Origin of the sequence: Sarcina sp. DSM 11001, assembly GCF_900101015.1 — a bacterium.
Classification (GTDB): Bacteria; Bacillota; Clostridia; order Lachnospirales; family Lachnospiraceae; genus CAG-791.
The window spans coordinates 133,083-190,753 of record NZ_FNFZ01000001.1 but is presented as its reverse complement, the minus strand read 5'-3'; the positions used below and the strand labels follow the sequence as shown (position 1 = coordinate 190,753).

Genomic DNA, 57,671 nt, shown 5'->3' with positions numbered 1-57,671 from the left:
TCCCAGGCTGTTTTCCGCATAGACGGACAGAGTGACAGAGTCGCAGCCGAGAATATCGACTTCCTGCCATGATTCGTAGGGATTGCCTTCCGGCCAGACATACAGCTCCCCGTATTCCTGTTCAGAATTCTCTTCCTCAGGATCCGCACCCGACTGCAGTCTCTCCTCGGAGACCTCCTCCTTCAGCAGCTCTCCAGCCGTCTCTTCTTCCAGGGCAGAAGAGGCTTCTTCCGGAGTTTCCTGCTCCGCAGCGTCCTGAGGATCCGTCAGGACATCCTGAAAAGCGTCCTCCGCCTCTCCTGCATTATCGAAACCTCCGGTTTCTGAAGCATCTTCCTCTACAGTCTCTGTTCCTTCCGGAACATCCGCATCGGTTTCTTCAGGCAAATCCGCATCGATTTCTTCCGAATCAGCAGGTACAGGATCAGCGGGTTCAGAAGTGCCCACTTCCTGTTCCGGAAGGGTATCTTCTTCCGCAGCTGCATTCTCCTCTGCGGCTTTATCTTCCTCCGTATCAAATATCCTGCCTTCAGGACCAGCCTCCTCATCTTCGGTATCAGACGCTTCTGTCTCCTGTACAGATTCGTCCGTGCCGGCGTCAATTGCTTCGTCATCAGACGCTGGATCCTCTGCTTCAGAGGAAGCAGTTTCTGCCTCCGGCAGCAATTCTTCCGGACCGGCTGCTCCCTCAGCAGGTTCTTCCAACACCTCCGCTTCGATCACATCCTGCTCCAGTGCACCTTCGTCTGCCGCCGCAGCAAAAACAGGCGCCTGGAGATTTCCGGCGATCAAAAAAGCAATGAGCATCCACGCGACCAAACGAGTCACTCGTTTCATTTCCTGCCTCCTTTCGTACTACTTTTAGTTCAGGCATTTTCGAAAAAACAAGAAGCCGCGGATCGCGGTTTCCTTTTGGTCGCAAAAGATTATAAAATAAGTTCAACATATATACAATCATTAAAAAATGTATACGTTCTGTTCACATAAAGGGTTGTCTGCCGAATCTGTTTTTATCCGGCCTCGTTGATTTTTATTCTCTCTTCTATTATAATCATAGATTCAGAAAACTATTTTCATAGATTCAGAAATAAGCTAATCTGTTACCCAAATAGAAACAAGCAGCTCTGTCAGGCATTCTGCTCCCGATCATTGACAATGTAGAATCCTCTTCACGGAGCAGACTGATTCTATGTTGAAAGGAGATCCTCTTTGATTTCAAGAGATTACACACTGGGAATCGATATCGGATCCACCACTGTCAAAATCGCGGTCCTGGATCCTTCTTATAATATCATGTTCGCCGATTACCGCCGCCACCACGCGGACATTCAGGGAACTCTGCGCAGCCTCACGCAGGACGCGCTTGAAAAGCTCGGAGATCTGACTGTCCATCCGGTGATCACAGGCTCCGGAGGCCTCACGCTGGCCACGCATCTGCAGGTGCCGTTCGTCCAGGAGGTCGTCTCCGTCTCCACCGCACTGGAAAAGCTCGCCCCTAAAACAGATGTCGCCATCGAGCTGGGGGGTGAGGACGCCAAGATCATCTACTTTGAGAACGGCAGTGTCGAACAGCGCATGAACGGAATCTGCGCCGGCGGCACAGGCTCCTTTATCGACCAGATGGCAAGCCTTCTGCAGACAGACGCGGCAGGGCTCAACAAGTATGCCCGCGGCTACAGGTCCCTGTATACGATCGCCGCCCGCTGCGGTGTCTTTGCCAAGTCCGATATCCAGCCCCTGATCAATGAGGGCGCTACCAAGGAAGACCTGGCTGCCTCCATCTTCCAGGCAGTGGTCAATCAGACCATCAGCGGCCTTGCCTGCGGCAAGCCCATCCGGGGCTATGTAGCCTTCCTGGGCGGCCCGCTGCATTTCCTTCCGGAGCTCAAAGAGGCTTTCATCCGGACCCTGAAGCTCGACGACGAGCATACCATCGACCTGGAAAACTCCCACCTCTTTGCCGCCATGGGCAGCGCCATGAACGCGCAGGAGGACAACCATGTACTCCTGTCCGAAATGGCGGAAAGGCTCTCCGGCCAGCTCCACATGGAGTTTGAGATCGGACGCATGGACCCTCTTTTCGCCTCGCAGGAGGAATATGACGATTTCTGCCGCCGCCATGAAAAAGCGCAAGTGAAGAGGGGAGATCTCTCCGGTTATAAAGGAAACTGCTTCCTGGGGATCGATGCCGGCTCCACGACGACCAAGCTGGCTCTGGTCGGTGAGGACGGGACCCTGCTCTATTCTTTTTACAGCAATAACAACGGCAGCCCGGTCCGGACTGCCATCGACTCGATCACCGAGATCCACCGCCTCCTTCCCGAAGGTGCCAGGATCGCCCGCAGCTGCTCCACGGGCTACGGCGAGGCGCTCCTGAAAGCCGCCTTCCTTCTGGATGAAGGAGAGGTAGAGACGATCGCCCACTACTATGCCGCCGCCTTTTTTGACCCCGAGGTCGACTGTATCCTCGACATCGGCGGACAGGATATGAAGTGCATCCGCATTAAAAACAAGGCTGTGGACAATGTCCTTCTCAACGAAGCCTGTTCCTCGGGCTGCGGCTCCTTTATCGAGACCTTTGCCAAATCCCTCGATTATTCTGTACAGGATTTTGCAAAGGCCGCTCTGTTCGCGAAACACCCCATCGATCTGGGGACCCGCTGCACGGTCTTTATGAATTCCCGTGTCAAGCAGGCCCAGAAAGAGGGAGCTGACGTCGCTGACATTTCCGCCGGCCTCGCCTATTCTGTCATCAAGAACGCCCTGTTCAAGGTCATCAAAGTCTCTGACGCCTCCCAGCTGGGGCAGAACATCGTCGTCCAGGGCGGGACCTTCTATAACGACGCTGTCCTGCGCAGTGTCGAGACGATCTCCGGCGGCCAGGTCACCCGGCCTGATATCGCCGGCATCATGGGAGCTTTCGGCGCGGCCCTGATCGCGCGTGAACGCTATGACGGAAAGCATGAGACGACCATGCTCTCCTTCGATGAGATCGAAAATCTCCAGTTTGAGACCACGCTCACCAACTGCGGCCGCTGTACCAACAACTGCAGACTGACCATCAACCATTTCCTGAGGAGCGAAGCAGCCGATTCCACAGATGGTGCCTCCGAATTTGAACCAGATGTCCCCGTCTCCGGTGAGGGAAGCAGTCTTTCCGAGACCAGGACAGGTTCCGCAGGCAGACTTGCGGACCGCGCCGCAAGGGTCATTGAAGACAATCCCTTTGCAAAAAAGAACAGAAAAGAAACAGCGGAAAGGGCAAGAGAGACCGCCGGCAGAGCAGCGAAAGCGATCGAAGAGAGCTCCCTCGGCAAGACCAGAAAGGAAGCGGCAGAAAAGGCAAGAGAAACCGCCGGCAGAGCAGCGAAGGCGATCGAAGAGAGCTCCCTCGGCAAGACCAGAAAGGAAGCGGCGGAAAAGGCAAGAGAGACCGCTGACCGCGCCGCAAAGGCCATCGAAAGCAGCCCCATTCTGAGCAGCGCTGCGGCGAAGGCCAGAGAGAGGGCGGAAAAAGCCAGGGAAACTGCGCGTGAGACCGCAGGCCGGGCAAAAGAGACCGCTCTCGAGACTGCGGAGCGCGCAAGGGAGACTGCCCTCGAAACCGCCGGCAGAGCAGCCGGCCGGGCAAAAGAGACTGCCCTCGAAACTGCGGAGCGCGCAAAAGAGACTGCCTTTGAGACCGCCGGCCGGGCAAGGGAAACCGCCGCCCGGGCTCTCGGCACGGAACCGGCAGAATCCGCCTCCCGCAAAAAAATCACTGAGAAAAAAACGTACGCAAGAAGACCGGCAGGTACAGCGGCACCCGCGCAGGAGCGCCTGTTCATCTCCGGCAACCGCTGCGAAAGAGGACTCGGAAAGGAAGCCTCGCAGAACAACATGCCCAACCTTTATAAATACAAGCTGGGCAGGATCTTTGGCTACCGTCCCCTCCCGAAGGACCAGGCTCCCCGCGGCACGGTCGGGATCCCACGTGTGCTGAACATGTACGAGGACTACCCCTTCTGGGCAACCTTCTTTACAAAGCTCGGCTATCGTGTCGTGCTCTCCCCTCTCTCGACCCACGCGATCTATGAGATGGGAATAGAGTCGATCCCCAGCGAATCCGCCTGCTATCCGGCCAAGATCGCGCACGGGCATGTCATGTGGCTCATTCAAAAGGGAGTGGACTTCATCTTCTATCCGTCTCTCTTTTATGAGCGCTCGGAATTTGCGTCCTCGGACAACCACTACAACTGCCCGATCGTCACCTCCTATCCGGAAAATATCCGCAATAACGTGGAGGAGATCACTGACGGCAAGGTCCGTTTCCGCAATCCCTTCATGGCCTTTACCAGCCTGCGCACCATCACAGAGGCCATGGACCGCGAATTCGGGGAAGAGATTCCCAGGGATGAGATCCACGCCGCCTGTGCCGCGGGCTGGGAGGAACTGGAGCAGTCCCGCATCGACATCCGCAGAAAGGGTGAAGAGGTCCTCCGGTTTATGGAAGACAACCACGTCAAGGGCATCGTCCTGGCCGGCCGTCCCTACCACATCGACCCGGAGATCAACCACGGCATCCCCGAAATGATCACCTCCTATGGTATAGCAGTCCTTTCGGAAGACTCCATCTCCCACCTCTCGACTCCGGACCGCCCGATCACAGTCCTGGACCAGTGGATGTACCATTCCCGTCTCTACGCGGCCGCCAACTATGTGCGTCTGCGCGACGACCTGGAGATGATCCAGCTCAATTCCTTCGGCTGCGGCATCGATGCCGTCACGACAGACCAGGTCAATGACATCCTGGCAGGCTCGGACAAGATCTATACCTGCCTCAAGATAGACGAAGTCAACAACCTCGGCAGCGCCCGCATCCGCGTCCGCTCCCTGATCGCGGCTATCCGGATCCGGGATCAGAAAAACACCAAACGCCAGATCCGTTCAACGGCCATCAAAAAAGTGCCTTTTACAGCGGAGATGCGCGAAAACTACACGATCCTGTGCCCGCAGATGTCGCCGATCCACTTTGAGCTCATCGAGCCCGCCATGAGGGCCTGCGGATACAACCTGGTCGTCCTGCCCAACGACAACCGCAGGGCAGTTGATTTCGGCCTCAAATATGTCAACAACGATGCCTGCTACCCTTCGCTCTTTGTGGTCGGCCAGATCATGGAGGCACTGGATTCCGGCAAATACGACCTGAACCACACTGCGGTCCTGATGTCCCAGACAGGCGGCGGCTGCCGCGCTTCCAACTATGTCGGTTTTATCCGCCGGGCGTTGACAAAAGCCGGAATGGGGCAGATCCCAGTGGTCTCCGTCAATATGTCCGGCCTCGAGGAAAATCCGGGCTTCAAGATGGACCTGAAACTCATTACCCGGGCAGCCTATGCCATCGTCTTCGGAGACGTCATGATGCGCTGCGTCTACCGCATGCGTCCCTACGAACTCAAAAAAGGCATGGTAGAGGCTAAACACCTGAAGTGGAAGCACATCTGCACGGAGTTCCTGACAAAGACCAACGGCCTGAACCTTCCCAAGGTCCAGCGCCTGGCCGTACAGATGATCCGTGATTTTGACGCCATCCCGATCCGCGAGGAACGCCGGCCCCGCGTCGGCATCGTCGGAGAGATCCTGGTCAAATACGCGCCCGCCGCTAACAACTACCTGGTCGACCTGCTGGAACAGGAGGGCGCCGAAGCCACTGTTCCCGACCTGATGGGATTCATGCTCTACTGCTTCTACAATCAGGTCTATAAGGCGGAAAACCTCGGAACAAGCAAAAAGACCGCGCGCAAGAGCACCCTCGGCATCCACGCCATTGAGGCCGCCCTCAAGCCGATCTACCGCGCCTATGAGAAGAGCGTGCACTTCGATGCTCCCGCCAGCATCTATGACCTGGTGAAGTTTGCCGAGCCCATCGTATCCATCGGCAACGAAACCGGCGAGGGATGGTTCCTCACCGGAGAAATGGTCGAGCTGATCAAAGACGGTGTCGAAAACATCGTCTGCATCCAGCCCTTCGGCTGCCTGCCCAACCATGTCGTTGGCAAGGGAGTCATCAAAGCGATCAGGAGGGAATACCCGCTCGCCAATATCGCCGCGATCGATTACGACCCCGGTGCCAGCGAGGTCAACCAGCTCAACCGCATCAAGCTGATGCTCGCTACCGCTCAGAAAAACCTGGAGAGAAAGAAAAACGGGGAGATTCCCCCGGCATCTTCAGGACAGATTGATACAGCTCCGGAAATCGACAGCGAAAATGCTTCCATCGGCTGCGTTCCCGGACAGGAACAGACTCCTCCTGTGAAAAAGAGCACCCGGAAAGGCCCGGGCCTTTTCAGGAGATTATTCAGAAAGTAATTATTCAGAAAGTAAAAAAAAGGAAAGTAATCAAAAGTAAGGACTAATAAGACGTAATTACAAAACCGGCCGGGAAGGCATTGTGCTTTCCCGGCCGGTTATTCTATTTTTATGTCCATGATGCATGGATTGCAGGGGCGCAATCCGCCATGCCGACAGGCTCACGGCTTCGCCGTTCGCTGTAGCGGCATTCGCCGTATGCATCCGAAAAGATCTCCACCTGCCTGTGAGCTGGCTTACGGAAGCTACCGCTATTTCAGATGCGCATGGCCCATTGCTTGCGCGCAACAACAAGGAAGAGCATTCATCTGCCGTCTTTTCCAACGGGCTTACTGCGACGAACGCTCTCCCTCAGCTAACACCATCCAATGGACTTTTCCTCCTTTTTGTCTGGCTCTCCGCTCTCTTTCCTCTTCACCTTTGTACTGATTGTACTGTGATGTCCGGTCAGATCCTGCTGCATTCTCTGATGCTTTCTCCAGACCTGCATTCTCTTTCATAAAATATCATCCTTCTGAAACTTGCCTCTCATCCCTTTCATCTACTGTCTGATCAGTGTGATGATCCGAAAATGAGCTGTTCCACTCATTTTCCCATCCTTCACTTCTCCGGTTTCCGATTCAGGATATGTCGGGCTTTTATTCATCCGGTGTACTTTATGATCAATCGTGCAATCCTTCAAAATATCCGACGCTGCGATTCACCACTTATCTTTTACGTACTCAATTGCGGACTCTATTCAATTGTAACTGTTTTAAAAAGCTGTACTGTAATGTTCCGGTGGCGTGTACCTTCCTTTCTTCTCTTTCATCAGATGCAGGATTTCTTTCAAAAACCTGGAATATTGTGGGAGGTACCGGAGATTCACGTCATCCTGGCAGCCATCCTGCGAAAGTGTCCTTTGAGACAATTTCCTTTTGAATGATCCTTTGAGATCATTCATATTATCCAGTCTGTCTGAAGTAGGATCTGCTTCTGATCCGGAGCTTGATCGGTGATCTTCTCGTCACCTTCTCTTGAAGTACTTTATGAGATAATTATAGGGTTCAAACCGGTATTTGTCAATTATTTTATTTTAATTTGCTGTTATTTTCTGATTTTTCAGACTTTTGCCTACAATTATATACCTTATATACCCGCTGCAAGCCCTTATTTGTTTCCGCTTATAGTATATATAGATTAAGCACTCTGACCAGGTCCGCGCACCTGGCAGAAAACCCGGTGTGCCCGGCAGTGTGCTCAGCAGAAATCCATGTGCCCGGCAGTGTACTCAGCAGAAATCCGTGTGTCCGGCAGGATCACCACTTAAATCTTTATGTAAAAAGGACAGGCATGGTACCGAACAATGGTATCATGCCTGTCCTGGTGGATCAGTTTTTCTTAATGCTGTCTTAATCCTGTCTCAGTCCTGTCATATGTCAGGAGAGAGGGTATTTTGCAGTAATGCCTGCAATGATCTTTCTGGCGGGATCGATCCCGGCTTCTTTCTGCTTAATGACCAGGGAAATGGCTTCCGCCACCTTGTCCATATCGTCCTCGACAAGTCCGCGGGTAGTTGCCGCAGGAGTGCCCAGACGGATACCGCTGGTCACGAAAGGAGAGCGCTGTTCGTTGGGGATCGTGTTCTTGTTGGCCGTGATGCAGGCCTCGTCAAGCCACTTCTCAACTTCCTTGCCTGTCAGATCCTCCTTTGTGAGGTCCACAAGCATCAGGTGGTTGTCCGTGCCGCCGGATACGATGTCGATCCCACGGTTCATAAGTCCTGCACAGAGGGCGTCCGCATTCTTCCTGACCTGCTCCATATAGGCCTTGAAAGAGGGCTCAAGGGCTTCCTTGAAGCAGACAGCCTTGGCTGCGATCACATGCTCCAGGGGGCCGCCCTGGGTCCCGGGGAACACAGCCTTGTTGAAGTTGTATTTCTTCGCGGTCTCTTCCATGGCAAGGATCAGGCCGCCTCTGGGGCCGCGCAGAGTCTTGTGGGTCGTGGTCGTCACAACATCGGCATAGGGGAAGGGACTCGGATGAAGACCGGCCGCCACAAGGCCTGCGATGTGCGCAATATCAGCCATCAGGACAGCGCCGCAGGTATCGGCAGCTTCGCGGAATTTTTTGAAATCAATAGTCCTTCCGTAGGCGGAGGCACCGGCGATGATCATTTTGGGTTTTGTCTCGGCAGCGAGCTTTATGAGAGCGTCATAGTCAATAAAGCCATTCTCATCTACACCGTAGGGGACAATATTGTAATAGGTACCGGAAATATTGGCAGCACTTCCATGAGTGAGGTGGCCGCCCTGATTGAGGTTCATTCCCATCAGGGTATCTCCGGGTTTGAGGATCGCGAACTCTACGGCAAGGTTGGCGGAGGCGCCGGAATGAGGCTGTACATTTGCATAAGTGCAGCCGAAAAGCTTCTTTGCGCGCTCGATTGCAATGGTCTCCACGATATCGATGACCTGGCAGCCGCCATAATACCGTTTGCCGGAATAGCCTTCTGCATATTTGTTGGTAAGCGGGCTTCCCATTGCAGCCATCACCGCTTTGCTGGTCCAGTTCTCCGATGCGATCAGTTCAATATGCTGGTTCTGACGCTCCACTTCCTGTTCAATGGCAGCCGCGATCTCAGGATCGACCTTTCTGACTTCTTCGATTGAATACATTTATTTCCTCCTGACAGAGCTTTTGTGAATGAAAACCGATAAAACGTCCCGTTCTTCCGGGTAATGAATGATCATAAATAATCACATTTGAAAAACCGGATTTCATACTGCTGACGATGCCGCGATCGCGGAACTCCGGACGATCACAGGATGACGTTCCCGGTCACACAGCATGTGACAGCATGTGTCCGGAAAACGCGAAAGCACCTTGAATCTGGTCAATAGGTGACCATGGACAGATTGGCGCTACAGAAATGAAGTATATCAAGAAGGTTCCTAATAATCAAGCAGAAAATATGATCAACCGGAAATAAAGGATTAACAGGATTAAAAATAGCTTGTAAATCAAAACATAAACGTTTATTAACTTTCCGAAAAAAGTATTGCCTTTTTTTTGCCAAAAGAGTAACATGCCAATGATGCAGAAATGATCCAGTATACAAAATCATTTCTGAAGAACCATGACAGGACCGCTGACATATTCCCGAAATGCTGATATTTTCCCGAAATGAGTGAGGTTTTTGCCCATGACGTCTATTCTCAATAAAGAAATAAACAGGGGACATTCTTTCTGCCGCCTCGTTGGAGATCGCTTATCCGCTTTTCTTCCTGTCAGAAAGTTGAAGCTCCTGATGCCCGTAGTGGTATATATGATCATCTATCTCACCGGTTTTACGCTGATCGAACATTGGAACCGGCTTCATTATACGGTGATCCATAACGCAGCGGATGATCTGATCCCCTTTGTCCCGGTATTTGTCATCCCCTACCTGCTCTGGTTTCCCTATATCCTCGGCAGTATACTTTTCCTTCTGATGGTCCATGAAGATACCTACCGCAGGGTCTGCACCTGCCTGATCATCGGAATGACCGCCTTCATTTTTGTCTCGGTGGTTTTTCCCAACATCCACCTGATGCGGCCTGAGGTCATGCCGGAGGACAATATATTTACCAAAATGGTCGGTCTTCTGTATCTGGCCGATACTCCGACAAACCTGACTCCCAGCATACACGTCTTCAACAGTCTGTGCATCATCGCCGGTATCTGGGACTGGAACTGGAAAACGGATGATGGAAAGATCCTGCCCGCGCAGGTCCGCGGATTCTCCCGGTTTTTCCTGACTCTTCTGGGAGTCCTGATCATCATCTCGACCATGCTGATCAAGCAGCATTCCTCTTCAGATGTTGTGATCGCATTCGCCCTTTACCTGTTCACACATCTGTGTGTCTACAGATTGGGCTTTGTACTCGGATATGCCCAGCGCAAAAGACGCGGATGGGCTTCCGGTCTGCCGCAGCGCAGAGGCGTTCACGCCTGATCGTCTGAAATCCAAAATAATAGAGCGCCCGGGAAACTGGTCTTTGACTGGTTTCCCGGGCGTTTTTTATTCTTCTCTTCATCGCGTGAGACTCGCGAGCGAGTCTTGAATTCTTTCTTGAATTCTTTATCTCTGCTTTCCGATTTCAGCTCTACAGCTTCAGAATCTCCATTTCAGCTTACCGATCTCAGCTTTTCTATTTCAGTTTTACAATATCAGCTTTCTACTCCCGTTTTCCGATTTAGTTCTCGGGCCTTTCGTCCAGGATGATCTTCATTCTGGCGGAGTTCTTTTTAATACTGTATTCGTCGGGCCAGGTCACAGACAGTTTTCCTCCTGAGTAGGTGTTTTCCATTCCGCTGGGACCGCTCTCGGTAGCCTGTCTGAGTATGATCCAGTCGGTGCCCTCCGAGAGCTGCTGGCTGATCAGCTCGGCGATCTTGGTCTCGGGCATGTCAGTCTGGAAAGAACCGCGCATGCTGTCGATGAGGGCACTGGCGTTGACGATCAGGGCCGGCGACATCACCTTTTCTATGATGGCCTTCAGGACTGCCTCCTGGTCTTTTCCTCTCTGGTTGTCTCCGTCAGGGAAGCTGAAACGCTCCCGGCAGAAAGCGAGGGCCTGTCGTCCGTTCAGGTGGTTCATTCCCTTGTCGATATGTACTTTATGATCGGTATAACAATCAAACTCGTAGTCCGACCAGACATCGACACCGTCGATCGCGTCGACTATGTCGATCAGTGTCGTAAAGTTGACGCGCACATAATAGGTGATATCGATCCCGTAGATCTGTTCCAGGGTGCGGATGGAGGCGTCCTCTCCGTAAATGCCGGCGTGTGTGAGTTTGTCGCGCTGTCCGTTTGAAATACCGGGGATCTCCACGTAATAGTCCCTGGGGGTCGTCGTCATGAGGATCTTTTTTGTCTTTGGATTGATGGTGACGATAATGTTGACGTCGCTCCGGCTGGCCTGGGAGATATCGCCCTTTACGTCGATGCCGCTGATCAAAAGGTGGAAGGGTTCGCCCGGTTCTACGCTCTCGTATTCGAGTTCCGTCCTGATCTCATAGGTGTCCACAATGCGGACGCCGCTGGAATAGGAGTCCATCACTTCTTCCAGGACAGGGGCATAAGCCTCCCTGTAAACGGCGGAATCCACTTCCTTGTTCAAGAGGGCGCGTACCGCTTCGACAGCTGTGCTGTAGGTTTTGATCTCCACTTCCTTTCCCGTCTTTCGCCGGATCACCTCGAGAAGGGTATTCTTTTCTTCTTCTGTCAGATCATCCACGATCCCGAAACGGTAATCGGCAGTGTCCGCGATCTCCAGGGCGGAATCATCACTGCGGACGGCAATATCCAGCAGGTCAGTTTTGTAGGAGTTTTCTGCGCTCCTGAGCATATTCATAGTCCGGTAGAGATAACTGGACCCGATAAGCTGGACTATGATCATGACAGCGCTGATGAATACGGCTGCCAGTCTGGTCCTGCGTTTGCGGATCCCCACCAGCAGGACGACCAGCAGGACCATTCCCGCCAGGACTGCAAAAGCCGTCATGACATATTTCCACGGAATCATGCCGGTCCCGTTCAGCAGATAAATAAAAAGGGCTGCGGCTCCGGCCTGGAGCAGGGAAAGGACGGCACCTAACACATGCAGGTTTTTAGAGCGCAATAATCTTTTCCCCTTTTTTCTTCTGTGGGAACCGGTGCTTTTTTTCTCCGGCCCTCTGTTTTCCGGACTCTTTTTATTATCATTGATATCTCTGGATGTAGATGTTGATGGCATTAAAATGTACCTCTTATTTTTTTACGCCTGAAGCCACTGAAGTGACAAGGAACTTCCTGCTGCCTGTGATGATCATTCCTGTCAGCCTGTTTCCGTAGACACAGCCGGTGTCCAGAGCGATCATTCCTTTCTCAGGCAGATAGGTCCATACATCCTCGTCGATCCTGCCGTACTGGTCACCCAGATAATAGATGGGGAACCTGTAGGGGGTATGTCCCGTCATCACCAGCTTGCCCGAATAGTCCGTATCTCTGCCCCAGATCAGGGTCTGGATATCGTTCGCAGCAGGATCGGGGTCTTTAAGGCAGGCATGGACACAATTGTATTTTGCCGTAGTGTAATAATAAGGCATTGCCTCATACCAGGAAAGAAACTCCTGGAAACGGTGTTTGTGATTCAGGAAGGAAAAGACTGTTTTTTCTCCGCTGTTATAATACCACAGATCCTTGCTCCTGCCGCCTTCCGCGGCTGCATCCAGCATCATCTGTTCATGGTTTCCGCGGATCAGGATAAAGCGCTCTCCTATTCTCTCCTTCAAATCTCTGAGAAATACGAAGGTCTCGTAAATGGCGGGGCCTCTGTCGATCGTGTCTCCGAGATTGACCAGGATATCCCTTTCCTCATCAAAAGACATTTTCTCAAGGAGAGATCTGCACTCGTCATAACAGCCGTGTATATCCGTAATGATCAGTGTTCTGCTTTCTTCCATATAATTCCCTTATATATTTCCTTACTCAGAACTCTTCCCGGTCTTCTTTCTGCTCCTCTTCCAGGTCCTCTGCTCCTCTACCAGGTCCTGTTTCCGGTGCTTTTCCGGATCCACCCGGAACTTTTCTCTTCAGTATTCTTCGAAGTCCTCATTCAGATCCCCGCCATCCTCCATTTCCCCCTGAGCCATATAGATCTTTTCCAGATCCGGCTCTTGAGGGTTCTCCAGGGAAGCTTCCTCAAAGGAATCTTTTTCAGAGGAATCTTCAGAAGAGTCTTCAAAGGTATCCTCACGGGGATTTTCCGAGGAAGCTTCAAGGGGATCTTCAAAAAATACAGTGAGACCCGGCAGGTCTGACTGCACATCCTGCAGGACTCTGCGGAACATTTCAAAATAATCACCCAGCCTGTCCTGCGCTTTCTCCGATCCCAGAAACCGGATCGTCACGGGAACAGACATCTCCGTCATAGAATCATACAGCGCATCCAGATTATTACCGTACCACTCCGGCAGGGGAAGAGCATCCCTGAGGCACTGGTGCAGCGAATCTCTGTCTGTAACACCTGAAAGGTCAATCAAATATTCGTCCATACTCACCTCTCAAACAAACTGTCCGGCAGCGCAGAGTATATCCCGTTCAGTACACCGCTCCGGAAAAAGACTTATTCCTATACAGCCTGCCTCCGGTTATTGCCACAGACATTCTGCTCTCAGTAAAGGAGCTCGAATGTCTCATAATGGTCCGCTGTATAATAGATCCTGCCGTCATCCGAATAGACCAGCCTTTCCGGACCGCGCTTTTCCCCGAGGGTATTGATGTCGCATTCATGGTAGTGTCCATCCGGCAGTATTCCCTCATAATTTCCGAAACGGTCGCCGCCTATGCACATCCCCGGAGCATACTTTTCCAGCGCTCCGCCGGACCACCCCCTGGATCTGGCTTCTTTTTTGGTCATGAAATTGTGGGGGAGGTGACCATAGGTATGCAGATAGAGGGCAACATCCTCTTTTGTCGTGTAGACACCGTTCTCATCGATGTCCGCCCCGGACTTCTGTGTATCCCGGCCTTCTTCAGGAGGATCCTCATCTGTCAGATAATCTTCATCGTCGTTTTCGTAGTAATCCTCATCCCCGGATCCGGACCCCTCCCCTTCAGAGCCAGTGCCCGTCTCCCGGTCTTCTTCCGTTCCGGATTCTTTTTCCTGCGCTGATAACTCCTGGAGCTTCTGCGGTTCTGCAGATGCGGATTTGCCGGCACCCGAACAGCCGCAGAGCAGGATAAGAGCAATGCAGATCAGCGGGACCAGGAGCAGTCTGCTCCATTTTCGGCGGATAGTGTTCATTTTTTACCTCCCTATCACAACGCTGAGAACGGCAAACAATGTTCCCAATGTTGCACACGTCAGACTCTGTTCCTGCGGGGCATGATCCTTCCGTGCGCCTGCAGGACCGGTGTGAGCGTGCGGATCACCTTGCGGATCTCCACAGGCTTGGCGATAAAAGCATCCATTCCGGCTTCCAGGCACTTTCTCATGTCCTCTTCAAATACATTTGCTGTCATGGCAATGATGGGGATCCCCGCGTGGTCCAGATCCTGCAGTCCCCTGATCCTGGCCGTCGCCTCGTATCCATCCATGACCGGCATCTGCACATCCATCAGTATGGCATCATAATAGCCCGGCTCCGATACAGCGACCATGCGAACCGCTTCTCTGCCGTTAAATGCCTTTTCGATCGTAAAACCGGCTTCCTCCAGCAGTTCACAGGCGATCTCCATATTGAGCTCGTTGTCCTCCACGACCAGCAGCCTTTTTCCGCTTGGATCCAGTTCCACAAAAAGCTCCTGAGAAGGGAAATCGCGGTCTTTCTCTGAGGTATATCCGGTATGCGTCCCTCCGGCTTCCTCTTTCAGCTCCTGCGGCCTGCGGGAGGAAGGATCTCCGGAAGAAACACCTGCAGATTCCGTCCCGGACTGCCTGCTTCCCTTCGGGAGCCTGAGGGAAAGATGGATCACAACTTCCGTCCCGATTCCTTTCTCCGTGTAGACGTCGATCGTTCCGCCCATAGACTCCACGATCCCCTTGCAGATCGGCATTCCGAGCCCGTTCCCGGGAGTCCTGCTGACAGCCGGATCATATTCTCTCTCAAAAGGTTCAAAAATCCTCCTGACAAAATCCCGGTTCATTCCGATCCCGTTATCCATGACCGAGATGAAGAGCGAAGAATATCCTGCCGAAGCCGGATTTTCCTCCTTGATCCTCAACTGGATCCTGCCGCCGGGTTCCGTGAATTTGACAGAGTTATTGAGCAGGTTCAGGAGCAGCTGCCTCATGGCTGTCTGATCATAACAGAAAACCAGTTCTGACCGGGAGTCGATCTCGACAGACAAAGTGATATTCTTTTCATTGACCATAGGCCTCATGGCATCCTGGACAAAGGAAAGCGTATCTCTGAAAGACCCCTCTCTCTCGTGAAGCTCCATCCGGCCGCTCTCGATCCGGCTCATATCCAGAATATTATTGATCAGCCCCAGCAGATGATCCCCCGAATCCAGGATCTTGTTCAGGCAGTCCCTGATCCTCTCCTCATCCTCCAGATGAGCCATGGCTATACGGGTAAATCCCAGGATGGCATTCATAGGAGTCCTGATGTCATGGGACATATTCGTGAGGAAGAGGCTCTTGGCGTGGTCGGCGTTTCTGGCCCGCTCCAGCGCGTTTTCCAGCAGCCTCCGCTGCTGCTCTTCACTCCTGCGCTCCTCTGTGATATCAGCAAAACCGATGATGACATCAGACAGGTCCTGATCCGCATTCCCGACCCGCAGGATCTTTGCGCGGATAAAAGCAGGTCCTCTGTCCATGCCGAAACGGAATGTAAAGTAAAAATATTCCTTTTCTCTCAGATTTCTTCTCAGTGTCTCCGGATCGAACATGTTAATGAACATGTCTCTGTCCTGTTGGTTAACGCCTTTCTCAGCAAATAATCTCACCGATTCCTGGAAGGATCGGACCAGACACCTGGAATACTGCGTCATCACTCCCTCGCTGCCGCGGTACATCTCATAGGTGTCCCGCTCCAGATTAGCCAGAAACACCGTAGTATAATCAGAGGACAGGGCTGTGATCAGGCGTCTGCGTCGTTCGTTTTCCTCCTCGACCATCTTTTGTGCCGTGATATCTCTCATCACAATGAGACCGGTCACCTCCCCGGTCTCCTCATTTTTCGTGAGCACGACATTCTCTCTCAGATAGGCGGGTACCCCGTACCGGTCGCTCACCCTGTAGGACAGGCTGAATTCCGTGACCCCGGTGTAAAAGGCTTCCAGCAGGGCTCTCTGATTGATCGTCCTGTCAAAGACCTCCCGTTCACGGGTAGACAGGATACGTTTTCTCCAGCTTGCCAGATGGACATCAAAATCTCCGGGGATATCCACCCCCGGTTCGTGATAAAACAGCTCTTCGTTGTCCGCAGCGCCGGATACGATCCTGTTTCTGGACACATTGATCTCAAAAACTCCTGCAGCATCATAAGAGAGCGCTCTCCTGTATCGTTTTTCCCAGTCGAGCCGGCTCAACAGGCTGCTGATGTACTGCTCAAGGCTCTGACCGCTGTCCATGCTGCCCTGGTCTAAAGAGAAAGCCTCCTTTATGCCGTGCCGGGTATCTTTAAGACCTAGCAGCACCCTGGCGGGGATTCCATCTTTTTTTTCCAAAAGACGGATCTCCAGTTTTAACCATCGTTTATCCGTTTTGAAGGGATAGACAAAAGTGAACACAGGCTGGGTTTGCAGCATTGTCCTGATATGTTCGGTGCTCCCTTCCTCCTCTCTCCACGAAATATAGGCCGGGTCAGTATAAAGAGCGCTGATCCGATGATTGAACTGCGCGTATCCGGTGGTGCTGCGCATCAGGTCCCTGATGAGAGGATCCTCCTCTTTCTCGTAGAGCAGGGAATATCTGTCATTCTCCAGGTCGACAATAAAAACTCTGATATATTCAGTAATAAAAGATTGAAGAAGCACGTTCTCCGATACAGAGAGGAAATCCTTACGGTCATTCACTTCCATATTGTTCCTCACTTTCCACAGCCCATGACACACATCGGTCCGCAGCCTGCAGCGGGGCAAGGCCGGACCCGGGCAGGATCCATAAATGAACCGGTGCATCCGGCCGCACACTGACCGGTGACAACAGTCTGTTTACAGAGCTCTGCCCTTCTGAAGTTTTTCAGGATCTGTTCATGGCATACAAGACCGGGAACGAGACACTGGCCGCGTCACTCCTCCTGGAGCTTGGCGATCAGCGCAAGGATCGCATCCACGGAATTAAAATTCTCAGGCAGCAGATCATTGACATTGATGCTGATGTCAAAAGCTTCGTTGATCTCACTGACAATGGAAATAATGTCAAAGGAGTCCAGCATCTCTTTGTCGATCAGAGCGGTCTCGTTTTCAAAATCAATGTCCGGCCTGGTCTCCTCCAGGATCTCCATCAGTTCTTGTCTGTTTTCTTCCATATTCTCTGTTACCTCCATGTCGAAATGCAGGGTAAATACAATGCCCGATCATTCAAGGCTCGATCGCGGGCCTTTTGCGCCGGACGCGGGTTAACATGTCCTGTTTTTCAAATCCCGCTGTCCGGAGCCCGTTTCCGGGAAGGGTTTTCCGGCCGGCAGGCGATCATTTCAGCTTTCCTTCTTCATACATCGTCCGAAGCAGGCGCCGGTCGATCTTGACATGGGCATTGAGGGGCATCTGTTCCATCCGGATATATTTGTTGGGACGCATATATTTGGGAAGCCGGTCGACGAGCGCGGTAGCGATCTGTCTGCGCCTGTCCTCTCCCGCCTGGTATACGCAGACGATCTTGTGTCTGTCGTGATCATAGAAGCAGCAGGCGACATCGATGAAATCGATCGCGTTGAGCGCGGCCTCGATCTCTCCCAGTTCGATCCTGTGGCTCATATGCTTGATCTGGTTGTCCTCGCGGGAAGCAAAGCAAAGCTCTCCCTCTTTATTATAATATCCCAGATCTCCGGTTCTGTAAATTCTATTCAGTGTCACCGAGGCACCGGGTTTGGCAGTGAAGTTCTCCGCAGTGCGGTCCGGATTATTCCAATAGCCCAGGGCGACACAGGTCCCTTCGACGCAGATCTCACCGCGCACGTCCGGCAGACTGTCCGGAATGATCCCGCAGACGCGGTTTCCGCTCTGAGCGGGCACACCGCCTGCCCCGGCTTCTTCATTATCACTCTCCTTTTTCTCCAGAAGAAAGACACGGGTGTTGGGGAAAGCCCTGCCGATGGGGAACTTCTCATCCGGCTCGAACCGCCGCGTTATCGTATAATAGGTGCAGTTGCAGGTGATCTCGGTGGGACCGTACAGATTTACATACAGGGCATCCGGGAAGAACTGCATCCAGTAATTGATCGTCTTCACAGGCATGACCTCGCCGGAGAACATCACCTTGCGCAGGCAGAGCGGAACACTGGTCTTTACCGCGTCCAGGGCTCTGAAGTCCGCCACGATCCTGACCGCGGAGACAGCCCAGATGATCGTATTGACTGACCGGACCGCCAGATATTCCAACAGAACAGCGGGTAACATGAACATCCTGTGGGGGATGATCTCGACTCTCCCCCCACAGTGCAGGGCATTATAGAGATCCTTGGAGGAACCGTCATAATCAAACGGAGCCTGGTTTCCAAACACCGTATCCTCCTCAAATCCAAACACTTCCTCGAAGGCGTCCGTAAGGTCAAAAAGAGACCTGTGGGAGACCAGGACTCCCTTGGGGACTCCTGTCGAGCCGGAAGTAAAGACAGCGTAGAGCGGATCTGTGTCCACGATCATCCTGCGCCGCTCCCGAGCCTCCTGAAGAAACGCCTCCAGATCCTCAGCAGAACTCTCTTCAGCTTTCCCTGAGTTTTCTTCAGAGATCTCTCCGGGGACCGGGAACATGGTCCTGACGTCCAGGACCGGTACGTCCACCGGAACCGGCAGGGGGCCCGGGGTCTCCCGGGCGTCGATCAAAAGGAGCGGTGAAAGCTCCTGCAGGATCGTCGACATGCGTACAGCCGGCAGCTCGGGATCCAGCGGGACATAGAAATTGCCGGTATAGGCTATCCCCATAAAGGAAGCCACCGACAGGACGTTGCGGTCGATCAGGACACCCACGGGATTACAGCGGACGGCCTGTGGATCGACACCGTCTGCGGGCACTCCTGCCCTGAGGGCCGCCTGAGCGCAGAGCTGCGGGGTGATCGCGCGGGCAACAAGAACAGCTGCCGTCAGATACTCCCTGTAAGACATCTGTCTGAATTCATCCGCTAGAGCGATCTTGTCCGGAAACCTCTGTGCGTTTTCCTCGAGCATAGCCATCACTGCATTTTTCATATTTTTACTCCTGTTGGGGCTGGTTCAGTGACCTGCCCCTTCGTTTGATCGGATTTCAGTCAATCGGGTTATGACGCAAAAAGCGCATCCTTTCTATTTTCGAACTCTGAAAATTTCGAACTTTGAAAATTTCGAACTTTGAAAATGCCCTGTTACCGGTCAATGGATGACCGGCAACGTCTGTTCAGAACTGTGCATATATAAAGGACGCCATGTCGAAACCGGGTCCGTACATGCCAAAGACCAGGATGACAGCGATCGCGGTCAAGTACACGGCCCACCGGAAGGGCAGCTGCTGGGAGGCCACGATCCCGCGGACTGTCTGGCCGCGCTCATTGATGATATCAACAGCGGCTACGAGAATGATCAACAGGATCAGAAGCCCGAAATTTCTCTCATCGATGCCGAATGTGAAGAGGCTCCCGTCAAAGAGGATCCAGGGATTGAACCGGGAAAAGGTCGCGCGCAAAAGCCGGAACACGGTTCCCGCGTCCGGAGCCACATCGCAGTAGCGTCCTATGGAGACGATAAAGAGGGTGCGGACCATCTGGAACAGCTTCCAGCCCGCCGCTTCATCCCGGATATGGAAAAAGCGCCTGAGGTCCGCGTAGGGCTTTTCAAACAGGGTCTCTGTCGAGACGAATGTGGCGTGATAAATGCCGTAGACCACATATTTCCAGTTCGCTCCATGCCAGATCCCGACGAGGATAAAGACAATAAAGGAAGCGAGGAAGGAGGGAAATACCTTGCCGAAGTAGGGTCCGATCTTTTTCCTGAGGCTCTTCTGCATCCTGGCAAAGGGCTTTGAAAGGGCAATGGGGTAAAAAACATAGTCGCGCATCCAGTTGCCCAGGGACATATGCCAGCGCTGCCAGAACTCGGAGATACTTCTGGACATATAAGGCTGGCGGAAATTCTCCCGGATACTGACTCCGAACAGCTCGGAAGCTCCGGCGACGATGTCGATACCGCCTGCAAAATCCGCATACAGCTGAATGCCGTAAAAGAAGGCTGCGACCAGGATCGTGAATCCCGCGTACCTGTGCTGTTCAAATCCGCCGAACACTTCATTGACGATCACCGAAGCCCTTTCCGCGATGACCATCTTTTTAAAGAAGCCCCAGAGCATCCTGAGGATCCCCTCCCTGAAGCGCCGGTCGTCGAACCGGTGGGGAGTGTACAGCTGCGAGGCAAGTTCATCGTAGCGGTTGATGGGTCCCTGGAGGATGGAGGGAAAATAGGAGGTGAACAGGGCCAGCCTGAAGAGATTCCGCTCGGCGCGGTACTTTCCCCTGCATACATCGATCAGATAACCCATGGACTGGAAGGTATAGAAGGAAATGCCCAGAGGCAGTATGAAATCCACCACAGGGATCTGGGTCCCCGAGTGAAAGCGGGCAAACAGGCTGTTGAGGTTTGTAGATACAAAACTGCCGTATTTCAGCACGCCGAGGATCCCGAAATTGAGCAGCAGGACCAGCGTCAGGACCAGGCGCTTTTTTTTCTGGACCAGAGCCTTGAGTTCCTTTTTCTGCGCGCGGGAGAGCTTCACCGGCTTCCCGGCAGAAGGTCCTGAGTCTCCTTCCTCCGACGGACTGCTGTGAGCAGCCGCTTCCAGAGCCTTGAGCTCCTCCTTTTTCTGGATGCTGTCCATCAGACAGGCTCCGCCCCAGGTAGTCACTACAGTGACCGCCACAAAAATGGCAGCTCGCGGGCCACCGCCCACAAAATAATACCAGGCACTGGAGATCAGAAGGACGATCCACTGGAAACGTCCCGGGATCAGATAATAGACCGTCACAGCGACGATCAGAAAGCAGATAAACTGCCAGGAAAAGAATGCCATTATTTCATTACACTCCCTTTATAATATCCTCATAATGTCCTCGGAATAACCGGTCAATGGAGATCGTGGGTAAACTCCAGGGCATAGCTGTGGATATCCAGCCAGGCGGAATCCATCAGCTCTCCGGTGGACTTGCGGAAGACAGCGAAATGCAGTCCCCTGTCCTCAGTGGCGTATTCCAGACCATTGACCACAATAGAGGCGGCGCTGTGGACGACCTCTGTCTCTTCATCGATACGGCCGCTGGTCAGCTGGTAGCGGAGTTTCCCGCTCTCCCCTTCATAGGAGTCCATGAAATCCGGTTCATCTTCTCTGAGAGCTGTCTCATAGACGACTCTGCCGCCGTCGATCACGGCAAGCCAGCCGTGTCCCTCCCAGGAATGCAGGTCACTGCTCAGGCCAAAGGAGCGCAGAAGGTCAGCTTCCTCCTCCGTCAGGATATCGTCATCCACTTTGCCGTTGAGCGCCACCAGGATCAGGGCATCCTCCACGGGCTCCGCGGACACATCGCTGTGAAGAGAAGCCGCATAGTCTCTGAGAAAGATCGACCGCTGCAGAGAGTCCCTCATCCTGTTGACCGGATAATTCTCCAGATCCTTTTCAATAAGAGAATAGGCGCCGCCCTGGCCCCGTCTGTCGGGAATGTCAAAATGGGCTTTAATGTACTTTCCGAGAGTCCTGGTAAACTTTGCGGCTCCCCAGCGGTTGAGATGCTCGCCGTCATAGGCATCCATCTGCAGATCTAAGCCCAGATCCTCCAGATTCTTTTTGTCCCCGACATAGTTGGCATGGAGGATACCGTTCTTTTTGGCGAGCTCATCGACCTCGGCGGCGGCACTGACGCGCAAGTTATAACCATCCTGATCAAAAAACTTGTTTTTTCCCGGGACAGGCATCGTAAGGAGCATCAGACCGGTGTCGTTTTCCCTGCACAGCCTGATGATCTTTTCGATCGAAGAGCGGGACTGCTCAGACAGAGCCCCGGGAGTGATCTTCGCTTCGTCATAAGGCGCGGTCACATTGACCCGGCCTGTGATTTTCGCCCCGTATACCATCTCCTTTGTCTGCGGGAGAAAATCCCCGTAGGTCAGCTCCTGCCACCGGGAATGAAAAGCGATCAGGGGAAACAGAAGGGGCTTATAGTCATCTGTAATGGCGAGATTCCGGATAATATCAAGCCTGTTTTTGTTCAGATAAGGCATTGTATCCGTAATATAGTGGATATACTGGGGCTCCATCTTTTTTTCATCGGAGCTGGCAAAGCTGCAGTCCAGCACGATGAGGGAGGGATGGTCCTTCTCAATGACTTCCTTTGCCAGGTAATAGGAAGCTTCGATCGACTGATTGCCTGTGGTCAGACTATAGGAGGCGATTCCGTATTCATCATACATCTCCACCGGATAAATTCCGTACATGACTAAAGACGCGCCCAGAAAGGCAACGTCAAAAGTGTCTTTGGGATATTCATAATAGCGGGGGCAGAGATTATCCTCCTGAATGAGCTTCAGGGATTTATCCAGGCCCAGGATCATTAAGGCCAGCACAAACAGGAACACTGCCGCGCGCACTGCCCTCAGGATCCGGTTTTTATGTTTCTTCATTATTCCTCCAGATTCTCCTCCGGGTTTCCCTCCGGATGAGCTCTTCCTCCGGTTCAGGTCTGCGGGGAGGAGAATCACGTTTCCTTTATGCTTCTTTTTTTCTATCCTTATTTCTCCACATAGCCGTCAGGGTTCTGAGACTGCCAGCGCCAGGCATCTGTGCACATGTCCTGAAGATTCTTTTCAGCAGTCCAGCCGAGGACCTCCCTGGCCTTGGAAGGATCGGAATAGCATGTCGCGATATCACCGGGACGCCTGGGATCGATCACATAGGGAAGCTCTTTGCCGCAGGCAGCGGAGAAAGCGCGGATAATGTCAAGGACACTGTAGCCGATCCCCGTACCGAGATTGAAGACATTGACGCCTTCCAGTTTTTCCATGCCCCTGATCGCGCTGACATGGCCCTTCGCCAGATCGACAACATGGATATAATCGCGGACACCTGTCCCGTCAGGAGTATCATAGTCATTGCCAAAGACATGGATCTTTTCCAGCTTGCCGGAGGCCACCTGGGCGACATAGGGCAGCAGGTTGTTGGGAATGCCCTTGGGGTCCTCTCCGATCAGTCCGCTCTTATGCGCCCCGATGGGGTTGAAATACCTCAGCAGCATGACACGCCATTCGCTGTCGGCTCTCCAGATATCTGTCAGGATCCTCTCCTGCATGGACTTGGTCTCCCCGTAGGGATTCGTGGTCAGGCCCTTGGGGCATTCCTCGGTTATCGGCACAAACGCGGGATCTCCGTAAACCGTAGCGGAGGAAGAAAAGACGATCTTTTTACAGCCGTGCTTTCTCATTACATCACAGAGCGTCAGAGTTGAGCCGAGATTATTGCGGTAGTACTCGATCGGCTTCTGGGTAGACTCTCCCACTGCCTTGTAACCAGCGAAATGGATCACTGCGTCGATCTTTTCCTTCTCAAAAATCGCCTCGAGGCCCTCGCGGTCGCAGATATCCTGCTGATAGAATGCAGGCCTCTTCCCGGTGATCATTTCTATCCTGTCCAGGACCATCTCCTTTGCATTATAGAGATTGTCCGCAACCACAACATCATATCCGGCATCCAGAAGCTCTACGACCGTGTGACTCCCGATAAATCCGGCACCTCCCGTAACAAGAATAGCCATATCCTTTTGCGGCGGCGCGCCCCCTGATCCACAGGCGCACAGCCTCCTCCTTTCCTTAATTACTTCCTTAGTTAATTTACACAATTACAATTATTAAAAATATAATGATACAGTCAGTTGCTGCAGTCTGTATCTTATCCCACAGTGTACACTAATTGATGGAATAGTTCAAATCCCTTATTTAATATAAGGAAAGGTATAAAATTGTAAAGATATGAATCAAGCCAATCTGCTCAAATAGCTGTACTTCTTAAAAAACCATTCTATTCTCCCCATAAAGCTTGACAAACCGCCCGCATGTGCTTAATAATGAGCGCGTCAGGGCACCTGACAAGACAGCTGTAACACAACTTGTAAAAATCAGCTATGGAATCCGCTGTTGGATTTGATTGGATCTGCCGTTGCAATTGACTGGATCAGGAGCTGTATTTGATTGGACCCACCGCTGAATTGACTGGAACACCCGCTGCAATTGGCTGGATCTGCCGCTGTATTTGGCTGGTCAGCTGCTGTAATCTCAGAAGCAGAAAAGACACTGTAAGAAAAGACACTGTAAAAAAGGGAAAGAAGATAAAAGAAAGGAATACCATAATATGAAGAAGAATTCTCAGGGCTTTCTTGCCCGCAAAAACATCGTGATCTCGGCGCGGCGCTACGGGATCGATGCGCTCGGGGCTATGGCACAGGGTCTGTTCGCTTCTCTGCTCATCGGCACCATCCTCAATACGCTGGGAACGCAGCTGGGGATTCAGCCCCTGGTGGATGTCGGCGGGTTTGCTTCTTCCATGAGCGGCGCGGCGATGGCTGTCGCGATCGGATATGCCCTCCAGGCTCCTCCCCTTGTCCTCTTCTCCCTGGTCACAGTCGGGACTGCTGCTAATCAGATGGGCGGTGCCGGCGGACCGCTCGCCGTCCTTTTCATCGCGATCATCGCGTCCGAGCTCGGAAAAGCTGTCTCCAAAGAGACCAGGATTGATATTCTTGTCACCCCCCTGGTGACGATCCTCTCCGGCGTCGGGCTCGCTTCCCTGGTCGCGCCCGCCATCGGAAAAGCAGCTTCCAGCGTCGGTGCCATTATCATGTGGGCTACTGACCTTCAGCCCTTCCTTATGGGGATCATCGTTTCTGTCATCGTCGGCATAGCGCTGACCCTGCCTATTTCCTCCGCCGCGATCTGCGCGGCTCTGGGACTCACCGGACTGGCAGGCGGAGCTGCTGTAGCCGGCTGCTGCGCCCAGATGGTCGGCTTTGCCGTGATGTCCTTTAAAGAGAACAAATGGGGCGGTATCGTCTCCCAGGGTATCGGCACATCGATGCTGCAGATGGGCAATATTGTCAAAAATCCCTTTATCTGGATCCCTCCCATCCTGTCCGCCGCTGTCACCGGCCCTGTCGCGACCTGCCTGTTCCATCTCCAGATGAATGGCAGTCCCGTGTCCTCCGGAATGGGCACCTGCGGGCTCGTCGGACAGATCGGAGTCTATGCGGGCTGGGTCGCAGATGTTGCCGCAGGGACGAAGGCGGGCATCACCGCCATGGACTGGATCGGCCTCATCCTGATCTCCTTTATCCTGCCTGCCATCCTCACTCCGCTGTTCGCCGTCCCGTTCAGAAAAGCCGGTCTCATCAAAGATGGTGATATGAAGCTTGACTGACCGCCGCCGGAACTTCTATATATTTCTATATAAACTATATTTCTATATAAACATATAGAGCAGATATAAACATAAACAGATATAAACAGCAGTAAAATAATCAGTAAAAAGAATGACAAGAGCCTTTCTCTCGATAATGCCCGCGCATTGATCAGGAAAGGCTCTTGTATTGTTTCAAAAAAGTTCTTGTATAATTTAAAAAAGATTCTTGTATTTTCAAAAAAATCTCCTGCCCCGCAGGACCGGTTTATTCCAGAGCCCGCATCTGGTCAACGGCCTCCTCCAGGGACTTCCCGAACCGCCCGTACTGGGAGACGATCTCCTGCATGGTGTCGCGCACCCTGGCCGCTGCCTGCATGTGCTCGTTTTCCTTTTCCTGGAGAACAGCCAGATCCTCCTGCGTCTTTGCAAGAGCCTGTTCTGCCTCCCTGGTCCGGGTAACATATTTCTCTGTCCCGGTCCTGAGCCTTTCGTCAAATTCTTTCTCAAGGGCCGAGAGCTTCTTGCCCGTCTCCTCTTCATTGCGGCGGGCGGTCTCCAGCCCCGACCGGAGCTTTCCGATCTCCGCCTCGGCTCTGGCCAGCTTATCCTTGTATTGTCCGGCCTCTTTTTTCTGGGCTTCGAGCTTTCCGGTGAGGTCCTTTCTGGTCTCTGCCAGTTCCTTCTGCAGAGAATCCTCCCGCTCCTTGAGAGTCCTGGCGCTGCTGGCTTCCTTTTCCCGGATCTCCTTCTCATGCCGGCCGAGGATCTCCCTGACCTCCTGCTGTCTCTGCGCCTGCAGGTTCTTCACATCCTTGTCCCGGAGATCCTGCAGTTCCTTTACTTCTTTCTTTCTCTGTTCCTGGAGATCCGCCATTTCCTTTTTGCGCAGCTGCTGGAGATCCCCCACTTCTTTTTTGCGCCGTGATTCGGAATCGGAAAGCTTCTGTTCCAGATCCGTCTTTGTCCTGCCGAGCTCCTGAGAGAGGTCTTCCCTGGTCTTGGCAAGCTCCTCTTTCAGGCGCTGTACAGCCTTATCCGCCTCTGCCTTGCTGCGCCGCAGGGCGTCCAGCTCCTCCTCGAGCTTTCCAGCCCGGCTCTTTTCGGCTCCGAACCGCTTGGTCGCGGAGTTTTCCGCCGCGGACGCCCGCTGAACCTTGTCCCTGAGTCCTGCGGCATCTGCTTCCAGCTCGGTGATCCTGACGGCAGCCTCCTGCGCGCTTTTTTTGACCTCCTCCAGATCACTGTCAGCCTGGGCCCGCTGCTCCTCCAGCTCCTGGACCTGCGCCTCAAGGGCCGCCGCCCTGCTGTGCTCCTTAAAAAAGTCATCCGCCAGATTGAGCTGCAGCATCACATTGCGCATGTCGTTGGGAAGCCGCCAGTAGGAAGCGTCGTCAGAAAAACCTCTGATCTTCTCATTCAGGTAGGCAGCCACCTCCCTGAGATAATCCTCGCTCTCAACACCGCTGAGGGTAAAGGTTTTGCCGCCGATCGTGATGTCGATGTCATTTTTTGATTTCATAGTGATCTCCATTCCTGAGGAAGTGCGCCGTCGGGTCAAAAAGGGCCGGCCCGTCCGGCTGTAGTGCTGTAACTGCGGCCTGCATCATCTCATCTCCAGAAAGTCCAGATAAACACATAGCCTACGAAAACGGCAGTCAGGGTAAAAGGCACGCCGATTCTCATAAAATCTCCAAAAGATACCTCATGCCCCTCTCTCTTGAGCATGCCGACGGCGGTAATGTTCGCCGAAGCGCCGATGGGGGTCAGATTACCGCCCAGAGTAGCTCCTGTGAGGAGGCCGAAATACAGAAGATAAGGCTCCACTCCCATTGACCTCGTCACAACAGTCAGGACCGGGAGCATCGTCGCCACATAGGGAATATTATCGACAAAAGCCGAGATCAGGACCGATCCCCAGACAATGATCGAATAGAGCAGGAAAAGATTGCCTGACCCGAACTTCACGATAAGTCCGGCAAAATCATCGATGATTCCCGCTTCTGTGATCCCTCCGATGACGATGAAAAGGCCTGTGAGGAGAAGAAGGGTTTCCAGGTCAAGGCTCTTCAAAGCTCCTTTAAGATTTCCGGTCTCCCTGTTTTTTATAAAATCGATCAGCATCGTGAGAACGGCCAGAGTACAGCAGATGATCCCGTTGATCACGGAGGGCGTGTCCGGGATAAAAGAGGCAATGATCAGGGCGAGCACCATTCCCACCAGCATGGCGCTGGGCATGTACTCCTTTACCTTGGTCCTTTCCTTTGCCTCCACCGGCTCCCTGTTCTTTCTGAAAAGGATCATCATGATCGGCACTGTGGCGGCTGCACCCAGTTCCACGGCAAAAAAGATCCCCGGCCTTCCCTTCATCCAGAAGAAATTCATGAAATTCATGCCGGCAAAGTCACCCAGCATGATCGAAGTGGTATCACCGACCAGGGTCGCCGCGCCCTGCAGGTTGGAAGAGACTGCGATAGACAGGATCATGCTGACCGGATTGATGCCGAGCTTTTTGCAGACCGCAAGACCGACAGGAGCTACCATCAGGACGGTGGCCACGTTGTCAATGAAGGCGGAGATCAGTCCCGCGAACAGGGACATATAGATCGTGACCCACATGACATTTCCTGATTTTTCCAGAAGGATGTCTGCCAGCAGGTTCGGCATCAGGGACCGGATGAAATAATAGACGATGATCATCGTCCCGCTGATCATCATCAGAACATTCCAGTTGATCGTGGAGAGCAGCCTTCCGAAAGGAAGGACTCCGCTGACCAGGAAAACGGCTCCGACCCCGAGTGCATAGAAGGGTCTGTGCTTCGGCAGGGTGATCATCAGGACATACATCAGGATAAACAGGATCAGGGCAAACAGTTTCATCTGAAAAAAGCTCCATTCATTACAGATTTGCGGCCAGGATCTGCGCCTGCCCGCTCAAAAACATTCATCTCTTTGAACGCTCCGGGCTCCGCGGCGGTGGCGGTCAAAGAGGATGCGGCGAAGCTCCTCAAAGGCAGCTCCCCAAAGGGCATTCGCCTGTTCAAGCGCTCCGGGCTCCCGCAGCGCTCCGGACAGCCGGAAACAGCCGGCAGACAGAAAGTTAGTTAAAACAGAAAGGCATCCGCAATATCGCCGGCCTCCAGGGAGGCACCGGCAGGGATCTCCGCGAAGGCATTGCTCTCTGCAAAGCTGGCCAGCATCTGGTTGCCCTGACGCGGGCTGATCTGCATTTCCTGGACCGTCCCTCCGGGATCGATCCTGCCCCGCAGAAGGCGGGCGGACTGGTTTCTGCGGCTGTAATCCTCTGTCAGCCTTACCCGTACATGCTCAGGCAGATACTGCCGCAGCCCCGTTCTCTTTTTCAGGACAGGGAGGACCACCGCATAAAAGGCTGTCATACAGGCTGCCGGATTGCCGGAGAGCCCGAAGACCGGGATCCCGTTCCCGCCGGAACCGCCGGATCCCTTTCCTTCTTTCTCGCAGATTCCATAAGCTCCTGCCATCCCCGGTTTCAGAGAAAGACCCCTGGCCAGCAGCCGGATCCCCGCCTTTTCCATGGCGGCCGGGGTGCAGTCGTAATCGCCCACTGAGACTCCTCCCGAAATGATCACGGCGTCACAGCTTTCCATTGCTTTTGTAAGGAGCCGGCTGATCTCGTCCTCATCATCTCTCGCAGTCCCGGCATAAAAAGCCGTGCAGCCCGCCAGGGTGCAGGCCGCCTGCAGCGTGTAGCGGTTCGTATTGCTGATCCGGCCCGGAGACGGGTCTTCATCCTCTTCGAGGAGTTCCGTTCCGGTGGACAGGATGGCAACGACAGGCTTTCTGTAGACCAGAGGGCGCAGGATCCTCTGCCCGGCGAGGGTCCCCGCCAGGCCTGCATCGATCCGGATACCAGCAGGACACAGGAGCTGTCCCATTTGGACGTCCTCTCCTGCGTAGACGATATTGGATCCGGATTTCTGCGGCTCGCTGATCGTCACAGTCTCCTCTGTGAACCTTGTTTTTTCAAAGGGCAGGACCGCGTCCGCACCCTCAGGGACCGGAGCCCCTGTCATGAGATGGGCGGCTGTCCCCGCCGTTACCGGGCAGTGGGGGACGTCTCCCGCCGCTATATAGTCTGTGATCCGCAGCGTCACCGGCTGCTCTTCGGATGCCTGAGCTGTATCCTCCGCCCGGAAAGCGTAACCGTCGTAGGGCGAACGGTCAAAGGGAGGAATATCCGACTGTGCCAGAATCTCCCGGGCCAGAACTCTTCCCGCACAATCCTGCAGCGGGACTTCCTCCGTATCCACAGGAGCTGCCTTCTCAAGAAGGACATCTCTCACTATTTTATAATCACAGTTTTTGAGCATATCAGCCTCTCCCTGTCAGGGTTTTCGCTTTCAGGACCGGAATAGTACAAGTATAAGCCTTTTTTCCCTTTTTTAACAGTGATAATCTCCATGGATCCCTCCTGTCTTTGACACCAGGCGGATGTCCGTGATCTCCATATCCCGCTGTACTGCCTTGCACATATCATAAACAGTCAGCGCCGCTGTCGAGACTGCAGTCAGTGCTTCCATTTCGACGCCGGTCCTTCCCTCACAGGAAACCTCCGCCCGAATATCCACAGCACACGCTTCTTCATTCAGGGTCAGATCCAGCCTGATCCCTGAGAGAAACAGGGGATGACACATGGGGATCAGGTCGGAAGTGCGCTTGGCGCCCATAATGCCCGCGACCTGCGCCGTCCCCAGGACGTCTCCCTTTTTCATGCCGCCGCTTCTGATCAGCTGGAAAGTATGAGGGTTTACCAGAACCCTGCCCTCAGCGGCCGCTGTCCTGCGGGTGATGTCCTTGTCTCCGACATTTACCATTCTGGCTCTGCCGCTCTCGTCGAAATGTGTAAAATCCTGCATGCCTGAAGCCTCCCCTTTCTCCTGTCCCGAAGCCAGCGTTTCCGTTCTCCCGCCGTTTTCCAGGATCGCGTCAGCGATCCCGTCTATATTTTCAAAAGGAAGCGTCCTCTCACTGAAGAGATCCTCCGGCAGGTCGGACACAATGAGAAAGCGTCCCTCCGGATTCGAGGCCGGTGAGCGCGAGATTCCGCTGCGGACGATCTCGATTTTCGGAATAGGGAGGCCCTTGAACCCCTCCGCCAGGATCACATCAGCCTCAGGGAAGGCCCCGCAGGCTCTCTTAAAAAAAGCCAGCGCTTCCGGCTCCTCCTCCATATCAGGGAATGTCCCGAACTTCCGCAGGAAGACCTGCCCGCGCGAAAGCACTGCCGCCCCGTATGCACCGGCCTCCACATAGCGGAAACTGTCTTTTCCGGGGAGGTCACATTCAAAGGCATGGCCGTCGTGCTTGATGACTGCGACCCGCATCCCTCTCCCGGTCAATGCCTTCACTATTTTCTCTGTCAGCGTTGTTTTCCCGCTGTTTTTGATGCCGCAGACGGCTGAAAAAATCCCCATTTTTTCCATTCCTTGCAGAAATCACTTCCTATAGAGATCACTCCTTATAGAGACTACTCCTTTCAGAGATCACTCCTTTCAGAGATCACTCCTTCCAGAAATCACTCCTTCCAGAGATCACTCTTTACAGAGATAAACCCTGAGCGTCTGGATCTCATCCTCCGCCATGCCGCTGTCCCTCAGATATTGTTCCGCGCTGTCCTTTAGAACAGTCCCTCCGAAATCGGCATCGTCGGGCAGTGTAGTGAGCTGGTTGATGATATCCATAAACTTGAGGTGTCTGATCGCTTCATATTTTTCGGGATGACTGTCCTGCGTGATCCCATAGTAATTGTCATAGGTCGCCATGTAATCCTCGAGGATCTCCTCATACGACGCCCCGGCCAGGGCTTCAAGCAGAGCACAGACAAAGCCGGTCCGGTCCTTGCCCTCGAGGCAGTGAATATAGACCGGGCCTTCCATGGTCACCATATCGCGCAGTCCGCCCGCCAGCGACTTCATGAACCTCTCGGTCCTGAAGGATGCAGTCAGCCCCAACAGGGAGACTTTGTTGTCCTCGTAAAGACTGACAAAATAGTCTGAAGAAAAATCTTCCTTCTCCCGGTAGGAAGCGATTTTCTCCTCATTGTCAGCCAGATCAAGGATATAGCGGATCCCATAAGCCCAGAGAAGATTATCCGTAATCTCTGCCCTGGACATGGAGTTGTCGACAGGTGACGCCCCGCGGTAAAACATTCCCTCTTTCAGGTCACCGCCGGACAGCGCCCGGAAATTGGCAAAGTCCTCATCGCTCTCATATTCACTTCTCTCGTTGCTGTAAACGATATTCAAAATGTCCTGAGTCTCCCGGTATCTGCCTTTTTCCTTCAGCGTGACCGTCACGCTGTCTCCCTCCTTCAGCCCTGCGTATTTCCAGAGCTCCGTCCCCTGGCAGAATGCGATTACAGGTTTTGTGTAACCGGGATAGGCGCAGATCACAGGATCCCCGCTTCTGGCGTTGTAGCCATTATAATAAGGAACATCTTCCAACGTATAGCCGTTGCTGAACCTGACCTCGCAGCTGTCCCCGAGGTCGAAGCCGGAGGCGTTGAAATCCTCCAGGGGAATGCTCATTTCAACTGCTCCATACGGCGTGTATTCCGTAACAGGAGCCGTCACAGCAGTTTCTTCCGGAGAGGTGCCGGCAGCAGTTACTTCTGTCTGTGCCTCTTCTGCGGCAGAAGGGGTTGAAACCTCCTCCGTTTTTGTTCCTTTTTTCCCGCAGGAGAAACAAGAGAGGAGGAGCAGGAGCGACATGAGGAGACAGAGGATTCTTTTCATGTTCATATTTCCCTTCTTAAAAATTTTTTACTATTTTCTTTCCTTATGCGAACGGTTCAGAAACAGACGATCAGGCGCCATTCTTTTTTGCTGCATATTCACATTATAACATTTTTCTTACAGGATAATAGCTAAATGAAAAAACTCCCGGGCCTGCGAGCCGGCTCGAGTCCCGGGAGCATTTCTGGTATACCTCCGCCGTATTGGATAAACTGAGTACTTGTTTCAGATTTTTAAATCTGTCATACCGTTTGCCGTCTCCGGCAGGCATATGCCTGCCGGTTTTTTAACGCTATTTTAATTTCCTTCCGTTTTTCTTTAACCCCTTTTTAACGCTCCCTGTACGATAATATTCCCATAAAAAGAAAAGCTGTGACTATGATTCTATGACTTCGTTTTTATATAAAGGTACCCGTTATGCTCAATGTCAGAATATATATCCAGGACCGTCTGACCTCGTTCCGGATGATCCTGCTCAGTTTCATCCTTTTTATCTTCACAGGAGCTCTGCTTTTATCGCTGCCGTGCGCCTCAGTCGGCAGTGAAGGCGTCTCCTTCCTGGATGCCCTCTTTACTTCTACTTCCGCGGCCTGTGTGACCGGACTGGTCGTCTTTGACACGGCGACGAAATGGACACTGTTCGGCAGGATCGTGATCATGATCCTCATCCAGATCGGCGGGCTCGGCGTAGTAACAGCCGCAGTTGCCATGGTGTCCCTCACCGGAGTACAGATCGGAATAATGCCCAGGATCGCCATTCAGGACGCGGTCTCCGCTCCCCAGATCGGCGGTGTCCTGCATTTCATGAAGTTCCTCATCGCGGGGACCTTCTGTATTGAAGGCATAGGAGCTGTCTGCCTCTACCCCTTTTTCAGCAGTCAGTTCGGTCCGGTAAAGGGGATCGGATATGCGGTCTTCCACTCCGTTTCCGCTTTCTGCAATGCCGGTTTCGACCTTATGGGCGTCCGGGAGCAGTTTTCATCACTGACTTCCTGCTCCGCGAACATCCTGGTCAATATGACTATCATGCTCCTGATCATCGTAGGCGGGATCGGTTTCCTGACCTGGGAAGACCTTCTCCACTGCCGCCTCCATTTCAAAAGGCTTCGTCTGCAGACCAAGATGATCCTGACTACGACAGCACTGCTGATCCTGCTCCCCTTCCTGTATTTTTTCTTAATCGAATTCAGGGGCAGCACCGGAACAGAACGCGTACTGCTGTCACTCTTTCAGAGCGTGACGCCCCGCACAGCAGGCTTCAACACCTTTGATTACAGCCAGATGAGTGAGAGCGGCTGGTTCATCACCATCCTTCTGATGATGGTCGGCGGAGCGCCGGGATCGACGGCAGGCGGCATGAAGATCACCACCCTGGGCATCCTCATCCTCTCTGCGAACGCCTATCTCAGGAGAAAAGAATATGTCAACTGCTACGGACGGAGGATCGAACAGGATGTGATCCACAATGCGATGGCCCTCCTGACTCTTTACATCACCCTCCTGTTTGCAGGGACCATGATCGTCTCCAATATCGAAGGGCTCCCGATCCTGCCATCCATGTTTGAATGCGCCTCCGCGCTGGGTACCGTCGGACTGACCACAGGCATCACCACCAGCCTGTCCACAGTCTCCAGACTTATCCTGATTTCCTTCATGTTCTTCGGACGGATCGGAGGGATCACCCTGGGATACGCTCTCGCGTCTACCGTCCGCCTGAACACAGGGCGTTTCCCTGTAGAGAACGTTTCGGTGGGTTAATAATCGGCAGGATTATAATCGGCAGGATTATAAGCGGTGGGATATTAAGCAGAAAAAAGAAGAGAAAAGAGAAAAAGAACGATGAAAAACATACTGATCATTGGAGCAGGCAGGTTCGGGAGCTTTGCCACCATGAAGCTGCATGACCTGGGTCACCAGACTCTGGTCATCGACAAGGATGAAAACCGCATCAACCGCATCCTCCCCTATGCTTCCGAAGCAAGGATCGGGGACAGCACTGATGAAGGCTTTATGAAAACCATAGGCGTCCACAGCTATGATGTATGCCTGGTCTCGATCGGAGACGATTTCCTCAGCTCCCTTCAAACCACCTTCACCCTTTCCGAACTGGGAGCAAAAAAAGTCATAGCCCGGGCTACCAGCAGCAGACAGGAAAAATTCCTGCTGCGCAACGGAGCGGACGCAGTTGTGTTCCCGGAGCGCGAGCTTGGTTACTGGACAGCCATCCGCTACAGCTCCGACAATATCGCCGATTACGTGGAGCTTTCCGACGGCTACGCGATCTTTGAGATCAGCATACCGGACCGCTGGAATGGAAAGAAGGTCGGGGATCTGGATGTCCGGAGAAAGTTTCATATCAACATTCTCGGCATACGCTCAGAATCCGGCAATTATGCTTCCTACAACCGTTTTAAAAACAGCCCGAATAAAAAATTCCAGACGCATGAGATGAACATGGATGTCCGGTCGGATACGATCCTTCACCACGGAGAAACCCTGCTGGTGCTGGGCAAACATGAACACATACAGAAATTCCTGTAAAAACAGGGTTATCAAGGTTAAAAGACAAGGTTAAAAGACAAGGTTAAAAACAAGGTTATACAGGTAAAAATAATATATAAAAATATATAAAGGGGAGGAAACTACCATGGCACACCTGCTCACATTGCTCGCAGAAAACATTTTTGTTGTAATCGGGTTCGCATTATACACCGGATTCGTGTATTATATGATAACGAGGACACTTCGCAAACGCTTCGGAAAAGACTACGCTAAAAAGAAAAAAGTCAATGCGGAAAACGCCGGCAGGAGGGATTTTTCCAGACATGTCGTCTCAAACAACCCTATTTCCGGAAATGATTTTTCGAGCTGAGCCACTAAGCTGAGCCGCTATTCTTAAAGAGGCAATTTCATGATACAGGCACAGACAAAAGGCAGCAAGACAGGTATAGAAAAAAAATTCACACAGGGCGGGGGCGCACCCCGCCCTGTTGTCATGGTCTGCCTTTCCTCCTCCCCCAGTAATAAACGCGTGATCAGGACTGCAGCCAGGACTGCTTTCCCTTTCAAGACCGAAACCGTTCCCCCGGAGCCGCAGAAATCATTCTCTCCGGGGCAGTCCGCAGGGGTATCCACCGGACAGACTAAGACAGTATCCCCTGGATCAAAAGAAACACGGGGAAAGCCTGCAGAAGCGCTTCCCGGAAAAACGTCTCCGGGCCGCGCCCCCATCGCCCTCTTTGTCGGAATAGACGGCAAAGAACCGGAGGCGGATTCCATGCTGAGCGAGAATATCCAATATGCCAGAGAGTACGGCTTCGAGATCCACACTGTGATCGGGAACGACATTCCGCTCGCCATTTCTGAATACGCAAAGCGCGCGGAGGTGACGGATCTTTTTCTGGGATACAGCCCCCCTCCGTTTTTCCTGCAGACGAGAAAGCCCATCAACGAACGTCTCCTGAATTACCTGCCGACAGTGGATATCCATATCATACCGGATACCGTGTCCTCCCCCTACCCGGGAGCGATCCGCAGAGGTTCAGAAGAAAGCCCGTGGAACCTGGCGGATCTGCTGAACGTGCTGGCCGTCATGACGGCAGCCACCCTGCTTTCCTTCGCCTTTTACCACTCCACGTTCAGCAATTCCAATATCATCACGATCTATATCCTGGCGGTCCTCGTCGCCTCCGTGACGACCTCCAGCCGGCTGTACGGTATACTGGCGGCGATCCTCTATGTCCTTTTGTTCAATTTTCTCTTTATTGAGCCGCGGTTTACGCTGGCGGTCTACGACTCCACCTATCTGGTGACCTACCTGGTGACGATGGTCGCTGCCCTGATCACCGGAACCGTGACCATCCGGATGAAGAACATCGCCCGTTCCTCCGCCGAAAACGCCTATCAGGCCAAGATCCTCCTGGATACATCAAACCAGCTGGAAACAGCATCCGGGAGCCGGGAGATCGTCCGCACCACCTGCCGGCAGCTTGTCCACCTTCTCAACCGGTCTGTTTTGTTCCTGCCGGTCGATGATGGTGACAAAGCTCCCCTCATTTTTCCCGCGGGAGAAAAGACGATCTCTGCCTCTGTCCTGAAATCGGAAGCAGAGGCTGTCCGCTGGGCTGAGGAAAACAGCAGCCAGTCCGGAGCGTTTACTCCCCATTTTCCGGAAAGTACCTGCCGCTACCTGAGCATCTATTCCGGGGCCAACCGGTTCGGGGTGATCGCCATAGACATGGACGGCCGTCCCTTCACCGATTTTGAAAACACCATCCTGCTCTCCATCGTCCATGAATGCACGATGGCCCTTGATAACGAACGCATGGGGCAGGAGCAGAAAAAAGCCGAGATCCTGGCAGAGAACGAAAGGCTCCGCGCAGGCCTTCTCCGGTCTCTCTCCCACGATCTCCGCACTCCCCTGACCTCGATCAGCGGCAACGCGTCCACTCTCAGGAGGAATGAGGATGATCTACCCAAGAGCGTCCGCTACAAGATCTACGAAGACATCATCGAGGACGCAGGGTGGCTGAACGCCCAGTTTGAAAACATCCTCTCGATGACCCGCCTGGAGAGCGGCCGCACCCTGCAAAAGACAGTGGAAAACATGGAAGATGTCATAGAGGAAAGCCTCAGACACATCTCCCCTCATCCCTGTCACAAGATCATGTTCGAACATACCGATGAGCTTCTGTTCGCGCCGATGGATCCCAAGCTCATCATGCAGGTTCTGGTCAATCTGCTGAACAATGCCATTAAATACACCCCCGCCGGATCTACAGTCCGGATCAGGGCGGAGAGACAAAAGGACATGGTCTGCGTTGAAGTGGCGGACGACGGTCCCGGCATCCCCGACGAGGAAAAGCCCTATGTCTTCGACCTTTTTTATACAGGTCATCATGCGCTCGCCGACAGCTACCGCAGTATGGGACTGGGCCTCAACCTCTGCGCCCAGATCCTCCAGATCCATGAAGGAGATATCGAAGTCTTCGACAATCCTGCCTGCAGCACCCGCGGCACAGTCTTCCGTTTCCGCCTTCCGGCCGCAGAGATTACCCTTCCTCAGTAAGAATAAATAACTGCAATTCTCTTGCGGCTCTCATCACTTTCCGCCAAAAGTCTGCCTGTTAAAAGGCAGTATATGGTGTAAGAATCCATGGTGTTATGGCCCGATGGTGTTATAATAAGAAGAGCGCGGCAGTATCAGTCGAATTTCAGTCCCCTGCGCCCAAAGCTCCGCAGACAGGGCCTTGCCGCTGCTCAACGAAAGGAACACTTCATGAATGAGATGAAAATACTGGTGGTTGAAGATGACAGATCGGTGTCCAGTCTCATTACGACCACTCTGAAGCTCAATCAATACAACTACATAAGCGCGGGCACAGGGAACGAAGCGATCTCCCTGTGCGCCTCCCACCACCCGGACCTGATCCTTCTGGATCTGGGACTGCCGGACATAGACGGGATCGAAGTCATCCGGACGATCCGCACCTGGTCAGGCGCCGTCATCATTATCATCAGCGCAAGGGGTGAGGACAGCGACAAGATCGCGGCTCTGGACAGCGGGGCGGATGACTATCTCACTAAGCCTTTCTCCATCGAGGAGCTGCTCGCCCGCATCCGGGCTGCCCAGCGGCGCATGCAGTACATCCGCGCGGGCCGCGAGGAGAATCCGGTCTTTACCAATGGAGATCTCTCCATCGACTACACTTCCCGGCAGGTCACGCTCGCGGGAAAGGAAGTCCGCCTGACCGCGATCGAATACCGGCTTCTGACCCTCCTGTGCGCCAATGTCGGGAAGGTCCTGACCCACTCCTACATCATCGACCAGATCTGGGGAGGCGGAGTGGAGACCGACATCATCTCCCTCCGCGTCTACATGACCTCCCTGCGCAAAAAGCTCAAGGCAGCCCAGCCGGACTTCTCCCTGATCGAGACCCATATCGGCATAGGGTATCAGATGCTGCGGATCAGCTGACTCTCTTTGTCCATATTGCACAAATAAGGGAGAAGTCTTTTCGTATTTATTTGTCCATACACATATTGTACAAAATAAACATAAGATTTTTAGTAATAAATCTTCCAAAAAAATCTTGCATTCTATTGAATTAATTAGTATGCTAATTAATGGAGTAAATTTTAGGCCGGTCACATATTGTGACGGCGGTACACACATGATTGAAGGAGGCATTTATGGTTAATTTTCAGCTGACAGACGAGCAGAAAGATATGCAGGAGCTTTTCCGTAAGTTCGCTCAGGAACAGATCGCTCCCATCGCTGAGGAGATGGACGAGAAGGAAGAGATGAACATGGATATGGTCAAAAAGATGATGGAGCTTGGCTTCTTCGGCGTTCCTTTCAGTGAGGAAGTCGGTGGCACAGGCATGGATTATCTGACCTACTGCCTGCTGATGGAAGAAGTCGCAAAAGTCTGCGGCAGCACCAGCATCACAATTTCTGTTCATACTTCTCTTTGCGCTTCGATCATTGAGCAGTACGCTACCCCCGAGCAGAAAGAGAAATGGCTTCGTCCCCTCGTGGACGGAAGCAAGATCGGCTGCTTCGGCCTGACCGAGCCGAACGCCGGTTCCGACGTCGCAGGCGCCGTCACAACCGCTGAGAAGGATGGCGACTACTATGTCATCAATGGTTCCAAGATCTTCACCACCAACTCCGGTTTTGCTGATACCTTCCTGGTATTCGCTCTGACCGACAAGTCCCTCCCTGCACACAAGGGCATGTCCGCATTCATGGTTGACAGGAATACCCCCGGCCTGGAAGTCCAGCCCGACATCAAGCGTATGGGTATCCGCGCAGCTTCCAACGCGGAAGTTTACTACAACAACGTCCGCGTCCACAAAGATGATATGCTCGGCAAGGAAGGCACTGGCTTCAAGATTGCTATGCAGGCTCTCGACGGCGGCCGTATCGGTATCGCTGCACAGTCTGTCGGTCTTGCACAGGGTGCTCTCGATGCAGCCATCAAGTACTGCAAAGAGCGTAAACAGTTCGGCAAGCCCATCACTGCTTTCCAGAACACCCAGTTCCGTATGGCTGAGGATCAGGCCAACATCAATGCCGCTCGTCTCCTGACCTGGCAGGCAGCTGTCGCAAAGGACAATCACGAGAACTATGGCTTCTTTGCTGCACAGGCTAAGATGTTCGCTTCCGCTATGGCTAACGATGTCTGCCGTCACGCAGTCCAGTACATGGGCGGCTACGGCTACTGCCGTGAGTACGGCGTAGAGCGTCTGCTCCGTGACGTCAAGATCACTGAGATCTACGAAGGCACCAACGAAGTCCAGAAGATGGTTATGTCCGGAAGCATGCTCCGCTAATCATTACCACCGACTGTACTTCAACAGTCCCGAATACAAGACCGGGCTGCAGGGAATACCCTGCAGCCCGGTTTTTGCGTGTAGCAATGAGCCATGCACAGACGTTTGATCAGACTGACGATGGGGTGCTCGCACACCAGCGGAAGGATGATCAAACGTCTGTATACGGCGAATGCCGCGACAGTGAACAAACATGAAATGTTTGTGAACCTGTCGGCATGGCGAATTGCGTCTCCAATCAGTCACAGCCATGCACAGACGTGAGAAAATCGGGCTGATGTGTGCCCGCCTCCCCTCTTTACGCAGTCCTCTCCTGCCCTTTCCGGCGCGCGCCTACCATAGCCTCAAACTCCTTCAGCTTCCTGACCTCCGCATCCGTCAGATCAGCAGGCACCTGCACCTGCACAGTGACATAGAGATCACCGGGCATGGCGCTGCTCTTTTCCGCATGGACTCCTTTACCTCTGATCCTGATCTTCTTTCCTGCATCCGTGCCCGCCGGCACTTTGCACATGATCTTCTTTCCTCCCGGCAGCTGTACCTGCGCCTCTCCTCCGAGTACGGCTGTTGTAAAAGGTACGCTGACCGACGTATAGAGATCCTGCCCCTTTCTGGAGTAATTCCTGTCCTCGTCCACGCTCACTCTCAACAGCAGATCTCCTCTTCTGTTTCCATCAGCGGAGACATGCCCTTTACCGCGGAGCCTGACAGTTTTTCCGTCAGCAATGCCTGCGGGAATGCGAACCCTCAGGGTCTGTGTCCCGCTGCCATCCTCTTTCTGCAGGCGGATATTCCTGTCACATCCCAGAACGGATTCCTCGAAACTGACCCTGACCGGGATCTCCGCGTCCAGGTTCTGCGCATTCTCCTGAAAGCCCGATGCTCCTCCAAAGCCTCCTGCTCCCGTATATCCTCCTGTAGATCCGCGGCTTCCTCCTGTAAAGAAACTTCCGGTGCGGGATCCGCCCTGTCCGAAGCCTCCTGCCCCGGCAGCTGCTCCGCCTGCTCCGGCGTTTCTGAGAAGCTCTTCAAAGAGGTTCCCGTAATCTCCCTCTTCTCCTCCCTCAAAGTGAAAGCTCGTGTAACTGCCGTCGCCATTGCGGAAAAACCCTGTCTTCCCGCCTTTTCCGTTTCCAAAGCCTCCCCGGCCGCCTCCGAAACCGCCGAAAGCGCCCTCGAAGCCATCCGGCCCAAAACCGCGGAAACCGCCGTATGAACCTGCGCCGCCATGGCCGAAACCGGCTGCCTGCGCCTCCTTCATCCGTTTTGCATATTCCTTGGGGTCCATTCCGCTCTCAAAAGCCGCATAGCCGAATTCATCGTAGATCTTTCGTTTTTCCGCGTCGCTGAGGATCGCATTGGCCTCTGAAATATCCTTAAATCTGTTTTCCGCTTCTGTATTACCGGTATTCATATCCGGGTGGTATTTTTTAGCCAGTTTTCTATATGCTTTCTTGATCTGCGCTTCATCCGCAGTCTTCGGTACACCGAGAATTGCATACAGATCCTTTTCTTTCTGTTTTCTGTATTCCGCCATGCTCTTCACCTCCCTTCTGTCCGAGGTCTCCATACTGATATAGTATTAACGTCGAATTGACGTCCCCTTGCTGGCAGAGTAATCAACTGACAGGTATTATCGACACACGGCCGCGCGCATCCGGCTCTCTTCCGTATGCACGCGGCCGCGCCGTCGCAATTTTCTTACTATTTGTTATATATATTATATAACACTTATTCTTTCTCACGTCAATGCTTTTTTGCATTTTCCCTGGATCATTCTTCCGCTGTTTTTGTACACGCCCCCTCGAGGGGCGGAATCATTGCTTCGTACGTTAACCTTCCGCTTCTTCCAGCAGGTGCTTTTCCTCCTCTGTCAGATCATGGGCCGCGAAAAGATCAGGCCGCACCTTTTTTGTCAGCAGCAGAGACTGCTGCAGGCGCCATTTGCGGATGCGTTCATGGTCGCCCGACCGCAGCACTTCGGGGACAGCTTCTCCCTCGTAGACAGCGGGCTGTGTGTACTGCGGATACTCCAGGAGCCCGTTTTCAAAGGATTCTTCCACCGTGCTGGCCTCCCGCAGGCTCCCCGGCAGCAGACGGACGACAGAATCGATGACCACCTGGGCAGCAAGTTCTCCGCCCGTCAGGACATAATCGCCGATGGAGATCATTTCGTCAGCATGAGGATAAATGCGGGCGTCCATACCCTCATAATGGCCGCAGACCAGGATCAGATGATCCTCCTTTGCAAGTTCATGGGCCTTCTTCTGGGTATAAGGGATCCCCGCAGGAGCCAGGATGACCGTGTGGGAAGCTGACGACATATCTATCTTCTCCGGCAATCCCCTTTCAGCTTCTGATGTCATCGTCTTTCCTGTTTCTTCAGACGTATCCACTGTTGATGAGGGTATCTCCTCTCCTCTGCAGGCCCGCAGAGCATCCAGAACCGGCTGACAGCGCATGACCATCCCCGCCCCTCCTCCAAAAGGGGAATCATCAATATGGCGAAAGCTGCCCGGTGCATAATTGCGGATATCGATGATCTGGACTTCCAGCGCGCCCTTCCGGACCGCCCTTTCAATGACCGGTCCCTTTAAAAAATCCCCGAACAGGCCGGGCATCATGGTGAGAACAGATATTTTCAACCGACACTCCCTCCCTCAGTCCTGTATGTCAGTACTGTATGTCAGTGTTGTATGTCAGCTCTGTACGTCAGTGCTGTATGTCAGTCCTGTATTTCAGCGCTGTACGTCAGTGCTGAATGTCAGTCCTTGTCAGCTCTGTATGTCAGCTCTGTACGTCAGTGCTGAACTCAAAACCCGCAATAATTTGATCCCGGAAACAATCCGGTAAAGGATTACTGCAGGGCAATACTACAGCAGCTCATCCAGGGTCTTTCCATAAGCGGGCAGAAACTCCCTGCAGAAATCCTCTATTTCGGGGAGTTCCTCAGACATTTCCCTGAGAGTATCCCGGATCGTCTGCCTGGCGGTCCTGAATTCGGCGTTTCCGGCATTCTCCTCTTCAATGCACTTGATCAGGGCAGAGAGTTTGTCCGCAGCTTTGACAAGCCGGAGCAGGTATTTCTCCCCATCGCCATTTTCCCCTGTTTCCGGGAGCAGGATCTGCTCGTAAACGCCCCGCAGGTCTTCCGGCAGAAGCTCGATCAGCCTCCGCGCGGCAGCCTCTTCCACATCTTTATAGGCCCGCCGGATATCCCGGTTGTGATATTTGACGGGAGTCGGCATGTCACCGGTGATGATCTCCGTCGCATCGTGATACAGACCGATGACAGCGGCCCGGTCTGCGTCAAGACTTCTGCCATAACGCAGGTTTCCGATCGTGCACAGGACATGGGCGATCGAAGCCACCTCCAGAGCATGCTCAGAGAGGTTTTCCGGACGGGAGCTGCGCATCAGGGCCCATCTTTCTATATATTTCATTCTGGAGATCGTCGCAAAAAAACTGTACATGTACTCTTCCTTATCCTTCGATGCCATCGGCTCCATCGGCTTTATCGGCCTCCGGCCGGGGCTTGACCTGTAATTATCCCTGTAATCATCCCTCTTGCTTCCAGCTGCGGACCTTTGCCCGGATACGCTGCAGGGCATTGTCTGTGGATTTTTCCTCCCGGTTGAGGATACGGGCAATTTCGATATAGTTCATGCCGGTGAGATGGAGATCCAGGACCTGTTTCTCCAGCGGGCTGAGTTCTGTCTCGATCCGCGCCTGCAGCCGGTCCAGGTTTTCTCTGTCGATCATGACCTTCTCCGGATTCGTACCGTAATTTCCCGAAAAAAGTGTGCCGGATTCCTCGGAAAGTGCTTCCTCCAGCTCGGGACGGTCATCACTGTCATCGTCCATCCTGCCTCCGTGGGATCCCAGCGGGGCATTCAGGGAAACTGCCGTATTCAGAGGCATGTGCTTTTTTCTTCCGGAGGCCTGTACAGCAGTGTACATCTGACGGGAAACACAGAGCGCGGCAAAGGTTGCAAAGCTTGCGTCGCGGCCGCGGTCATAATCCCTCAGCGCTTTAAAAAGCCCGATCATCCCCTCCTGGATCAGGTCCTCTGACTCTCCTCCCAGGATGAACATAGACCTGGCGCGGTTTCGGACCATTCCCTTGTAGCGGCTCATGAGCGTCTCTGTCGCGGTCTCATCCTGTTCATGGGAAAGCGCGACAAGCTCATCATCCGTCAGCTTTTCATAGTATTCCGGTCTCATGTACTGTCCTCCCTGAGCTCTTATCCATTCCTTTTTCCGGCCGTATTTCATCTTTAATGATCAGTTCCGGTTCTAGCGAAAAACAGCCCCGGTTCCCGCGGCCTTTAAAAAGTTCCCGGGACCAGCCAGACTGCCTGAATGTCTAAAGAATATCCAGTGACTACAGCTCCCTCTGCCTGAGGATCTCGTACATCAGGATGCCGGCGGCAACAGACGCATTCAGGGAATCGATCTCCCCTTTCATGGGAATGGCGGCTGTCATATCGCATTTTTCTTTTACGAGCCGGCTCACGCCGCTGCCCTCTGATCCTATGACCAGACCGATGGGACCTGTCATGGACAGCCTGGTCATCGGCGTTCCATCCATATCCGCGCAGACAAACCACAGGCCTTTTTGCTTCAGTTCCTCCATCGTCCGGGCAAGATTGGTCACTTTGACGACCGGTGTGTAGTGGATAGCTCCGGCGGAGGCCTTTGCCGCTGTCGCCGTCAGGCCGGCCGCCCGGTCCTTGGGGATGATGACCCCGTGGGCACCGGCAAGGTTTGCCGTCCGGATAATGGCGCCCAGGTTATGCGGATCCTCGATCTGATCGAGCAGGATAAAGAAAGGATCCTCTCCCTTTGCGGCAGCTTTTTCAAAAAGCTCTTCGATCTGGGCATAGTGAAATGCCGCCGCCTGGGCGATCACTCCCTGATGTTTGCCTGTCTGGGACAGCTGGTCCAGCCGCTGCCTGGTCACAAAACGGACCGGTGTATTCTTTTCCTTTGCCAGGCGCAGGACAGTCTGCATCGCGCCTTCCGCCGGTCCCTCCAGCAGATAGAGCTTCTCTATGGTCCTGCCGGCCCGATAAGCCTCGATCACGGCATTGCGCCCTTCGATCCGGTTCTCATCAGGTTCCGCTGTGTTTCTGTTGAATCTGCTGTTTATATCCTCCCGTCCCGCGGTCCTTTTTTCTTTCCGTTCCCGCGTCCGACGCCTTCTTTCTTCTTCCATATCTGCAGAAATACCTCCTTCCCGGTTTAAACTGCTCTGGTCCTGTGCCCTAAGGCCCTATCAGCAGGGACCATTTATTCTTTATTTTGGATAGCGGTATAGTGACCGCAATGTAATGATCTTCCCTTTTGCGCGCGTATCCCACGGCTGAAGTCACGGGTATTACCCGATGAAGCGGGTCCCCTTTTGCGCGCGTACCCCGCAACTGAAATCACGGGTATTACCTGAGAATAATAAAAAACAGCCCGTACAGCTTTTTCCTCTTAGCCGTACAGGCTGGATGATAACAGATGACAGATGACAAAAAGCAGGGCTTTCCGGATCTGCGGAGCAAAAAGAGGCAGGAAGTGTGACCTCACTGCGGAAAATGCGAAAAAACGCAGCTTTGCAAAAAAGAGGCAGAGGAGTCTCACAAAAGAGGCAGAGGGGTCAGAGCAGGGGTTCCCCGTCTCTTCTCTGCGTCATCTGCAGGCCTGTCCTGAGCAGGTCCATGAGCCGCTGTGTCCTCCCCTGGAGATAGAGATAGCCGCAGAGGGCCTCCAGAGCTGTAGCCTGGAGGTATTCTTCCAGCGACGCTCCCTTTGCGTGATGCATCGGGTGGGAGTTCCTGCCCCTCCGGTAGATCTTTTTTTCCTCCGGCGTCAGCAGGTCATAGATTGATCTGCCGATCGCCGCCTGCTTCTGGGCGCGCACCAGGCGAGTGGTCTCATTATGGAGCTTCTGAGCCTGACGGTTTCCTTTTTCGAGGACACTTGTCCTGATGATCAGGGAATAGACCGCATCTCCCAGAAAGGCCAGGGAGAGCGGCGAGACCGTCCTCAGATCCAGGTCTGCCCCGTACAGGGAGAACAGCTCCGGTCCCGCGCTCTCCGGACCGGAAACCGGTCCGCCGGCTCCGACGGATCCGTCAGGGATCAGGTCAATCTGGTCAATCCGGTCAGACCGGGTCTCTGTCTCGTCAAACCTTCTTGTATCAGGCTTTTTCATCAGGCCTTCTTCCACTTGACGCCTTCACGGGTGTCCTCCAGAATGATCCCCTTCGCCTTGAGCTCGTCGCGGATCGCATCAGCTTTCGCGAAATCGCGGGCCTTTCTGGCCGCCTGGCGGCCGGCAATCTGGGCCTCTACATAAGCAGCGAGGTCTTCGTCGAGATTTTTGTCCCTCTGAAGGAGCAGGCCGCAGACATCGGCAAGGCTCTGCAGTTCATCACTGATCTTCTGTAAAAAGGCAGCGGAGGAATTCTCATCCGCATGGCTGTTGATCCATTTGACAAGCTCAAAGACTGCAGAAATACCGTCCGCAGTATTAAAGTCATCGTCCATGGCGGTTTCAAACTGCACTCGGAAGGCATCTGCCTCCGGGAGCAGGGCTTCCTCTGCCTCAGTCAGGGCAGTCTTTCCCGCTGCAGCTGCTTTCTCCAGAAGGAAACGGAGGTTCTCAGCGCAGTTGACAATGCGTTCATAGGAGGTTTTGGCGGATTCCATCAGGTCCCTGCTGAAATTCAGGGGGCTTCTGTACTGGACGGACAGCATGAAATAACGAAGGACCTGTCCGTCATACTGGTCCAGAATATCACGCACAGTAAAGAAATTGCCCAGAGACTTGGACATCTTGCGATTGTCGATATTCAGGAAGGCATTGTGCATCCAGTAGCGAGCGAAGGTGCAGCAGTTTGCTGCCTCGGACTGCGCGATTTCATTTTCATGGTGCGGGAAAATCAGGTCTTCTCCGCCCGCATGGATATCGATGGTGTCGCCCAGATACCGTTTGCTCATGACGGAGCACTCAATGTGCCAGCCGGGACGGCCCTTGCACCAGGGAGATTCCCAGTAAGGCTCCCCTTCTTTTTTGGGCTTCCAGAGAACAAAATCCAGCGGATCCTCTTTCTGGTCCTCGCCGGTGACCGCCAGCATGCGAAGGCCGGTCTGCATGTTGTCCAGATCCTTGTGGGAGAGCTTGCCGTAATCCCTGAATCTTCTTGTGCGGTAGTACACCGTGCCATCCTTCGCGACATAGGCATATCCGGTGTCGATGAGGCTCTTGATCATCTCGATCATGCCGTCGATCTCCATGGTCGCCCGGGGATGGGTCGTAGCGGGACGAACGTTCAGTGCCGCCATGTCCTTTTTGCACTCTTCAATGTAGCGCTCGGAGATGACAGAGGCATCCACGCCTTCTTCCTTTGCCTTATTGATGATCTTGTCATCGACATCCGTGAAATTGGAGACAAAATTGACTTCATATCCGCGGTATTCCAGATAACGCCTGACCGTGTCAAAGACGATCATCGGCCGCGCATTCCCGATATGGATCAGGTTATACACAGTGGGGCCGCAGACATACATCCCGACCTTCCCCTCGTGCAGCGGCACAAAATCCTCTTTGCGTTTCGACATCGTATTGTAAATTCTGATCATTTACAGTCCCTCTTCTATGATTACAGTTTCTGTCTTATATGCTCATATATATGCTCAGAACCTTCAGGCCCTGAGCATATATTTCTATTAATTATTTATTCTGATTATTTATTCGTTTGTTCATTTATTCGTGGTTTATTACGCATTCCTTGTTCAGGATTTTCCCGGTATGCCTTATTCCGGCAGCTGTTGCGGGGAAGCCGTGAGAAGGGCGGCGGCCTGCGCACTGATCCCCTCTCCCCTGCCGGTAAAGCCCAGATGCTCCTCCGTCGTAGCCTTGACGCTGACCTTCGTGACGTCGATCCGAAGTGCCCTTGCAATATTCGTCCTCATCTGGTCGATATAAGGCCTGAGCTTCGGGGCCTGAGCGATCACGGTAGAGTCCACGTTTTCGATGATCCAGCCGTTGTCCTCCAGGATCCGGGAGACATGGCCGGCAAGGCTCAGGGAATCCGCTCCCTTGTAGGTAGGATCGCTGTCGGGAAAATGAAGTCCGATATCCCCGAGCGCGGCTGCGCCGAGCAGGGCGTCCATGATGGCATGGACCAGGACATCCGCATCGGAATGGCCGAGCAGGCCTTTTTCATAGGGAATATCCACTCCTCCAAGAATGAGCTTCCTGCCCTCCACGAGCCTGTGCACATCATAACCGGTACCTATACGCATGGTCTTTCCTCCCGCACTTCATACATGTGGCCATGACCTACTGTTCACAAACATATATGATGAAAACTACGCGTGCTGTCGCGCTTACACGCTCCCAGCCCGCTCCAACCATTCGGAATCCGCTCGTTTTGCGCGAAAAGCGCGCGCAAAACGGCTTCTTCCTCATGTTTGGGCACTCGTCAAATGTCTGCAAATGCTCATGCGAGCATGGCATTTGCAGCCGCTTGACTCGCTGTTTTCATCATATATTAATGGTGGAACAGGCGGATGCCGGTAAAGCACATGACCATATCATGGGCATTGCAGGCCTCGATGACATTGTCGTCGCGGATGGAACCGCCGGGCTGGGCGACATACTTGACGCCGCTGCGGAAAGCCCGCTCGATGTTGTCCCCGAAGGGGAAGAATGCATCGGATCCCAGTGTCACGTCCTTATTGCCGGCGAGCCAGGCCTTCTTCTCTTCCACAGTGAAGACCTCGGGCTTAACTGTGAAAAGGGCTTCCCACTTGCCGTCGTCCAGGACATCCATATACTCCTCGCCAATGTAAAGGTCGATGGCATTGTCGCGGTCCGCGCGGCGGACGCCCTCCTTGAAGGGGAGATCCAGGACCTTGGGGCACTGTCTCAGGTACCAGTTGTCGGCTTTCTGGCCGGCAAGGCGTGTGCAGTGGATGCGGGACTGCTGACCGGCACCGATACCGATAGCCTGTCCGCCCTTGACAAAGCACACGGAATTGGACTGGGTGTATTTGAGAGTGATCAGGGCGATCGCCATATCGTCGCGGGCTGCAGGGGGCAGATCCTTGTTCTTTGTGACGATATTGGAGAAGAGGGCATCGTCCACGACGAGCTCATTACGGCCCTGTTCAAAGGTGATCCCATAAACCTGCTTCTTTTCGATGGGCGCGGGAACATAGTCCGGATCGATCTGCAGGACACAGTAGTTTCCTTTTTTCTTCTTCCTGAGGATCTCAAGAGCATCCTCATCATAGCCGGGAGCGATCACGCCGTCGGATACTTCAGGCTGGATCAGCCTGGCCGTGCAGGCATCGCAGGTATCGGACAAAGAAATGAAATCACCGAAGCTTGACATTCTGTCCGCTCCGCGCGCGCGGGCATAGGCGCTTGCCAGGGGAGTGAGCTCACCCTTGTCAGCTACCCAGTAGATCTTTGCCTCCACCTCTGTCAGCGGAAGACCGATCGCTGCTCCCGCCGGAGAAACATGTTTAAAGGAAGTCGCGGCAGGTTTTCCGGTTGCCGCTTTCAGCTCCCTGACCAGCTGCCATCCGTTGAGGGCATCCAGCAGATTGATATATCCGGGTCTTCCATTCAGCACAGTGATCGGAAGCGCGCTGCCATCCTCCATGTATACGCGGGAGGGTTTCTGGTTAGGGTTGCATCCATATTTCAGCTGAAGTTCTTTCAGTGCAGTGTCCATTTGATGTCCTTTCTTTTGCTTGTTGATATTAAACATTCTTGTTGATGATCCGGCTGTCGGCTTCCCCTGTCTCGATGTCTATGTAGCGGACAAACAGGGAAACCTTGTTGTCCTCATTGAGTGCCTTCCAGATCCGCTCTGCGAAAACATCAATATCGGCAGTAAAATCATCTCCGAAAGCAAGCTTGACGGGCTCCCCGCTGAAGGAAGGCAGCGGATTTCCATCGCCCTGATAAGTGGAGATAAAGCGTCCCTGGCCCGCGGCAGGTTTCTCATAGGCAAAAGTCTGACGCAGGCAGGAGGAAGGATCTCCGTCATCTGATTTGAGGATAGAGAGGGCAAAATTGTATGTGCCCGCTTCCACATGGAGCACGCCTGAGATCCTGGGGGTATAATTGGGCGCGTCCGGCTCGAATTCACGGCTGCGCAGGCTCTGCTCAAAAGTCATCTGCCTGTCCAGCCCCTCATAAATGGTATCAGTCTGGTCTCCGTTTGTGACGATCGTCTTGTTGCCGAGCACACGGACGGGAGCGTAGATGATCAGGCTGGGATCCTCCATTTTTGAGGGATCAAAAGCCTCTGTGCGGATCCCGTTTCCTTCAGTCACAAAGACCCTGTTGCGGCTGTTAGTGCTTCTGCCCATGATGAAATAGGCGATGACTGCTTTTTTTCCATCAGCACTTCTGCCGATCACAATGCCTCTTCCCGGATAACTCACTTCTCTCAAAATCTTTTCCAGATCTGCCATGGGTTTTTCCTCTTCCTTTCCATCTGGTTTATGTTCTGTTGTTTTAACCATTTTTTTATTCTACCAAATCTTTTTTATAAAAGATAGATATTCACAGGCAGATGTTTGTGCTATAATAGCTGTAAAGTTTACTTTAGCACGCTAATTTGTGAAAGCAATAATTGAGGATGCCATTATTTATTCATGCCAATTATTACCATTTTCCCGATAATGAAAGGACCCTATGAATCCATTTTCCCAGCTTCTTTCTTCCTATGTCAACGCTTCTAATGTGAACGTTTCCAAAATGGCTTCATATTGCGAAATAGACAGGTCTTCCATGTACAAGATCCTTCAGGGCACCCGGAAACCCGGGACACTGGATCTTGTCGTCCGGATCTCCCACTATCTGAATCTGTCACCGGAACAGACGGAGCTGCTCACAGAACAGTACGAGATCCTTCAGATAGGGCAGAAAACATACGGGCGCAGGAAGGCTATTTATAATCTGCTCTGTGTGGCCCTTTCTCCGAATCGTCCACGGATATCGGAGGGCTTCCTGAGCAGTTATATCTCTGTATCGGGGAACAAAAGGGGGAGATCCGGGAGAGAATCTCTTGTCATTGAGGGGACGGACAATATCCTCAGTGCCTGCGGCTACCTTGTACAGGAGGAAATAAAGCGTCCGGACGGACTCGTCCAGATCCGCATGCAGCCTGAAAAACGATTCTGCGACCTGCTCAGGACGATCTGCAAGAACAGACATCCGGTCCCTGGGGGCGGTTATACGATCCATCAGATCATTGCGCTTAAAGGAAGAGATACTTCGACAGATGTTGTGCCCTTTAATCTGGAAAAGATCAGCACCATGCTGCCTTTATGCAAGGAAGTCTTTCCCTTTGAACTGTATTACTACCACACGAACATCCACAGCTCCTCGATCACGTTTTCCTTCCTCCCCTACGCAGTCATCACGGAGAGTGCTGTCGTGCAGATCTCAGAGGACCTGCGTTATGCAGTCCTGCATAACGCGCCCGAGACTGTTGCTTTTTTCAAAACGGTATACAGAAGGCTCCTGGAAGCATGCTCCCCTCTGACAAAAAACTGCCGGGATTACAGGGACCTGCTGGTCAGAGGATTGCACAGAACCGTCGGGTGTGGTTCCGTTTCGTTTTCGACATTCCCGGGACTGAGCGCGTTTATGACAGTACAGCTCTACGAAAAATATCTGCGTAAAGACCTTCCGGACAGAAATTTTATCCTCCGCGCAGGACTGGATCTGGCCAGAAAGGATCTGAAGTGCGTAAAGGCACATGCTCTGTCTATCTTTGTCTCTGAAAAAGGGATCCGGGATTTCATGGAGACCGGAAGGATTTACCAATATCCTTCCTCCCTCTACAACCCGCTTGAACCCGGGGACCGGCTGGATGTACTACAGCACTACATAAGAGCCATGCGGGAACAGCACATTTCCTTCCATATTATCAGGGAGACCCTGACGGAAACCTGCTCCAGAATCTCGCTCCTTCTGGACAAGAATTTTGCCGATATCAAGATTTCCGATGAGCAGGAAAACCTCAAGATCGTGACCGTCCGGGATCCCGAGATCCTCGGGGCCGCGATGGATTTCTTTGCCCGCCCCTATGAGGATATCTGTTACGACGAAGAGAAGTCTCTTGAGATCCTCGAATCGGTCAGCGCCGATTATTCCCCTTCAACAGCTGAAGTGTCCTCGAGAGGGATCTCCAGGATCTCATCCTCTGCGGAGAAAAAGGACATCTCCTGATCAATGATCAGGCAGATCGTTCCGTCCTCCATGATACAGAATTTATAGTCTTCGGGATCTGTGCTCTCCACATAGTCCCTGACGTCCGCCTTGGAAATATTCCTGTAGCCTCCCTCTTCAAGAAAAGCCCAGATCCTGCGGCGCACCATGCGCCGCAGGCTTGATTTTGTCCTGTCCGTCAGGTCAAGGAGAGTCAGTCTCTGCGCATCGGAGAGACGGAAAGTCTGCCCGCGGAAATAATTGCTATGTGTATTCCCGTGCACCCTTACCTCTGCCATTCTGATACTCAGGAGTCCATCTCCCGAATAAATGCCTGCCGCGCCGACATAGTCCTGCCATTCTCCCTGTCTGTCTGACGCCTTGACCAGAGCGGCGGACGGATCGTTGGATTCTGTGTTAAAAAACGCATCCATACCCGCGCTGAGGGAGCTGTTGATCTGCTCCGCATAGGGATAATACTCATCAATGACCCTGACCTGATCATAGTACCACAGATAAGAGATCTGGGTCCCGTCCGGCTCCATGACCACCCCGGATCTGTCTTCTCTCACAGTCTCGCAGTCCACAGATTTACAGGAGGCTGCGATCTCCTCTTCCAGAGCGGAGATCCTCTCCCGGGCGGCATCGGCTGTCTCCTTTCCCTCCCCGTCTGTCATCTCATACTCTTTTGTCATCGAGATCACCTGCCCGTAATATTCACAGGCCTTTGCTTTTGAGGGATTGTCTGTCTTTCCGGCCAGCCCGTCCGCCTGAAGGGAAAGAGCCCGGACCCTGCCCATGCGCGCATCCGGATCAAGGGAATTGATCTCCAGAGCCGATTCATATGCCGTCATTGCGGTCTCATATTCCCCGCTTTGCATATCCAGCTCTGCCTGTTCCATGATCCTGGAAAACCTCTGCTCCGGGAGATTATAATAATAGTACCTCCCTCCGGCGCAGGCCGCCGCAATAAGGATCACTACCACGATCAGTGCGGGGAATATCCGTTTCTTTTTCATATTCCCGTCCTTAATATCCTTTCCCTCTGCCATCTTATCTTCTGCGCTCTTTTTTACCATAGGCCTGTATCGCTCTTACCTTTCTCTTTTAAGCTTTTCCTTTTACGCTTTTCCTTTTTTAATCTTTCCCTTTAAACTTTTCCTTTTACGCTTTTCCTTTTTTAACCTTTCCTGCTAAGCTTTCCTCTTAAGCTTTCCCGATCCTGCCTTTCCATTTCGTCTTCAGCCCCCACCCGGCGGGGTGGAGCTGTGAACACCCTGTTTTTAATCGTTCTTATTTGTTTTTTCCTTTTTTTCAGAACTTGTTGTCTTCTCCTCACGGGAGGCGCGGATCCTGGCCATCAGCTCACGGTTTGCTGACTCATAATCATTAAAATAATTCCCCTCATTTCCGTCAAAGGCTTCGGGTTCGATCGTACCTGTATACCAGGACTTGCCTTCGAAATACTCCCTGATACTGTCCGTTTTGAATTTCCTGCCGTGTCGGGCATAGATCTCGTTAATAGCCATCTGGAGCGTATAGTTGTCCATTCGCTCCAGTTCTTCACGGCTGTAAAGACGGGAATTGCTGTCGGCGAGAATGTAGCTGCTGTCAAGGGCCTCTTTGTTTTCCTGATCTTCCTGATCTTTCTTTTCAAGCTCCTCGATCCCCTCCGCTGTCTCTTCATTCTGTTCCGTTTTTACAACGGCAGGCTCCCGGGACTCTTCCTGATCATCCTCTTCCTTCTCCCGGGCTGTATTTTCCTCATTTCCGCGGTCTGCTGCTTCATCTGACTCTCTGCCCTGCTGCGAGGATTCTTTTTCTGAAGACTTCTGAGAATCGTTCTCTGTGCTGTCCTTTGTTCCTTCTCCTGTCTGCCCGTCCCTGATCGCTGTATCCTTTCCGGCGTCATCCGCTTCTGCAGTCTTATTCTCCTGTTCAGAAATCAGGTTCTCTTCCTGCTCTCCGGAACCATCCTCACTGACAGCAGCCTGCTGAGCAGAATCGCTTCCCCTCCGGCCGGGAGTCGTGAGAAGGAGGCCGACAAGCACACCGACCACCACAACGATCGCAAGACAGGAAATGATCAGGATCATCCTCTTGCGTCCCATTTCCTCTTCTTCATACTCGTCATACTCATCATAAACTTCATAGTCGGAGGTATTGGAACCGCCGGAGGAATTTCCCTGTCTTCCCGGATCCTCCTTGCCTGCGGGTTTTCCGGCTCCGCTGCCGGCGGAAACATATCCCATACGCACAGCTTTGCCTTCTGCCGGTCCACGGCCGGTCCCACGACTGCTCTCCCTGTCCTGAGTCTCTTTCTGAATTCCTTTTGCCGCTTTTCCGCACCTGGTGCAGAACAAATCATCATCTTCCATCGGCATTCCGCAATATTGACAATAGCGCATATTAGTATTCCTTTCCTGTTGAGTATAATCTTGAATATAATCGTTCCGGTCCATCAGGAGCTGTTCCTGATCTCCGTTTTTGTCCATTTCCGCAGCCGGAGGTTGTGGATCAACCTGCTGTCCTGTGACGGCAGCCTGTTTTTAAGATCGTTTTATCATATCATTTTACCTGATAAATGAACAGGCTTTACACATTCGCATATTATGAACTTTTTCGTAACTTTTTATGGTCACCCCCCTGGGCCAGGCTGTAACCTGCTTCACCTCCATGAAAAGCAAAGCTCTCCCGTCTCTGGCCGGCAGGCGGCTCGCCGCTTCGTACATTTCATATCTGAATGACCAGAAAGATGGCTTTTCCGCCGCCTGAACAGAGCAATATCACTGAATTATTTTTATGCAATAAGTCAGAGATTATTTACTTTATGTCCCTATTCCTGTACAATATGTATAAGTTGTGCCCGGTGTGAAGTTGCGAAAACTCCGGGTGAATGCGGCAGGATCCTGCCGCAGTCTGGCATGTACCGCCATACACAGCCGCCGCCTGTGCAGGAATACTGACTCCCTGCTGTCGCGGATCCGGAATCTGTCTCCAAGACCAGTTCCGGGGCGGATTCCTCTGAAGATCACGTCAGCGCGGTGCCTGCCGGTTGCTGCCAATCATTAGGAAAGAGAGGGCTCATCATGAAACAAACTGAAATGTTAGCAATGATCCTGGCCGGCGGCCGGGGAAGTCGTCTGCATGACCTCACCAACAAAGTTGCCAAGCCTGCAGTTGCATACGGTGGAAAATACCGCATCGTCGATTTCCCCCTCAGCAATTGTGCCAACAGCGGTGTGGACGTCGTAGGCGTCCTGACTCAGTATGAATCCGTCCTGCTCAACAGCTATGTAGCAAAGGGCGGACTCTGGGGACTTGATACCAAGGACAGCGGTGTCTTTGTTCTGACTCCCCGTGAAAAGGCAGATACCGGTCTTGAAGTGTTCCGCGGCACTGCGGACGCAATCTCCCAGAATATCGATTTTATCGACAGCTATGATCCGGAATATCTGTTAGTCCTCTCCGGTGACCATATCTATAAAATGAATTACGACAAGATGCTTGACTGTCACAAGGAGAAGGGCGCGGCGGCAACGATCGCTGTCATGCCTGTCCCCATGGAGGAGGCAAGCCGTTTCGGTATCATGATCACGGATGAAGACGATAATATCATCGATTTCGAAGAGAAGCCGGCCAATCCCAGAAGCACGCTCGCTTCCATGGGTATCTACATCTTCTCCTGGCCCAGACTCCGCGAGCTCCTGGTCAAGGATATGGATGATCCCGATTCCGAGCATGACTTCGGCAAGAACATCATCCCCACCCTGCTCAACAGCGGCGACAAGCTTGTTGCCTTCAAGTTTGAGGGTTACTGGAAGGATGTCGGAACCATCGACTCCCTGTGGGAAGCAAACATGGATCTGCTCGATGAAAACTGCGAGCTGAACCTCGACGATCCCACCTGGAAGATCTACACCGAGGATGCCGGCGGACTTCTCGGCCTTCCCGCCTATATCGGTCCGGACGCGGATATCGATCGCGCCTACATCACCCAGGGCTGCCATGTCAACGGCAAGGTCAAAAACTCTGTTATCTTTACCGGAGCGACCGTAGGCCAGGGCGCGCAGATCATCGATTCCGTCCTGATGCCCGGCGCCAATGTCGGGGACGGCGCTGTTGTTACCAGGACCCTCGTCGCGGATAATATCAAGATCGCCGCAGGCGCAGTCGTCGGCAGTGCTGACAGCAAGGAGATTCTGCTGCAGGCAACAGATGTATAAGATTTTTCGTTACTGCCCGCACACTGTTCAACGTGTGGTGACAGGAAACGATATTCAGCGTAAAGCGCTTCCATGATGGTCAATCGTATTCAGCGCAAGGCGCTACCATAAGGAGGAAACAATGGCAAAAGCATTTGGTATCGTTACATCTTCCCCGCAGCACAAGGTTGAAGGAATGCAGAACTACCGCTCGATCGGAGCTTTCTCATTCCTCGGCAGGTTCCGTGTGATCGACTTTCCGATTTCCAACCTGAGCAACAGCGGTATTAATAATATTCAGGTTTATATCACCAAAAAGCCCCGGTCCCTGGTCGCACACATCGGTACCGGCCGTCATTACAACATCAACTCCAAGCGCGGTAAGATCCAAATCGTCGTCCCCGACGAGGAACTGGTCAATCCTATCTACAACACCAATATCAATTCGTTCTTCTCGAACATTGAATACATCCGCAAACAGTCGCAGGAGTACGTCGTGATCGCGCCCAGCTGCATGATTTTCACCCAGAACTATGACGAGCTGCTCCAGCAGCACGCCAAATCCGGCGCGGACATTACCCTCCTCTACCACAAGGTATTTGACGCGAAGGAGGGCTACACCACCTGCAATACCCTCGAGCTGGACGGCGATAAGGTAAAGGGTATCGCCCCCAACCTCGGTGATGAGGACAACAAGGACATGTTCATGGAATCCTTCATCATGAAGAAGGATCTCCTTCTCGACCTGATGGATGCGGCACACCAGACATCCTCTGTCTACACACTCGCCAACATCGTCAACGCAAAATGCGGCGAGCTCGATGTGCGCGGAGTTGAGCACCACGGCTTCTTTGCTCCCATCACCAGCCTTGAGACCTATTACAAGGCAAATATGAACCTCATCGATTTTGATGAAGCCGCTTCCCTCTTCACTGCGGACTGGCCGATCTATACCAGGACTTCCGATTCCTGCCCGTCCCAGTTCTATGATGAAGCCGTAGTCAAGAACTCCCTTGTTTCCAACGGCTGCGAGATCCGCGGATCCGTTGAGGATTCCGTCATCGGGCGCGGCGTTACCATCGGCAAGGGTGCCGTCATCAAAGGCTGTGTTGTCAATGCACATTCCGAGATCGGTGAAAATGTCGTCCTGCAGAACCAGATCGTCGACAAATACGCAAAGGTCATCCATGAAAACAAGATCCTTGCTGAGCCCGACCAGCCCGGATACATCAAACGCAGCGATATTCTGTAATACTCTGAAAAATACCCCGAAAGAAGGGATAAGGCCCTGGAACAAAGGGATAAGGCCCTGAAAGGGGATAATACTCTGCCCCCTGACAAAGGGGATACGGCTCTGAAAAAAGGCTAAAGCCCTGACGGAGATATAAAATCCCGTTTTTCAGACAGATATCATCCCGTTTTTTACGATGAAATAACTCCCGCGAGACATCATCAGACACCTGACCGTTTCGCGGGAGTTTTTTTCATCTTTTTCTCATTTTTCCTCATCTTTTTCTGCATCTTATTCACCGGCAGATACTAACCTGCGGACCTCTTCCCCGGTCGCAAGTTCCACAGAGGCAGCACTGGCACTGCCCGCAGCCTGTCCGAGTCTGAATGCCTTTTCGAAGTCACCGGATTCCACATAACCGGCAATAAAGCCTGCCACCATGGAATCCCCGGCCCCGACGGTGTTTAC

General features: G+C 53.0%; 43 protein-coding genes and 1 pseudogene (2 of these 44 cut by a window edge). 12 read left to right on the top strand and 32 right to left on the bottom strand.

What is annotated here, in order from left to right; genetic code table 11:
- Positions 1 to 837, bottom strand: partial view of an Ig-like domain-containing protein gene (locus BLT02_RS00680; protein WP_092990926.1) — the start only. Its footprint begins 5,280 nt before the window's first position; only the first 837 of its 6,117 coding nucleotides appear in the window; the start codon lies at positions 835 to 837; the stop codon falls past the left edge of the window.
- A 375-nt stretch (positions 838 to 1,212) separates the two neighbouring features.
- Between BLT02_RS00680 and BLT02_RS00675 the strand changes: the two genes are divergently transcribed.
- Positions 1,213 to 6,348 (top strand): acyl-CoA dehydratase activase-related protein, encoded by a 5,136-nt coding sequence (locus BLT02_RS00675; protein ID WP_242869660.1) that lies wholly within the window; start codon positions 1,213 to 1,215, stop codon positions 6,346 to 6,348.
- Positions 6,349 to 6,677: 329 nt separating this feature from the next.
- Here the strand turns inward: BLT02_RS00675 and BLT02_RS17010 are convergent, their stop codons facing one another.
- Positions 6,678 to 6,848: a hypothetical protein gene (locus tag BLT02_RS17010; RefSeq protein WP_175453615.1), complete on the bottom strand. Its 171-nt coding sequence runs from the start codon at positions 6,846 to 6,848 to the stop codon at positions 6,678 to 6,680.
- A 918-nt stretch (positions 6,849 to 7,766) separates the two neighbouring features.
- Entirely contained in the window at positions 7,767 to 9,005 is a 1,239-nt protein-coding gene (gene glyA / locus BLT02_RS00665; RefSeq protein ID WP_092990924.1) for a serine hydroxymethyltransferase, read from the bottom strand.
- Between the two features lie 632 nt (positions 9,006 to 9,637).
- Here glyA and BLT02_RS00660 point away from each other — a divergent pair.
- Complete coding sequence (locus BLT02_RS00660; protein WP_139187333.1) at positions 9,638 to 10,324, top strand: phosphatase PAP2 family protein; 687 nt, start codon at positions 9,638 to 9,640, stop codon at positions 10,322 to 10,324.
- Positions 10,325 to 10,565: 241 nt separating this feature from the next.
- Here BLT02_RS00660 and BLT02_RS00655 read toward each other — a convergent pair whose 3' ends face one another.
- From BLT02_RS00655 to galE, 10 genes are all read right to left on the bottom strand, one after another.
- On the bottom strand, positions 10,566 to 12,110 hold the full coding sequence (locus tag BLT02_RS00655; protein WP_092990922.1) for an LCP family protein: 1,545 nt from the start codon (positions 12,108 to 12,110) through the stop codon (positions 10,566 to 10,568).
- A gap of 13 nt (positions 12,111 to 12,123) precedes the next feature.
- The gene (locus BLT02_RS00650; RefSeq protein ID WP_092990921.1) at positions 12,124 to 12,819 is read right to left on the bottom strand and encodes a metallophosphoesterase family protein; all 696 of its coding nucleotides are present in this window, start codon (positions 12,817 to 12,819) and stop codon (positions 12,124 to 12,126) included.
- Between the two features lie 129 nt (positions 12,820 to 12,948).
- A complete protein-coding gene (locus BLT02_RS00645; protein ID WP_092990920.1) occupies positions 12,949 to 13,410 on the bottom strand; it encodes a barstar family protein in 462 nt (153 codons plus the stop codon).
- Between the two features lie 119 nt (positions 13,411 to 13,529).
- Positions 13,530 to 14,162: a ribonuclease domain-containing protein gene (locus tag BLT02_RS00640; protein ID WP_092990919.1), complete on the bottom strand. Its 633-nt coding sequence runs from the start codon at positions 14,160 to 14,162 to the stop codon at positions 13,530 to 13,532.
- Between the two features lie 59 nt (positions 14,163 to 14,221).
- Positions 14,222 to 16,885: an ATP-binding protein gene (locus tag BLT02_RS00635; protein WP_175453614.1), complete on the bottom strand. Its 2,664-nt coding sequence runs from the start codon at positions 16,883 to 16,885 to the stop codon at positions 14,222 to 14,224.
- A gap of 209 nt (positions 16,886 to 17,094) precedes the next feature.
- Positions 17,095 to 17,334, bottom strand: coding sequence for a phosphopantetheine-binding protein (locus BLT02_RS00630; RefSeq protein WP_092990917.1), 240 nt, complete (start codon positions 17,332 to 17,334; stop codon positions 17,095 to 17,097).
- 163 nt (positions 17,335 to 17,497) lie between these two features.
- Complete coding sequence (locus BLT02_RS00625) at positions 17,498 to 19,213, bottom strand: AMP-binding protein (protein WP_092990916.1); 1,716 nt, start codon at positions 19,211 to 19,213, stop codon at positions 17,498 to 17,500.
- Between the two features lie 184 nt (positions 19,214 to 19,397).
- Complete coding sequence (locus BLT02_RS00620) at positions 19,398 to 21,059, bottom strand: MBOAT family O-acyltransferase (RefSeq protein WP_092990915.1); 1,662 nt, start codon at positions 21,057 to 21,059, stop codon at positions 19,398 to 19,400.
- 53 nt (positions 21,060 to 21,112) lie between these two features.
- Positions 21,113 to 22,660: a hypothetical protein gene (locus BLT02_RS00615; protein ID WP_092990914.1), complete on the bottom strand. Its 1,548-nt coding sequence runs from the start codon at positions 22,658 to 22,660 to the stop codon at positions 21,113 to 21,115.
- Between the two features lie 107 nt (positions 22,661 to 22,767).
- Entirely contained in the window at positions 22,768 to 23,787 is a 1,020-nt protein-coding gene (gene galE / locus BLT02_RS00610; protein WP_092990913.1) for a UDP-glucose 4-epimerase GalE, read from the bottom strand.
- Between the two features lie 593 nt (positions 23,788 to 24,380).
- Between galE and BLT02_RS00605 the strand changes: the two genes are divergently transcribed.
- Positions 24,381 to 25,442 (top strand): PTS sugar transporter subunit IIC, encoded by a 1,062-nt coding sequence (locus tag BLT02_RS00605; protein WP_092990912.1) that lies wholly within the window; start codon positions 24,381 to 24,383, stop codon positions 25,440 to 25,442.
- A 247-nt stretch (positions 25,443 to 25,689) separates the two neighbouring features.
- Here BLT02_RS00605 and zapA read toward each other — a convergent pair whose 3' ends face one another.
- From zapA to BLT02_RS00580, 6 genes and pseudogenes are all read right to left on the bottom strand, one after another.
- Positions 25,690 to 26,943 carry a cell division protein ZapA gene (gene zapA / locus BLT02_RS00600; RefSeq protein ID WP_175453613.1) on the bottom strand — a complete coding sequence of 418 codons (1,254 nt, stop codon included), beginning with the start codon at positions 26,941 to 26,943 and terminating at the stop codon, positions 25,690 to 25,692.
- Positions 26,944 to 27,032: 89 nt separating this feature from the next.
- Positions 27,033 to 28,301 carry an ArsB/NhaD family transporter gene (locus BLT02_RS00595; protein WP_092990910.1) on the bottom strand — a complete coding sequence of 423 codons (1,269 nt, stop codon included), beginning with the start codon at positions 28,299 to 28,301 and terminating at the stop codon, positions 27,033 to 27,035.
- Between the two features lie 224 nt (positions 28,302 to 28,525).
- Positions 28,526 to 29,773: a molybdopterin molybdotransferase MoeA gene (gene glp / locus BLT02_RS00590; RefSeq protein ID WP_092990909.1), complete on the bottom strand. Its 1,248-nt coding sequence runs from the start codon at positions 29,771 to 29,773 to the stop codon at positions 28,526 to 28,528.
- A 72-nt stretch (positions 29,774 to 29,845) separates the two neighbouring features.
- Positions 29,846 to 30,319, bottom strand: a complete 474-nt coding sequence (gene moaC, locus BLT02_RS17650) for a cyclic pyranopterin monophosphate synthase MoaC (protein WP_242869659.1) — start codon at positions 30,317 to 30,319, stop codon at positions 29,846 to 29,848.
- 75 nt (positions 30,320 to 30,394) lie between these two features.
- Positions 30,395 to 30,877: pseudogene (mobB, locus tag BLT02_RS17645) on the bottom strand (molybdopterin-guanine dinucleotide biosynthesis protein B); the annotation flags it as partial.
- 117 nt (positions 30,878 to 30,994) lie between these two features.
- Positions 30,995 to 32,203, bottom strand: a complete 1,209-nt coding sequence (locus tag BLT02_RS00580) for a tyrosine-protein phosphatase (protein WP_092990907.1) — start codon at positions 32,201 to 32,203, stop codon at positions 30,995 to 30,997.
- A 411-nt stretch (positions 32,204 to 32,614) separates the two neighbouring features.
- Between BLT02_RS00580 and BLT02_RS00575 the strand changes: the two genes are divergently transcribed.
- The 6 genes from BLT02_RS00575 to BLT02_RS00550 all read left to right on the top strand — a co-directional run bounded on the left by BLT02_RS00575 (position 32,615) and on the right by BLT02_RS00550 (position 39,535).
- Positions 32,615 to 33,955, top strand: a complete 1,341-nt coding sequence (locus tag BLT02_RS00575) for a TrkH family potassium uptake protein (RefSeq protein WP_242869649.1) — start codon at positions 32,615 to 32,617, stop codon at positions 33,953 to 33,955.
- A gap of 81 nt (positions 33,956 to 34,036) precedes the next feature.
- Positions 34,037 to 34,738, top strand: coding sequence for a potassium channel family protein (locus BLT02_RS00570; protein WP_092990906.1), 702 nt, complete (start codon positions 34,037 to 34,039; stop codon positions 34,736 to 34,738).
- Between the two features lie 106 nt (positions 34,739 to 34,844).
- Positions 34,845 to 35,069, top strand: a complete 225-nt coding sequence (locus BLT02_RS00565) for a hypothetical protein (RefSeq protein ID WP_092990905.1) — start codon at positions 34,845 to 34,847, stop codon at positions 35,067 to 35,069.
- Between the two features lie 39 nt (positions 35,070 to 35,108).
- Entirely contained in the window at positions 35,109 to 37,265 is a 2,157-nt protein-coding gene (locus BLT02_RS00560) for an ATP-binding protein (RefSeq protein ID WP_092990904.1), read from the top strand.
- Positions 37,266 to 37,475: 210 nt separating this feature from the next.
- The gene (locus tag BLT02_RS00555; RefSeq protein WP_092990903.1) at positions 37,476 to 38,174 is read left to right on the top strand and encodes a response regulator transcription factor; all 699 of its coding nucleotides are present in this window, start codon (positions 37,476 to 37,478) and stop codon (positions 38,172 to 38,174) included.
- Between the two features lie 215 nt (positions 38,175 to 38,389).
- The gene (locus BLT02_RS00550; protein WP_092990902.1) at positions 38,390 to 39,535 is read left to right on the top strand and encodes an acyl-CoA dehydrogenase family protein; all 1,146 of its coding nucleotides are present in this window, start codon (positions 38,390 to 38,392) and stop codon (positions 39,533 to 39,535) included.
- A 298-nt stretch (positions 39,536 to 39,833) separates the two neighbouring features.
- On the opposite strand, the gene BLT02_RS00545 is transcribed toward BLT02_RS00550, so the two are convergent.
- From BLT02_RS00545 to BLT02_RS00500, 10 genes are all read right to left on the bottom strand, one after another.
- Positions 39,834 to 41,072: a DnaJ C-terminal domain-containing protein gene (locus BLT02_RS00545; protein WP_092991001.1), complete on the bottom strand. Its 1,239-nt coding sequence runs from the start codon at positions 41,070 to 41,072 to the stop codon at positions 39,834 to 39,836.
- A gap of 295 nt (positions 41,073 to 41,367) precedes the next feature.
- Entirely contained in the window at positions 41,368 to 42,180 is an 813-nt protein-coding gene (trmD, locus tag BLT02_RS00540; protein WP_092990901.1) for a tRNA (guanosine(37)-N1)-methyltransferase TrmD, read from the bottom strand.
- Between the two features lie 228 nt (positions 42,181 to 42,408).
- Entirely contained in the window at positions 42,409 to 43,008 is a 600-nt protein-coding gene (yfbR, locus tag BLT02_RS00535; RefSeq protein ID WP_242869648.1) for a 5'-deoxynucleotidase, read from the bottom strand.
- An 85-nt stretch (positions 43,009 to 43,093) separates the two neighbouring features.
- The gene (locus tag BLT02_RS00530) at positions 43,094 to 43,759 is read right to left on the bottom strand and encodes a sigma-70 family RNA polymerase sigma factor (protein WP_092990900.1); all 666 of its coding nucleotides are present in this window, start codon (positions 43,757 to 43,759) and stop codon (positions 43,094 to 43,096) included.
- A 160-nt stretch (positions 43,760 to 43,919) separates the two neighbouring features.
- The gene (rlmB, locus tag BLT02_RS00525; RefSeq protein WP_092990899.1) at positions 43,920 to 44,753 is read right to left on the bottom strand and encodes a 23S rRNA (guanosine(2251)-2'-O)-methyltransferase RlmB; all 834 of its coding nucleotides are present in this window, start codon (positions 44,751 to 44,753) and stop codon (positions 43,920 to 43,922) included.
- 429 nt (positions 44,754 to 45,182) lie between these two features.
- Entirely contained in the window at positions 45,183 to 45,740 is a 558-nt protein-coding gene (locus tag BLT02_RS00520) for a Mini-ribonuclease 3 (protein ID WP_092990898.1), read from the bottom strand.
- The gene (gene cysS, locus BLT02_RS00515) at positions 45,740 to 47,167 is read right to left on the bottom strand and encodes a cysteine--tRNA ligase (RefSeq protein ID WP_092990999.1); all 1,428 of its coding nucleotides are present in this window, start codon (positions 47,165 to 47,167) and stop codon (positions 45,740 to 45,742) included. The genes BLT02_RS00520 and cysS overlap by 1 nt, the downstream gene beginning before the upstream one ends.
- A gap of 177 nt (positions 47,168 to 47,344) precedes the next feature.
- A complete protein-coding gene (gene ispF, locus BLT02_RS00510; RefSeq protein WP_092990897.1) occupies positions 47,345 to 47,836 on the bottom strand; it encodes a 2-C-methyl-D-erythritol 2,4-cyclodiphosphate synthase in 492 nt (163 codons plus the stop codon).
- 248 nt (positions 47,837 to 48,084) lie between these two features.
- On the bottom strand, positions 48,085 to 49,275 hold the full coding sequence (locus BLT02_RS00505; protein ID WP_278277359.1) for a phosphoribosylaminoimidazolecarboxamide formyltransferase: 1,191 nt from the start codon (positions 49,273 to 49,275) through the stop codon (positions 48,085 to 48,087).
- Positions 49,276 to 49,303: 28 nt separating this feature from the next.
- Entirely contained in the window at positions 49,304 to 50,023 is a 720-nt protein-coding gene (locus BLT02_RS00500; protein ID WP_092990896.1) for an IMP cyclohydrolase, read from the bottom strand.
- A 223-nt stretch (positions 50,024 to 50,246) separates the two neighbouring features.
- Between BLT02_RS00500 and BLT02_RS00495 the strand changes: the two genes are divergently transcribed.
- Complete coding sequence (locus BLT02_RS00495; RefSeq protein WP_092990895.1) at positions 50,247 to 51,788, top strand: hypothetical protein; 1,542 nt, start codon at positions 50,247 to 50,249, stop codon at positions 51,786 to 51,788.
- Here the strand turns inward: BLT02_RS00495 and BLT02_RS00490 are convergent.
- A complete protein-coding gene (locus tag BLT02_RS00490; RefSeq protein WP_092990894.1) occupies positions 51,707 to 52,846 on the bottom strand; it encodes a tetratricopeptide repeat protein in 1,140 nt (379 codons plus the stop codon). The genes BLT02_RS00495 and BLT02_RS00490 overlap by 82 nt on opposite strands.
- Before the next feature lie 204 nt (positions 52,847 to 53,050).
- The gene (locus tag BLT02_RS00485) at positions 53,051 to 54,175 is read right to left on the bottom strand and encodes a YARHG domain-containing protein (RefSeq protein WP_175453611.1); all 1,125 of its coding nucleotides are present in this window, start codon (positions 54,173 to 54,175) and stop codon (positions 53,051 to 53,053) included.
- Between the two features lie 681 nt (positions 54,176 to 54,856).
- Between BLT02_RS00485 and BLT02_RS00480 the strand changes: the two genes are divergently transcribed.
- Positions 54,857 to 55,993: a glucose-1-phosphate adenylyltransferase gene (locus BLT02_RS00480; RefSeq protein WP_092990892.1), complete on the top strand. Its 1,137-nt coding sequence runs from the start codon at positions 54,857 to 54,859 to the stop codon at positions 55,991 to 55,993.
- Between the two features lie 121 nt (positions 55,994 to 56,114).
- The gene (gene glgD / locus BLT02_RS00475) at positions 56,115 to 57,224 is read left to right on the top strand and encodes a glucose-1-phosphate adenylyltransferase subunit GlgD (RefSeq protein WP_092990891.1); all 1,110 of its coding nucleotides are present in this window, start codon (positions 56,115 to 56,117) and stop codon (positions 57,222 to 57,224) included.
- 270 nt (positions 57,225 to 57,494) lie between these two features.
- Here the strand turns inward: glgD and pfkB are convergent, their stop codons facing one another.
- Positions 57,495 to 57,671, bottom strand: the end of a protein-coding gene (gene pfkB / locus BLT02_RS00470; protein WP_092990890.1) for a 1-phosphofructokinase. 729 nt of this gene lie beyond the right edge of the window; the window shows 177 of its 906 coding nt (coding positions 730-906); the start codon falls outside the window, past its right edge — the gene reads right to left on this strand; the stop codon is at positions 57,495 to 57,497.

Bases quoted from the DNA above. Each gene is read 5' to 3' on its own strand.
- rlmB (WP_092990899.1), bottom strand. From the start codon at position 44,753: ATGGAAGAAGAAAGAAGGCGTCGGACGCGGGAACGGAAAGAAAAAAGG.
- BLT02_RS17010 (WP_175453615.1), bottom strand. From the start codon at position 6,848: ATGAAAGAGAATGCAGGTCTGGAGAAAGCATCAGAGAATGCAGCAGGA.
- BLT02_RS00500 (WP_092990896.1), bottom strand. From the start codon at position 50,023: ATGGCAGATCTGGAAAAGATTTTGAGAGAAGTGAGTTATCCGGGAAGA.
- glgD (WP_092990891.1), top strand. From the start codon at position 56,115: ATGGCAAAAGCATTTGGTATCGTTACATCTTCCCCGCAGCACAAGGTT.
- BLT02_RS00605 (WP_092990912.1), top strand. From the start codon at position 24,381: ATGAAGAAGAATTCTCAGGGCTTTCTTGCCCGCAAAAACATCGTGATC.
- BLT02_RS00550 (WP_092990902.1), top strand. From the start codon at position 38,390: ATGGTTAATTTTCAGCTGACAGACGAGCAGAAAGATATGCAGGAGCTT.
- BLT02_RS00505 (WP_278277359.1), bottom strand. From the start codon at position 49,275: ATGGACACTGCACTGAAAGAACTTCAGCTGAAATATGGATGCAACCCT.
- galE (WP_092990913.1), bottom strand. From the start codon at position 23,787: ATGGCTATTCTTGTTACGGGAGGTGCCGGATTTATCGGGAGTCACACG.
- BLT02_RS00570 (WP_092990906.1), top strand. From the start codon at position 34,037: ATGAAAAACATACTGATCATTGGAGCAGGCAGGTTCGGGAGCTTTGCC.
- BLT02_RS00565 (WP_092990905.1), top strand. From the start codon at position 34,845: ATGGCACACCTGCTCACATTGCTCGCAGAAAACATTTTTGTTGTAATC.
- BLT02_RS00545 (WP_092991001.1), bottom strand. From the start codon at position 41,072: ATGGCGGAATACAGAAAACAGAAAGAAAAGGATCTGTATGCAATTCTC.
- BLT02_RS00495 (WP_092990895.1), top strand. From the start codon at position 50,247: ATGAATCCATTTTCCCAGCTTCTTTCTTCCTATGTCAACGCTTCTAAT.
- BLT02_RS00650 (WP_092990921.1), bottom strand. From the start codon at position 12,819: ATGGAAGAAAGCAGAACACTGATCATTACGGATATACACGGCTGTTAT.
- BLT02_RS00595 (WP_092990910.1), bottom strand. From the start codon at position 28,301: ATGAAACTGTTTGCCCTGATCCTGTTTATCCTGATGTATGTCCTGATG.
- BLT02_RS00530 (WP_092990900.1), bottom strand. From the start codon at position 43,759: ATGAGACCGGAATACTATGAAAAGCTGACGGATGATGAGCTTGTCGCG.
- glp (WP_092990909.1), bottom strand. From the start codon at position 29,773: ATGCTCAAAAACTGTGATTATAAAATAGTGAGAGATGTCCTTCTTGAG.
- BLT02_RS00640 (WP_092990919.1), bottom strand. From the start codon at position 14,162: ATGAACACTATCCGCCGAAAATGGAGCAGACTGCTCCTGGTCCCGCTG.
- BLT02_RS00580 (WP_092990907.1), bottom strand. From the start codon at position 32,203: ATGAACATGAAAAGAATCCTCTGTCTCCTCATGTCGCTCCTGCTCCTC.
- moaC (WP_242869659.1), bottom strand. From the start codon at position 30,319: ATGCAGGATTTTACACATTTCGACGAGAGCGGCAGAGCCAGAATGGTA.
- BLT02_RS00630 (WP_092990917.1), bottom strand. From the start codon at position 17,334: ATGGAAGAAAACAGACAAGAACTGATGGAGATCCTGGAGGAGACCAGG.
- ispF (WP_092990897.1), bottom strand. From the start codon at position 47,836: ATGCGTATAGGTACCGGTTATGATGTGCACAGGCTCGTGGAGGGCAGG.
- BLT02_RS00635 (WP_175453614.1), bottom strand. From the start codon at position 16,885: ATGGAAGTGAATGACCGTAAGGATTTCCTCTCTGTATCGGAGAACGTG.
- BLT02_RS00625 (WP_092990916.1), bottom strand. From the start codon at position 19,213: ATGAAAAATGCAGTGATGGCTATGCTCGAGGAAAACGCACAGAGGTTT.
- BLT02_RS00490 (WP_092990894.1), bottom strand. From the start codon at position 52,846: ATGGTAAAAAAGAGCGCAGAAGATAAGATGGCAGAGGGAAAGGATATT.
- BLT02_RS00615 (WP_092990914.1), bottom strand. From the start codon at position 22,660: ATGAAGAAACATAAAAACCGGATCCTGAGGGCAGTGCGCGCGGCAGTG.
- zapA (WP_175453613.1), bottom strand. From the start codon at position 26,943: ATGAAATCAAAAAATGACATCGACATCACGATCGGCGGCAAAACCTTT.
- BLT02_RS00555 (WP_092990903.1), top strand. From the start codon at position 37,476: ATGAATGAGATGAAAATACTGGTGGTTGAAGATGACAGATCGGTGTCC.
- BLT02_RS00520 (WP_092990898.1), bottom strand. From the start codon at position 45,740: ATGAAAAAGCCTGATACAAGAAGGTTTGACGAGACAGAGACCCGGTCT.
- BLT02_RS00660 (WP_139187333.1), top strand. From the start codon at position 9,638: ATGCCCGTAGTGGTATATATGATCATCTATCTCACCGGTTTTACGCTG.
- glyA (WP_092990924.1), bottom strand. From the start codon at position 9,005: ATGTATTCAATCGAAGAAGTCAGAAAGGTCGATCCTGAGATCGCGGCT.
- BLT02_RS00480 (WP_092990892.1), top strand. From the start codon at position 54,857: ATGAAACAAACTGAAATGTTAGCAATGATCCTGGCCGGCGGCCGGGGA.
- BLT02_RS00620 (WP_092990915.1), bottom strand. From the start codon at position 21,059: ATGGCATTCTTTTCCTGGCAGTTTATCTGCTTTCTGATCGTCGCTGTG.
- BLT02_RS00485 (WP_175453611.1), bottom strand. From the start codon at position 54,175: ATGCGCTATTGTCAATATTGCGGAATGCCGATGGAAGATGATGATTTG.
- yfbR (WP_242869648.1), bottom strand. From the start codon at position 43,008: ATGTACAGTTTTTTTGCGACGATCTCCAGAATGAAATATATAGAAAGA.
- BLT02_RS00575 (WP_242869649.1), top strand. From the start codon at position 32,615: ATGCTCAATGTCAGAATATATATCCAGGACCGTCTGACCTCGTTCCGG.
- BLT02_RS00655 (WP_092990922.1), bottom strand. From the start codon at position 12,110: ATGCCATCAACATCTACATCCAGAGATATCAATGATAATAAAAAGAGT.
- BLT02_RS00645 (WP_092990920.1), bottom strand. From the start codon at position 13,410: ATGGACGAATATTTGATTGACCTTTCAGGTGTTACAGACAGAGATTCG.
- BLT02_RS00560 (WP_092990904.1), top strand. From the start codon at position 35,109: ATGATACAGGCACAGACAAAAGGCAGCAAGACAGGTATAGAAAAAAAA.